Annotated in this window: 45 protein-coding genes and 3 pseudogenes; 24 read left to right on the top strand and 24 right to left on the bottom strand. The window is 70.0% G+C overall.

Annotated elements, in window-relative coordinates; translation table 11 throughout:
• Positions 1 to 1,216: 1,216 nt before the first annotated feature.
• Complete coding sequence (locus BIV23_RS38515) at positions 1,217 to 2,413, top strand: winged helix DNA-binding domain-containing protein (protein ID WP_071385646.1); 1,197 nt, start codon at positions 1,217 to 1,219, stop codon at positions 2,411 to 2,413.
• Positions 2,414 to 2,838: 425 nt separating this feature from the next.
• Here BIV23_RS38515 and BIV23_RS38510 read toward each other — a convergent pair whose 3' ends face one another.
• Entirely contained in the window at positions 2,839 to 3,090 is a 252-nt protein-coding gene (locus BIV23_RS38510) for a hypothetical protein (protein ID WP_071385645.1), read from the bottom strand.
• Between the two features lie 142 nt (positions 3,091 to 3,232).
• On the opposite strand from BIV23_RS38510, the gene BIV23_RS38505 reads away from it, so the two are divergent.
• From BIV23_RS38505 to BIV23_RS52705, 5 genes and pseudogenes are all read left to right on the top strand, one after another.
• Positions 3,233 to 3,916 carry a hypothetical protein gene (locus BIV23_RS38505; RefSeq protein WP_143079202.1) on the top strand — a complete coding sequence of 228 codons (684 nt, stop codon included), beginning with the start codon at positions 3,233 to 3,235 and terminating at the stop codon, positions 3,914 to 3,916.
• Between the two features lie 417 nt (positions 3,917 to 4,333).
• Positions 4,334 to 6,313: a spermine/spermidine synthase domain-containing protein gene (locus BIV23_RS38500; RefSeq protein WP_071385643.1), complete on the top strand. Its 1,980-nt coding sequence runs from the start codon at positions 4,334 to 4,336 to the stop codon at positions 6,311 to 6,313.
• A 405-nt stretch (positions 6,314 to 6,718) separates the two neighbouring features.
• On the top strand, positions 6,719 to 7,951 hold the full coding sequence (locus BIV23_RS38495) for an FAD-dependent oxidoreductase (protein WP_071385642.1): 1,233 nt from the start codon (positions 6,719 to 6,721) through the stop codon (positions 7,949 to 7,951).
• Between the two features lie 1,197 nt (positions 7,952 to 9,148).
• Positions 9,149 to 11,467 (top strand): discoidin domain-containing protein, encoded by a 2,319-nt coding sequence (locus BIV23_RS38485; RefSeq protein ID WP_245790844.1) that lies wholly within the window; start codon positions 9,149 to 9,151, stop codon positions 11,465 to 11,467.
• Positions 11,466 to 11,707 (top strand): annotated as a pseudogene (locus BIV23_RS52705) (IS5/IS1182 family transposase); the annotation flags it as partial. The gene BIV23_RS38485 and the pseudogene BIV23_RS52705, both read left to right, overlap by 2 nt.
• A 140-nt stretch (positions 11,708 to 11,847) precedes the next feature.
• On the opposite strand, the gene BIV23_RS38475 reads toward BIV23_RS52705, so the two are convergent.
• Positions 11,848 to 12,744 carry an NADP-dependent oxidoreductase gene (locus BIV23_RS38475; RefSeq protein ID WP_177240192.1) on the bottom strand — a complete coding sequence of 299 codons (897 nt, stop codon included), beginning with the start codon at positions 12,742 to 12,744 and terminating at the stop codon, positions 11,848 to 11,850.
• 1,360 nt (positions 12,745 to 14,104) lie between these two features.
• Between BIV23_RS38475 and BIV23_RS50850 the strand changes: the two genes are divergently transcribed.
• Together BIV23_RS50850 and BIV23_RS38470 are read left to right on the top strand one after the other, a co-directional pair.
• The gene (locus BIV23_RS50850; RefSeq protein ID WP_177240191.1) at positions 14,105 to 14,269 is read left to right on the top strand and encodes a hypothetical protein; all 165 of its coding nucleotides are present in this window, start codon (positions 14,105 to 14,107) and stop codon (positions 14,267 to 14,269) included.
• A gap of 75 nt (positions 14,270 to 14,344) precedes the next feature.
• Positions 14,345 to 16,159, top strand: coding sequence for an ABC transporter ATP-binding protein (locus BIV23_RS38470; protein ID WP_071385638.1), 1,815 nt, complete (start codon positions 14,345 to 14,347; stop codon positions 16,157 to 16,159).
• Between the two features lie 33 nt (positions 16,160 to 16,192).
• Here the strand turns inward: BIV23_RS38470 and BIV23_RS38465 are convergent, their stop codons facing one another.
• The 3 genes from BIV23_RS38465 to BIV23_RS38455 all read right to left on the bottom strand — a co-directional run bounded on the left by BIV23_RS38465 (position 16,193) and on the right by BIV23_RS38455 (position 18,774).
• Positions 16,193 to 16,960 carry a hypothetical protein gene (locus BIV23_RS38465; RefSeq protein WP_071385637.1) on the bottom strand — a complete coding sequence of 256 codons (768 nt, stop codon included), beginning with the start codon at positions 16,958 to 16,960 and terminating at the stop codon, positions 16,193 to 16,195.
• On the bottom strand, positions 16,950 to 17,537 hold the full coding sequence (locus tag BIV23_RS38460) for an RNA polymerase sigma factor (protein WP_071385636.1): 588 nt from the start codon (positions 17,535 to 17,537) through the stop codon (positions 16,950 to 16,952). The genes BIV23_RS38465 and BIV23_RS38460 overlap by 11 nt, the downstream gene beginning before the upstream one ends.
• Before the next feature lie 334 nt (positions 17,538 to 17,871).
• Entirely contained in the window at positions 17,872 to 18,774 is a 903-nt protein-coding gene (locus tag BIV23_RS38455) for a LysR family transcriptional regulator (RefSeq protein ID WP_071385635.1), read from the bottom strand.
• Positions 18,775 to 18,855: 81 nt separating this feature from the next.
• Between BIV23_RS38455 and BIV23_RS38450 the strand changes: the two genes are divergently transcribed.
• Positions 18,856 to 19,758 carry a DMT family transporter gene (locus tag BIV23_RS38450; protein ID WP_071385634.1) on the top strand — a complete coding sequence of 301 codons (903 nt, stop codon included), beginning with the start codon at positions 18,856 to 18,858 and terminating at the stop codon, positions 19,756 to 19,758.
• Positions 19,759 to 20,099: 341 nt separating this feature from the next.
• On the opposite strand, the pseudogene BIV23_RS47585 reads toward BIV23_RS38450, so the two are convergent.
• Positions 20,100 to 20,342: pseudogene (locus BIV23_RS47585) on the bottom strand (transposase); the annotation flags it as partial.
• 167 nt (positions 20,343 to 20,509) lie between these two features.
• Positions 20,510 to 20,974: a transposase gene (locus BIV23_RS54165; protein ID WP_425443571.1), complete on the bottom strand. Its 465-nt coding sequence runs from the start codon at positions 20,972 to 20,974 to the stop codon at positions 20,510 to 20,512.
• 69 nt (positions 20,975 to 21,043) lie between these two features.
• On the opposite strand from BIV23_RS54165, the gene BIV23_RS38445 reads away from it, so the two are divergent.
• Positions 21,044 to 22,021: an L-threonylcarbamoyladenylate synthase gene (locus BIV23_RS38445; protein WP_071385633.1), complete on the top strand. Its 978-nt coding sequence runs from the start codon at positions 21,044 to 21,046 to the stop codon at positions 22,019 to 22,021.
• A 46-nt stretch (positions 22,022 to 22,067) separates the two neighbouring features.
• Here BIV23_RS38445 and BIV23_RS38440 read toward each other — a convergent pair whose 3' ends face one another.
• Entirely contained in the window at positions 22,068 to 22,709 is a 642-nt protein-coding gene (locus BIV23_RS38440) for a carbonic anhydrase (protein ID WP_071385632.1), read from the bottom strand.
• 179 nt (positions 22,710 to 22,888) lie between these two features.
• Between BIV23_RS38440 and BIV23_RS38435 the strand changes: the two genes are divergently transcribed.
• Both BIV23_RS38435 and BIV23_RS38430 read left to right on the top strand, forming a co-directional pair.
• Positions 22,889 to 24,148, top strand: a complete 1,260-nt coding sequence (locus BIV23_RS38435) for a SpoIIE family protein phosphatase (protein ID WP_107471396.1) — start codon at positions 22,889 to 22,891, stop codon at positions 24,146 to 24,148.
• Between the two features lie 141 nt (positions 24,149 to 24,289).
• A complete protein-coding gene (locus BIV23_RS38430) occupies positions 24,290 to 24,772 on the top strand; it encodes an ATP-binding protein (RefSeq protein WP_071385630.1) in 483 nt (160 codons plus the stop codon).
• A gap of 235 nt (positions 24,773 to 25,007) precedes the next feature.
• Here the strand turns inward: BIV23_RS38430 and BIV23_RS38425 are convergent, their stop codons facing one another.
• The 4 genes from BIV23_RS38425 to BIV23_RS38410 all read right to left on the bottom strand — a co-directional run bounded on the left by BIV23_RS38425 (position 25,008) and on the right by BIV23_RS38410 (position 29,539).
• A complete protein-coding gene (locus tag BIV23_RS38425; protein ID WP_071385629.1) occupies positions 25,008 to 26,075 on the bottom strand; it encodes a sugar ABC transporter substrate-binding protein in 1,068 nt (355 codons plus the stop codon).
• A 285-nt stretch (positions 26,076 to 26,360) separates the two neighbouring features.
• Positions 26,361 to 27,620 carry a sugar ABC transporter permease gene (locus BIV23_RS38420; RefSeq protein WP_107471395.1) on the bottom strand — a complete coding sequence of 420 codons (1,260 nt, stop codon included), beginning with the start codon at positions 27,618 to 27,620 and terminating at the stop codon, positions 26,361 to 26,363.
• Positions 27,621 to 27,634: 14 nt separating this feature from the next.
• Positions 27,635 to 28,414 carry an ATP-binding cassette domain-containing protein gene (locus BIV23_RS38415; RefSeq protein ID WP_071385627.1) on the bottom strand — a complete coding sequence of 260 codons (780 nt, stop codon included), beginning with the start codon at positions 28,412 to 28,414 and terminating at the stop codon, positions 27,635 to 27,637.
• Positions 28,415 to 28,450: 36 nt separating this feature from the next.
• Positions 28,451 to 29,539 (bottom strand): substrate-binding domain-containing protein, encoded by a 1,089-nt coding sequence (locus BIV23_RS38410; RefSeq protein WP_071385626.1) that lies wholly within the window; start codon positions 29,537 to 29,539, stop codon positions 28,451 to 28,453.
• A 287-nt stretch (positions 29,540 to 29,826) separates the two neighbouring features.
• Between BIV23_RS38410 and BIV23_RS38405 the strand changes: the two genes are divergently transcribed.
• Both BIV23_RS38405 and BIV23_RS38400 read left to right on the top strand, forming a co-directional pair.
• Positions 29,827 to 32,352, top strand: coding sequence for a SpoIIE family protein phosphatase (locus tag BIV23_RS38405; RefSeq protein ID WP_071385625.1), 2,526 nt, complete (start codon positions 29,827 to 29,829; stop codon positions 32,350 to 32,352).
• A 7-nt stretch (positions 32,353 to 32,359) separates the two neighbouring features.
• Positions 32,360 to 33,442 carry a sugar ABC transporter substrate-binding protein gene (locus BIV23_RS38400; RefSeq protein WP_071385624.1) on the top strand — a complete coding sequence of 361 codons (1,083 nt, stop codon included), beginning with the start codon at positions 32,360 to 32,362 and terminating at the stop codon, positions 33,440 to 33,442.
• 605 nt (positions 33,443 to 34,047) lie between these two features.
• Here BIV23_RS38400 and BIV23_RS47580 read toward each other — a convergent pair.
• The 4 genes and pseudogenes from BIV23_RS47580 to BIV23_RS38385 all read right to left on the bottom strand — a co-directional run.
• A pseudogene (locus tag BIV23_RS47580) lies at positions 34,048 to 34,242 on the bottom strand (HPr family phosphocarrier protein); the annotation flags it as partial.
• A gap of 257 nt (positions 34,243 to 34,499) precedes the next feature.
• Complete coding sequence (locus tag BIV23_RS38395) at positions 34,500 to 35,333, bottom strand: IS5/IS1182 family transposase (protein WP_071385623.1); 834 nt, start codon at positions 35,331 to 35,333, stop codon at positions 34,500 to 34,502.
• A gap of 72 nt (positions 35,334 to 35,405) precedes the next feature.
• Positions 35,406 to 35,861, bottom strand: a complete 456-nt coding sequence (locus BIV23_RS38390; protein WP_177240190.1) for a hypothetical protein — start codon at positions 35,859 to 35,861, stop codon at positions 35,406 to 35,408.
• Between the two features lie 91 nt (positions 35,862 to 35,952).
• Positions 35,953 to 36,753: a hypothetical protein gene (locus BIV23_RS38385; protein WP_071385622.1), complete on the bottom strand. Its 801-nt coding sequence runs from the start codon at positions 36,751 to 36,753 to the stop codon at positions 35,953 to 35,955.
• A gap of 250 nt (positions 36,754 to 37,003) precedes the next feature.
• Here BIV23_RS38385 and BIV23_RS47575 point away from each other — a divergent pair, with 250 nt between their 5' ends.
• Entirely contained in the window at positions 37,004 to 37,459 is a 456-nt protein-coding gene (locus BIV23_RS47575) for a DUF4037 domain-containing protein (RefSeq protein ID WP_425443570.1), read from the top strand.
• Between the two features lie 201 nt (positions 37,460 to 37,660).
• Here BIV23_RS47575 and BIV23_RS38380 read toward each other — a convergent pair whose 3' ends face one another.
• Positions 37,661 to 38,965, bottom strand: a complete 1,305-nt coding sequence (locus BIV23_RS38380) for a PucR family transcriptional regulator (RefSeq protein ID WP_071385621.1) — start codon at positions 38,963 to 38,965, stop codon at positions 37,661 to 37,663.
• 320 nt (positions 38,966 to 39,285) lie between these two features.
• Here BIV23_RS38380 and lysA point away from each other — a divergent pair, with 320 nt between their 5' ends.
• Both lysA and BIV23_RS38370 read left to right on the top strand, forming a co-directional pair.
• On the top strand, positions 39,286 to 40,569 hold the full coding sequence (lysA, locus tag BIV23_RS38375; protein ID WP_071385620.1) for a diaminopimelate decarboxylase: 1,284 nt from the start codon (positions 39,286 to 39,288) through the stop codon (positions 40,567 to 40,569).
• Positions 40,570 to 40,703: 134 nt separating this feature from the next.
• Complete coding sequence (locus BIV23_RS38370; protein ID WP_071385650.1) at positions 40,704 to 42,149, top strand: APC family permease; 1,446 nt, start codon at positions 40,704 to 40,706, stop codon at positions 42,147 to 42,149.
• Positions 42,150 to 42,369: 220 nt separating this feature from the next.
• Here the strand turns inward: BIV23_RS38370 and BIV23_RS51265 are convergent, their stop codons facing one another.
• Entirely contained in the window at positions 42,370 to 42,792 is a 423-nt protein-coding gene (locus BIV23_RS51265) for an AMP-binding enzyme (protein WP_071385619.1), read from the bottom strand.
• The gene (locus tag BIV23_RS51260) at positions 42,723 to 43,079 is read right to left on the bottom strand and encodes an AMP-binding protein (protein WP_218161910.1); all 357 of its coding nucleotides are present in this window, start codon (positions 43,077 to 43,079) and stop codon (positions 42,723 to 42,725) included. The genes BIV23_RS51265 and BIV23_RS51260 overlap by 70 nt, the downstream gene beginning before the upstream one ends.
• Positions 43,080 to 44,027: 948 nt before the next feature.
• Between BIV23_RS51260 and BIV23_RS38360 the strand changes: the two genes are divergently transcribed.
• Positions 44,028 to 45,185, top strand: coding sequence for an oxygenase MpaB family protein (locus BIV23_RS38360; protein ID WP_245790843.1), 1,158 nt, complete (start codon positions 44,028 to 44,030; stop codon positions 45,183 to 45,185).
• A 664-nt stretch (positions 45,186 to 45,849) separates the two neighbouring features.
• Here the strand turns inward: BIV23_RS38360 and BIV23_RS49935 are convergent.
• Positions 45,850 to 45,981, bottom strand: coding sequence for a polyprenyl synthetase family protein (locus BIV23_RS49935; protein WP_143079201.1), 132 nt, complete (start codon positions 45,979 to 45,981; stop codon positions 45,850 to 45,852).
• A gap of 315 nt (positions 45,982 to 46,296) precedes the next feature.
• The gene (locus BIV23_RS38355) at positions 46,297 to 47,880 is read right to left on the bottom strand and encodes a glycoside hydrolase family 32 protein (protein ID WP_071385618.1); all 1,584 of its coding nucleotides are present in this window, start codon (positions 47,878 to 47,880) and stop codon (positions 46,297 to 46,299) included.
• Between the two features lie 214 nt (positions 47,881 to 48,094).
• Here BIV23_RS38355 and BIV23_RS38350 point away from each other — a divergent pair, with 214 nt between their 5' ends.
• Genes BIV23_RS38350 through BIV23_RS38335 form a run of 4 tightly spaced genes read left to right on the top strand, consistent with a single transcriptional unit; the run spans position 48,095 to position 52,707 of the window.
• Positions 48,095 to 49,504, top strand: a complete 1,410-nt coding sequence (locus BIV23_RS38350) for an extracellular solute-binding protein (RefSeq protein WP_071385617.1) — start codon at positions 48,095 to 48,097, stop codon at positions 49,502 to 49,504.
• Positions 49,501 to 50,451, top strand: a complete 951-nt coding sequence (locus tag BIV23_RS38345) for a carbohydrate ABC transporter permease (protein ID WP_071385616.1) — start codon at positions 49,501 to 49,503, stop codon at positions 50,449 to 50,451. The genes BIV23_RS38350 and BIV23_RS38345 overlap by 4 nt, the downstream gene beginning before the upstream one ends.
• A gap of 13 nt (positions 50,452 to 50,464) precedes the next feature.
• Complete coding sequence (locus BIV23_RS38340; RefSeq protein ID WP_071385615.1) at positions 50,465 to 51,319, top strand: carbohydrate ABC transporter permease; 855 nt, start codon at positions 50,465 to 50,467, stop codon at positions 51,317 to 51,319.
• Positions 51,316 to 52,707 carry a glycoside hydrolase family 32 protein gene (locus BIV23_RS38335; protein WP_071385614.1) on the top strand — a complete coding sequence of 464 codons (1,392 nt, stop codon included), beginning with the start codon at positions 51,316 to 51,318 and terminating at the stop codon, positions 52,705 to 52,707. Before BIV23_RS38340 ends, BIV23_RS38335 begins: the two co-directional genes overlap by 4 nt.
• On the opposite strand, the gene BIV23_RS38330 is transcribed toward BIV23_RS38335, so the two are convergent.
• Positions 52,670 to 53,752 (bottom strand): LacI family DNA-binding transcriptional regulator, encoded by a 1,083-nt coding sequence (locus BIV23_RS38330; RefSeq protein ID WP_425443569.1) that lies wholly within the window; start codon positions 53,750 to 53,752, stop codon positions 52,670 to 52,672. The genes BIV23_RS38335 and BIV23_RS38330 overlap by 38 nt on opposite strands.
• Before the next feature lie 154 nt (positions 53,753 to 53,906).
• Entirely contained in the window at positions 53,907 to 54,215 is a 309-nt protein-coding gene (locus BIV23_RS38325; protein ID WP_071385613.1) for a hypothetical protein, read from the bottom strand.
• Between the two features lie 564 nt (positions 54,216 to 54,779).
• Here BIV23_RS38325 and BIV23_RS38320 point away from each other — a divergent pair.
• Both BIV23_RS38320 and BIV23_RS38315 read left to right on the top strand, forming a co-directional pair.
• Positions 54,780 to 55,175, top strand: coding sequence for a nuclear transport factor 2 family protein (locus BIV23_RS38320; RefSeq protein ID WP_071385612.1), 396 nt, complete (start codon positions 54,780 to 54,782; stop codon positions 55,173 to 55,175).
• A 299-nt stretch (positions 55,176 to 55,474) separates the two neighbouring features.
• Positions 55,475 to 55,888: a hypothetical protein gene (locus tag BIV23_RS38315; protein ID WP_079173666.1), complete on the top strand. Its 414-nt coding sequence runs from the start codon at positions 55,475 to 55,477 to the stop codon at positions 55,886 to 55,888.
• A 650-nt stretch (positions 55,889 to 56,538) separates the two neighbouring features.
• On the opposite strand, the gene BIV23_RS38310 is transcribed toward BIV23_RS38315, so the two are convergent.
• Positions 56,539 to 57,591, bottom strand: coding sequence for an aldo/keto reductase (locus BIV23_RS38310; protein WP_071385611.1), 1,053 nt, complete (start codon positions 57,589 to 57,591; stop codon positions 56,539 to 56,541).
• Between the last annotated feature and the right edge of the window lie 31 nt (positions 57,592 to 57,622).

The raw sequence follows: 57,622 nt of genomic DNA, 5'->3' as shown, positions 1-57,622 counted from the left end.
ACTCCGACCTAAAACACGGCCTAGCCCAGGGACGGATTCCACAGCCGTCCCGGCCAAGCCCCATGTCTAGTCGCGACACCGGCATACAGGAACCTCAGATCTCGTAGGTAGCGCAGCCATCCCTTTCGCATGTAAACGCAGCCCTGCTGAAGGCGGAGTCACCACGTGCTGCCTCAGGTGAAACCTCACGAGGGCGGCGTGCTGCGGGCCGATGCAGTGCTCGTGCTGAGCGATGCTGGACAGCGGACGCTGACGCAACTGAGCGGGGTGCGCCCGGAGGTGCTGACCTGGGCGCTTCCGGCCTTGTTCGTCGAGGACGACAACGTCGGTGCGGACGGGGTGCGGCACGAGCAGTGTGGCGTGTGGGCGGGGCGTGCGGGTGGGGCGGTGGCGGGGCCGGGTGGCGCTCGGCTGCCGGTTGTGCGCGGCACGACGGTGCGGGGCCGGGGCGCGGGTCGTGCGCTACGCGCCGCGGTGGGACCGGATCTGCGAACGGCATGCGCGGTGTCAGCTGGACGCGGACCCCCAACAGGTCCTGGAGCGACTGGTGCTGCGCGGCCTGCCGGAGATCGTGACGGCGACGGTGGCGGACCGGGGCGCCTCGCTGTGCGGTGCGGGCAGGGGCGGCGCCTGGTCACGGGTTAGCTCTGGCGCACTCGGTCGTGGCCCGGTGGTGGGAACAGGCGCCGCACGGGCGGCGGGAGACGGCCTGGCCACGGCGCCTGCACGAGATCGCGCGTGGTCATGCGGGAGGGGATTTCCAGCGGTGGCGGACCGTGGGTCGGGACGCGGTCGTCTTCCCCGAGGTGGTGGCCGTAGCGGACGCGCAGTGGTGGCCGTAGATCCGGCCATCTGGCGTGCTCTGAACTTGGTCCAGCCCGCGTCGAGCCTGGCGAATCCCTACGGGACGCCCTCGCCGGCCAGGTGGAAGGGGAGACCGGCCCGCAGGGACAGGGGCTGCTCAGTGTTGAGCAGGGCACCGCCCGGGGTGGACGGGGGGAGCAACTCGGCGGGACGCACGCGAGCCCGGACCGGTGCCGGATGCCCGGATCCGCCCAACCGGGCTCCGTCCGAACGGCCTTGGCGTGCCGTGGGCGCCGGTGGGAGGCGGCGAACGCCGGTGCGGACGGTTAGGGTCGGTCCCGGACAGGACACGGGTCGGCCGAGGACGGGCCCGGCCGTCGCGAGCCGGCGGGGCGTGTGTGCGGGAGGCGAGATGCACGGTATCGGGGTCGAGCAGCGACGGGCACGGCTGGCGTGGCGCCATCGGCTCGCGGCCGAGGCACGGGCGGCGGACCCGGTGGAGGCGGCCGGGTCCATGCTGGCGCTTCACGGCACGGATCCCTCGTCGGTGTATCTGTCGGCCTGGGCGCGCATGACCGACGGGAGTGTCGCCGGGGTCGAGCGGGCCCTGTACGAGGACCGGACGCTGATCCGGTTGCTGGCCATGCGGCGCACCGTCTTCGTCACCCCGCTCGAACTGGCGCCGGTGCTCCAGGCGGCCTGCTCACGGTCGGTGGCGGTGCGCGAGCGCCGCAAGCTGCTGAAGATCCTGGCCGACTCCGGTATCGGCGATGGGGACGAGGCGGGTACCGAGCAGTGGCTGAAGGGCGCCGAGGAGGCGGCGCAACGGGCCCTGGAGGCGCGCGGCGAGGCGACGGCGAGTGAACTGGCCGGCGACGACCCGCGGCTGGCCGTCCAGGTGGTGCTGGCCCCGGGCAAGAAGTACGAGGGGCGGCAGAATGTCTCCAGCCGACTGCTGTTGCTCATGGCGGCGGAGGGGCGGGCGGTGCGGGGCCGACCCCGCGGCTCGTGGACCTCGCACCAGTACCGGTGGTCGTCGCTGAGCCGTTGGTGCCCCGAGGGCCTGGCCGAGCTGCCCATCGCCGAAGCGGAGACCGAACTGGCTCGGCGCTGGCTGCACACCTTCGGCCCCGCGCCCGCCGAGGACCTCCAGTGGTGGGCCGGCTGGACCAAGACGCAGACCGCGAAAGCCCTGGTCCCGGTGGCGACCACCGAGGTAGACCTGGGGAGCACGGTCGGCCTGGTGCTGAGCGACGACCTGGAGGACGTGCCCGCACCGGAGCCGTGGGCGTCGCTGCTGCCGGCGCTGGACCCCACGCCGATGGGCTGGAAGCAGCGCGAGTGGTTCCTCGGCCCGCACGGCCCGCGCCTGTTCGACCGGGCGGGCAATATCGGCCCATCGGTGTGGTGGAACGGGCGCATCGTCGGTGGCTGGGCCCAGGACGCGGACGGCGCGATCGTCTGCCGCTACCTGGAGGACGTCGGCCGGGACGCCCGGACTGCCGTGGACCGGGAGGCCGAGCGGCTGGCCGGCCGACTGGGCGGCACGCGGTTGGCCGCGCGGACCCGCGGCCGTACCTGGCTGGAGGAGGAGCTGGCCGGGAAGTGATCCGCGCCCCTGCGGAGCCGTGTGGTCGCGGGTCCCCCCGCCTTCTCCCTCTGCGACGCCTTACTCCGCCCTCCCCATGTGCAGCCCCTCAGCGGCTCCTACGCACCGTGCCCTCGGCGAGGACGACGGTGAAGCCACGCTCGACCGCCGCCACCTCCACCCGCACACCCTGGCACGGTGGCGGCGCGGCAGGACTGCGGGTGAGGTGAGAGCCGTCGGGCAGGGGACGGCGTCCTCACCAGTCACCTGCGCAACCCCGGGTCAGCGCACACACCACCGCGCGGATTCACTGGCCAACGGCAATCGCGTCACCGATGACAGCGCACGGTCTTCGGCCGGCCGCGTGTGTGGCGCCCCGCCACAGGCGGCGCGACGGGAACGCCACGAACCCGGCAGGCAGGGCACCCCGGCAGCCGGACCGGGAATCACCGGATCGTGCCGCACAGAGCCCGGCCGTCACCGGACTGGGCATAGCGGCAGGCCGCGAGACCGTGGTTGAGATCCTCACCGATCGCCTCGCACAGCGGCGCCAGGAACGGGCTCAGCCGGTGGCGATCACGTGCGTGATGGCCGCCGAGGCCGTCGATGACGCTGCGCGGTGCGGCGAGCGAGGGGCCCGCAGCGGACCGGCCGGCGAGCGGCGGCGCGTTTTCGGGCCGGGCACCCCGACGCGGCACAAGAGTTCAGGGCCGGATCGATCGGCACCGGGAAAGACGCGCTGATGTCGGGGGCTGTCAGACCGGGGGGCTACGCTCGGCTCCGCCGGCAGCAAGTCGAACTCACGACCGGAGCCGCGCGGCTGGAATGGAGACCCAGGACATGGATGAAATGTTCGAGCCGGATGACTACCTCGCCGAGTTCTTCGCGGCGCTGACCGCTCTGGAGGCCGGCGAGCAGCTGGCCAGCCCGTCCCGGTTTCGGCGTGTCGAGCTGGACTTCGGGGGCGAAACCGCCTGGTTTGAAGGCATGTTCGGCGGCGAGACGTTCGGTGTCGATGCGGGCAAGGGGCCGCGCGCGGTGTATCTCATGCTCGACGGCGACGGAGAGGCGGGTACCGATCGTGCGGGCGATGTGGTGCCCGAGGTGCGGGCCGTCCTGGTGCGGTTCGGCGACACCCTGCCGGTGGAGGCGGGTTGGGAAGGCGAACGCCTGCTGACTCCCTCCGGCTTCCTCGTGCTCCACGGCCACCTGCTGAACTCGGGCCTGGAGGGTCTGCTCCCGGTGGTAACCCGCGCCCTCGCGGCCCTGAAGCGTCGACCGCCGGTCCAGCACGGACACTGGGACCGGGCAGCAGACCTGGAACAGGGGCTCGCGCAGGCAGGCATCGACGCCGCCACGCTCACGGCCGCTGCCGAACCGGGCGACTTCACCGAGGGCTGGCTGATCGCCTCGGACGGACCGTCGAAGGACACGGTACTCGGATGCTTCGTCGACCCGGACGGCTGCCAGCTACTCCCCTGCCTCGACGCCGAAGGCAACGAGGTCGCCGCCCTGCTCCACTGAGAACCTGGAAAACAAGCCGCTCCCGTAGAACCCGGTGGCCCACCCACATCCGAGAAGCGCCTCCCATGGCTGTCTCATCCGCCACCGCCGCGGGCGTTGCCCGCCCGGTCGTGCTCCGTCACCGCCGCGACAGGAGCAAACGCCGACCAACCCCCACCTTGCTCGGCCCAACGCGGGAACCGGGCGCACGCCACCCTCGCCCCACCGGCGGTCAACGTCGTCACCATCTGACGCGACGAGCAACAAAGGCGGTCACGTCCGGACGGCCGAAGACCTTGAGGTCGATACCGTCATGAAATCGGCAAGTCATCTCGGTTCTTCACGCCGGAGATGGCACCGTAAATACGCGTGAAAACGATTGGAACCAGACAGACCGACCGCTCCATTCGTTGGAGGCTACTTCTGGCCAGCGCCACCATGCTCTTCGTCGAGCTGGCACTGATCAGATGGGCCGGCGCCAACGTCGTCCACCTCAGCTACTTTTCGAACTTCATCCTGCTGGGGTCATTCCTGGGTATCGGCATCGGGTTCCTGATCCCCGCCGCGCGCGGGCAGTGGCTCACACGCTGGGCAGCGGTTCCACTCGCGCTTCTCGTCATTCTGGTACTCGCGTTTCCGGTGCAGGTGCGTCAGAGCAGCGGCCAGGTCATCTACTTCACCGCAGTGAAGACCACCGGCTTCCCCGAGTGGGTGACGCTGCCGGCCATCTTCCTGCTCACTGCGGTGATCATGACTGCAATCGGCAAGGTCGCCGCAGATCTGTTCCGCCGGCTTCCCTCGCTCGATGCCTACCGCTACGACCTGCTCGGCAGCATCACCGGCTCGGTGTCCTTCGCCGTGGTGTCCTGGCTGCGCGCTCCGTCGGTCGTATGGGGCGTGCTCGCCGCCGCTGCCCTGCTGATCCTCGGCGGACGGCGCAACACCCTGCGGTACGGCATCCCCCTCGCGGCGATGGTCGCCGCGCTGTTCGTGGAGACGACGACGGCAGGCATCTCCTGGTCCCCCTACTACAAGATCCAGCTCACGCCCGTGACATCCACCACCGGGGGGTATCGCATCTCCGCCAACGGTGTCCCGCACCAGAGCATCGCACCGCTCCGCGTGCTGGCGCGGAAGAACTCGCCCTACCGGCAGCCGTACGACCGCACGCCCGCCAACCCGCACAAGCGCGTGCTGGTCATCGGGGCCGGCAACGGCAATGACGTCGCGGTCGCCCTGGCCCACGGAGCGCAGCGCGTGGACGCGGTCGAGATCGATCCCCGGCTGCAGCAGATCGGCGCCCAGCTGCACCCCGCGAAGCCGTACGACGACCCCCGGGTGCACGTCCACATCAATGATGGACGGGCCTTCCTGGAGCGGACGAACGCCAAGTACGACCTCGTCGTCCTGGCGTTGCCGGACTCGCTGACGCTGGTGGCCGGGGCGAGCAACCTGCGCCTGGAGAGTTACCTGTTCACTCAGCAGGCCTTCGAGGCAGCTCGCGATCATCTGGCGCCCCACGGCGCGTTCGCCATGTACAACTACTACCGGACGAGCTGGCTGGTCGACCGCTTCGCCGGCTCCCTCGATGACATCTACGGGCACGCCCCCTGTATGACGACGTTCGGCAAGAACGCGGCCGTGCTGGTGGCCGGGATGACCACCGCCGACCAGTCGTGCGAGCGGATCTGGCAGCCCAGCGGCGCAGTCCCGGCAGCCGCGAGCGATGACCACCCTTTCCCGTATCTGCTCCACCGGGACATTCCCACGCTCTACTTGAGCGTGCTCGGCGCGATCCTGCTGGTGACGCTCCTGGCGGTGCGCCTGACCGGGGTCCGGATCCGAAGCACGGTCCGCTACACCGACATGTTCCTGATGGGCGCGGCCTTCATGCTGCTCGAAACGAAGAACGTGATCGGCTTCGCGCTCTACTTCGGTACGACCTGGCTAGTCAACGCCCTGGTCTTCATCGGCGTCCTGCTCGCCGTCCTCGCGGCGGTCGAGGTCCGGCGCCGGCTGCGGCGGGTCAACCAGCTGCCGCTGCAGCTCCTGCTCTTCGCCACCCTCGCGGCAGCCTGGCTCGTCCCGGCGCACGCCGTACTCTCGCTGCCCTTCGCCGGACGGCTCGCCGCCGCCATCGCCCTGGCCTTCGCCCCCATCTTCTGCGCCAACCTCATCTTCTCGGACCGCCTCGCGCTCGCCGCGGACCCGACATCCGCGTTCGGCGCGAATCTGCTGGGAGCGCTGACCGGGGGCGCACTGGAATACCTGGCGCTGATGACGGGCTATCAGGCACTGCTGCTGGTCGTCGCCCTGCTGTACCTGGGGGCGTGCATCGCCATGCGGATCGCCGGGCGCGGGCCGGGTGCGCAGTCACCAGAGGTGCTGGACGCAACGGTGGCCCTCAACAGCCGGTAGAGCTGGGGCAGGTTGGTGTGGCTGTGTGGATACGCTCCTTCGCCCCACCCGCAGCCGTCATGTCGATGGCAACCGCGCTCCGCCATAGGGCAGGAGCGTTCCATCGACGTCTCGGCCCCTGACAGCCCTGACCCGGTCGGGCGAGGCAGCGGAAAAGCCAAGGAGTCGGACCCCGGCCACACGCCTGGTGAAGGACAGCTCCTGTGCTGTGCAGCGCTCGCCCTGACGGCCCCGGCGCAGGCAGTGCGGCATGAACCGGGTAGCGGCCTCCAACTCGACCCACCGAGGAATGACATGCGGACGGCAGCACCGAAAATGTGCCTCACCAGCGCCATCGGACTGATACCGCCCACGCGGGCAACCGCCCCGGCAGCGCTCCCCACGATCGTGAACGGGGGGGCAAGCATGAGTGCCGACGTCATCGTCTCGGGCGCGGGCCCCGTCGGGTTGCTGACCGCCGCGCTCCTCGACTCGGCCGGGGTGAAGGTGGAGGTCCTCGAGCGGCTCACCGAGCGCAGCACGAATTCCCGCGCCGCCGTCATGCATCCCCGCACGCTGGAGGTCCTGCCGACGGTGCGGACCGGGTACGGCCGCAGGCTCACCGACATCCTGCTGTCGTACGGCCGCGCGGTGCCCCGGACGCACTTCGGCATGCTGCCGCAGCTGCTGGACTACTCCGAGCTGGACACGCCCTACCCCCACATCCTGCAGATAACCCAGGCCACCACCGAGCGGGTGCTGGCCTCGCTCGTCGAGGCGCGCGGCATCCCCGTGCACTACGGCCAGGAGGTCACCGGGTTCGAGCGGGACGACACCGTCGTGCGCGTGCAAGGAGGCGACACCGTCCGCACGGCCCGATACCTGGTCGGAGCCGCCGGCGCGTGGAGCCCGGTCCGCCAGCAGGCCGGCATCGAGTTTCCCGGCACGCCCGGCAGCACGGTGTCCTTCCTCGCAGATGCCGAACTGGACGCGGCGCCGCAGAACGCGACCCACGTATGGGACCACGAAACGGGCTGGGTCGGTGTCGTGCCGCTCTTCGACGGCATCCACCGAGTGTTCGGCGTTCTGCCCGAGGACACCGGCCTGACGCCCGAGCAGGTCACCGCCAGGCGGAGCCGGCCGCTCACCCTCGAGGACCTGCGCGGCATCCTCAAGCGTGTCGCCGGCACTGACTACGGGCTGCGCAACGCGGTGTGGATCTCCACTGCCGGCAACACCATCCGCCACGCGACCCGGTACCGGGCCAACCGTGTCTTGGTCGCCGGTGACGCCGCGCACGTGCACTTCCCCGCGGGCGACCAGGGAGTCAACGTCGGCATGCAGGACGCCGTCAACCTCGCATGGAAGCTCGCCGCCGAGGTCAAGGGCCGGGCCACACCGCTGATCACCGGCGGCGCGGCCTCCTACGACCGTGAACGCCGCCCGGTGGCCGAGTCCCTGGCCCAGAACACGCAGGCCCAGACCGCGCTGACGACCACGTTCACCCCCCAAGGCTCGGCCCTACGCGAGCTGATGAGCACGCTGCTCACCCGGCCGGAGGCCAACGCGCGCCTGGCCGGACTGCTGTCGGGGCTGAGCGTGTCCTACACCCCCCCGATGCGGGCCACCCGCTGGACGGGCCCCGCGCACCAGACTTGAGTCTGCGCACGGGGACACCCCGCTGCACCGGCTACGCGTCGACCGCTTCCTGCTGCTGGACTTCACCCCTGGCGGGGAGCTGGCCCCGCTGGGCTCACCGACGGTGGAGGTGGTTGCGGCCGACCCCTGATCCAGGCCGGCGGCCGCGCTGGTACGGCCCGAAGGACACCATCGCCCGCCTCGCTGCCGAGCTTCGCGCCCCGCACTGCCCCGGACACCGCCGCAGAGCTGTCCCCTGACAACACACCCAACGAAGGAGCACCACCGACGAGCCACAAACGCCCGTTTTCCAACGAGACCCACGAACGCCTCTACCTCGTCATGAGCCGACTCGTCGGCGACGACCCGAGCACACTCATGCCGAAGCTCAAAGAACACCTCGCCTTGGGAGCCGACCTCGAAAGCAAGGGGATCACCTTCGAAGGCGGACCCCTCATGACGCCCGACGGCAGGAACTCCGAAACCGGCGCTCCCCATCCCCACCGTCAACCGCTGGTACCCCGCAAGAGGCGCCCGGCCGAATCGGCCTGAGACCGGCGCTGCCCGAAGCCAACTGATCAAGCCGCGTCTCGTCAACCACGAAGCAGGCTCGCTCGAAACGATCGCGGCCCTCCTGTGCGGCTACGCGCCCCGAGCCACTGACGGATATGCACGCGGCGCCGAGCGCCACTCCGACGCTGGCTGCCGGGAGGTCTGCACCACCGCCGACCACGGCCGGGTGCGCAACCGGTACGGGTGCGAGGCCGAGGACCGGCTGGTCGCCCGTAGAAGGGTCCGCGGATGACTCCCCCATTGGCTGCGCTCGGGGCGCATGCGGCGTCGAGGGCGTGCACGGTGATTGCATGAACACCGCGACAGCTGAACCCTGTGAACCGCTCCGAAGCCGTTTCCGGGATTCCGCGCGTATTCGCGGTGCGTGCCGCCCTGGAGCCTTGCCTGTGCGGCAGACGTGGTTGCGGCCCCTTGCTCACCGCTCGGAGAGACGCCATGACTGGTGCGCCAGACAGGTCAGGAGTTGCCAAGGTGCGAGCCGTCAGCCTTGTCCTCCTGACCTCCGTGGCAGTGACCGGAGCGCTGCTGCAGCCGAACCCCGCCGTCGCGGACCGTGCGAAGGCCGCACACGGCACAGACTCACCCTCCGGCGGGCACGTGCCGATGCCCCCAGGAGCACATGGCGAGGTCGTCCCCAGGGAGGCCTTGACACCCGCCGCTCCCACCCTGCCGCGTGACGGGTGGACCGCCACCGCCGACAGCGACGAGGACACCGGCGCGGACAACCACCACGCCCAGGAGCCACAGCCGCACAGCATCACCATCGACATGCACCGCACCGCCGTCGTCTCGGGCCTGATCTATCAGCCGCGCCAGGACGGCAGCCCCAACGGCCGGATCGGCGAATACGCCATCTACCTGAGTGCCGACGGCACTACCTGGGGGAAGCCGGTAGCCACGGGAACCCTGGCAGACGACGCGGCTGTCAAGAAGCTGCGGTTCGCCGCCGGACGCACCCGCTACGTGCGGCTGACCGCCACCTCCGAGGCCGGCGCGCGCGGGCCGTGGGCCTCGGCGGCGGAGATCAACCTGCTCGGGGATCCAAGCACGCCCGGACCCGGCGTCGACCTGCCGCGCGACGGGTGGACGGCCACCGCCGACAGCGAAGAGACCCAAGCGGGTGACGGTCGTGCCCAGAACGCACTGGACGGCGCCCCTGGCACCATCTGGCACACCCAGTGGTCCGGCGATGCCCCACCGCAGCCGCACAGCGTCACCATCGACATGCACCGCACCGCCGTCGTCTCAGGCCTCTCCTACGAGCCACGACTGGACGGCAGCGCCAACGGTCGCATAGGCCAGTACTCGATCACCACCAGCACGGACGGCACCACCTTCGGGAAACCGGTGGCAACCGGGACCTGGAAGGACGACGACACCGTCAAGGGTGCCACCTTCGACCAACCCGTCACCGCGCGCTATGTCCGCCTGACGGCCATCACCGAGGCCGGCGGCCGCGGGCCGTGGTCCTCAGCCGCCGAACTGCGCCTGAGTGGTCCGGCCAACCCCGCTGAACACGGTGAGTGGGGCCCGCTGATCGGCTTCCCACTGGTGCCGGTGGCGACCGCCGTACTGCCCAACGACAAACTCCTGGCCTGGTCCGCCTACGCCCCCGACCGCTTCGGCGGAAGCAACGGCTACACCCAGACCGCCATCATGGACCTGACCACCGGCAAGATCACCCAGCGCCGCGTCGACAACACGAAGCACGACATGTTCTGTCCCGGCACCGCGATCCTCTCCGACGGCCGGGTTCTGGTGACCGGTGGCAGCAACGCCGGGCGCGCCAGTATCTACGACCCCGCCACCGACGAGTGGACCTCCACCAGCGACATGAACATCGCGCGCGGCTACCAGGCCATGACCCTGCTGCCCAACGGTGACGCTTTCGTCATCGGCGGTTCCTGGGGCCGCGACAACGCTCCGGACAAGGGCGGCGAGATCTGGTCGGCCGCCACTGGCACCTGGCGCAAACTGTCCGGCGTACCGGTCACCCCCACCCTGACCGCCGACCCGGCGGGTCCCTTCCGGGCAGACAACCACGAATGGCTGTACGCCACGTCCAACGGACGAGTCCTGCAGTTCGGCCCCAGCAAACAGCTCAACTGGATTTCCACCGATGGCGAGGGCGGCATCACCCCGGCCGGCACCCGCGCCGACAGTCTCGACGCGATGAACGGCGATGCCGTCGCCTACGACGTGGGCAAGCTCCTCACCCTGGGTGGCGCCACGGCATACGAGAACGCGACGGCCACCAACCGTGCCTACACCGTCGGCGTCAAAGACCCCGACGGGGAGCCTGTCAGCGTCCGCACCGGCGACATGGCCTACGCCCGCTCCTTCGCCAACAGCGTCGTCATGCCAAACGGCAAGGTCGCGGTCTTCGGGGGACAGTCCTACGCCAAGCCCTTCAGCGACGGCCACTCCGTCCTGAGCCCCGAGATATGGGACCCCGCCACCGGCCGCTTCACACCCATGGCATCCATGGCGCTCCCCCGTAACTATCACAGCGTCGCCAATCTGCTGCCCGACGGTCGGATCTTCACGGGAGGCGGCGGCCTGTGCGGCGACTGCGAAACGAACCACGCCGACGGAGCGATCTTCACCCCGCCCTACCTCCTCAACCCCGACGGCAGCGAAAAGCCCCGCCCTCACATCATCAGCAGCGTTCCCACCGACGTCGCACACGGGCAGCGGCTTACGGTGACGACCGACATGCCCATCGACAAGTTCGCCCTGGTCCGAGCCGGAGCCGCGACCCATTCCGTCGACAACGACCAACGCCGAATTCCGCTGACGCCCCGCAAGACCGCAGCCAACACCTACGAACTCGACATCCCGGCCGACCCCGGCGTGGCACTTCCCGGCACGTACATGCTCTTCGCGCTCAACCAGCAGGACGTTCCCAGCAAAGCCGCAATCCTCACCGTCAACTCCGCAGGCACCCGAGGAGCGCAGCGCTAGGCCGGTCGTGATCCTTGCGGACAAGGCCTATTCGTCCCGCGCGTTCCGCGACCACCTGCGCGATCGATGATCCCGGTCCCGGCGGACCAACGAGCCCACCGGCTGCGACGGGGCAGCCGGGGAGGCCGGCCGCCGGCCTTCGACCGCGAGCGCGGCATCGCCACCCGCTACGAGAAGACCGCGACCATCTACCTGGCCGGACCCCACGTGACAGGCATCTTCCGCTGGTCTGCCCGCTGATCCAAACGACGCCCCCCAGCACAGCAGAGCCACAAGCCTCTCCGTCTCACAGCAGCGTGGGCCGGGCCAGACGTCTCCCGGCCCGGCCCGGCCCACGCCCACGCCCACGCCCACGGCCACGGCCACTGATATTCCACGCGTCATGGGGTGAGCACGATCTTCTTACCCCCGGCCCGTCCGGTAACCGCCCGGTCGAACGCAGCCGGTCCCTCGCTCAGCGGCTGGGGTTCCGGTGCGAGTTTCAGGGTTCCCGCGGCCGCCTGCTCCGCCAACTGGGCAAGCTGCGCGGCGTCGGGCTCGACGTAGAGGTCCCAACTCGTGATGCCTCGTTCCTCCGCAGGCGCGTCCGAGGTCAGGGAGCACAGCCGGCCGCCGTCCCGCACCACAGGCAGGGCAGCGTCCGCCGTACCGGTGGCGATGGTGAGGGCGGCATCGAACCCGCCGCGTACCTCGGCCGCCCAGTTCGGGTCGTGGTAGTCGACGACCTCCGTCGCTCCCAGACCGAGCAGGCGCTCCGCGGCGGCAGCGGACGCGGTCGCGGTCACCTCGATGCCCATGGCCGCCGCGAGCTGGACGGCCAGGGCTCCGGTGGCCCCGCCTCCGTTGGTGATCAGGAGCCGCTGTCCCCGGCCGAGGCCCAGCTTCTCCAGGGCCTGCACCGCGGTGAGTCCGTTGACCGGCAGCGCCGCCGCGTGCACGGCGTCCAGCCCGGACGGGCAGGCTGCCGCGTGATCCGCGTTGACCAGCACGCGTTCGGCCCAGAAGCCGCTTCCCCCGGGCAGCGGGGCCTCGTGTGCGAGCACCCGGTCGCCCACCGCGAACCCGGTGACACCCGCGCCGACGGCCAGCACCCTGCCCGCGCCCTCCACGCCCAGCGCCGCCGGGGGACGCAGCCCCACGTCCCAGCCGGCGCCGTTCAGCAGCTCGTCCCACGGGCCGACCCCGGCCGCCTCAACCGCCACCAGGACCTGACCGGGCCCGGGAGATGACGGTTCGGGCAACTCCAGCAGGGCGACTCCCTTCCCGGCCCCGGACACTCCGCACGCCTTCACAGCAGATCATCGTCCTCTCACTCAGTCCGGCCGACCGGGAGGTACGGGCCGGAACCCAAAGCAGGCACCAGTGTCGACCTCAAGATCCCGTACAAAGGGTCGCTCGTGCTCTCAGCCGCATTGGTGTCGAGCCTATGCAGCCAGTTGCCCGGACATGTGGTCCAGTCAAAGAGTGACCAACTGGGCCAATCGTGGAAGAGATCTGCGCCTGGACCTTGGGGCGGGCGCTCGAGCAGGCGCTGCGCCCCCGCTCGCCCTACCGACGGCCGCTTGCCCTGGTCGAGGAACCCAGGCGCGACTGTTTCCCTGTCGAGGAAGCGGTACGAGCGGGTGATGCACTCGCGGACGTCGAGCGCGAGTCCTCGTCGCTCACAAAAGCGCCCGGGGTGGTGTGCACTGGCGCCTCGCTCGTCGGACAGGCTTGACTCACGCGGGGCCCAGCATCGTCGGTGGTGCCGGGCGCGGCGGTGAAGCCGAAGCGGGCGCGAGTCTCGATCATGAGGGTGGACACCAAGCGCTCGACTTCGCCGTCGTGCTCGGGGTACATGCCCTTCCGTCTTGTCGAGCTGATCGAGCAGCAGATGGCCGGCGGTCGCCAGAATCCGGCACCTGACCGCATCACGCTGTGGTTCGGTGCCGTACTCCTTGAGGAACACGTGCGTGTCCTCCGTGATCGGTTGCCCACCGGCGTCAAACTCGTGCAGGCTCAAGCCCTCCGAAGCGAACGCTCCGCACCGGGCGTGGACGTAGGCAGCATGCTCATCGCTCCCGTTCGCCGAGTGCCGACCGTTTTCAGGCGCCCGGCGGTGTGCCGACTCCAACTCGATGTGGCGTTGAGCCGCCAGCACGATCCAGGGTTGTTCCGGAATGTGCACGCGGTGTGCTCCCTTGGCCGCGCATACGGCCGCCTCCCTTCCAGAGCGGGGGACTCTCGACCGGGAACGACTCCAGCAGCCCCACTTCGCTCTCCAGCCGCCGGTCGCCCCGCTGGTGTCCCAAGAGCCGTCCGGCACTGCAGCTGTTGGGCCGTGTCGGCTTCTCTCGTTCGGTTCCGTGGCCGATTCCGGCCCGAGGAGGGAGCCGACCCTCCCCCCGGCGGGCAGGGCCAGGCGCGGAACATCGCATGGTTCGCCCGGGGGCGCCACCCCCTCGCCGCTCTCAGGGCACGCACGGGCCACCGGTCATCTGCGGCTTGGGCTCGCCTCGTAGGTTTTGCGGCCCTGACGATCTGCTCGAGACGGTTGCGTTGTTTTCTCGGAGCCGGCAGGAGAAAGTCGCCCCGAGGAGGAATCCGTTTCCCGCTCCCGAACGTATCCCGGGTAGAGCGAGTTTCGGGAGGAACACGATGGCTGTCTTCACCAATGTCCTGCTCGCGTTCCGTGGTCACCATCGCGATGACGATCACGGGCACCGGCACGACCACCACCGTCACGACCACGACGACCGTCACGGCCACCGGCACGACCACGACGACCGCCACGACCACGACGACAACGACCACCGCTACTGAGACCACACACCAGGCCGAGCGGACCGGTAACCGGGTGAACCGGTCCGCTTCGCCGCTCTCCGGGGAACGCATCACATGGTGCACATCCCGTGGCGTCCGTCGGCAGTGGGCGAGGCCGCCGACGGCGTTGTCGCGCCCGCTCCCGCCGTCTCGCCGCGCGCGGTGTTCCTGCGGTTGTGGCCGTACACACGCGGCGGCCGCCGCTGGCTCGTCCCGGTTCTCTTCTTCAGCCTGGCCGGCCCCGCCGTCGACGCCACGGAGATCTGGCTCTTCAAGACCGTCGTGGACGGCGTGCTCGTCCCCCGTGACCTGCGGCCACTGCTGTGGATCGTGCCGCTCTACCTGGGGCTCGTCGTCGGCTCCGGGGTGCTGGCGTACGCCGACGAGGTCACGTCGACTTGGGTCGGCGAGCGTTTCCTGCTCACACTGCGCTCGGCGGTGTTCCGGCACGTCCAGGGCCTGTCGCTCGGCTTCTTCGAGCGCCGGCGACTCGGGGACCTGCTGTCCCGCCTCACCGGGGACATCGACGCGGTCGAGACTTTCCTGCTCTCGGGAGTGGCGGACGTACTGTACTACGTCGCACAACTGGCCTTCTTCCTGGGCCTGTTGTTCTACCTGCGCTGGGACCTGACCCTGCTCTCCCTTGTCATCGTGCCACTGTTCTGGGCCGCCGCACGGCACTTCGCCCGGCAGCTGAAGGGGGCTTCGCGGGAGCGCAGACGGCGCGGCGGCGCACTCGGCGCGGTCGCCGAGGAGGCGCGCGGCAACGTGGCCCTGGTGCAGGCGTACAACCGGCAGGAGTGGGAGCAGGCCCGGTTCGAGCGGGAGAACGCGGGCCGGTTCCGGGCAGCGATGGCCTCGGTGCGGATCCGGGCCGTCTACGGACCTGTGGTCGAGATCATCGAGGTGACGGGTGGGCTCGCGGTCCTGGGCCTGGGCACCTGGAAGCTGGCTCAGGGCCAGCTCACACTCGGCGGACTGCTCGTGTTCCTGGCGCTGATCGGAAAGCTCTACGGCCCGGTCCACGGTCTGTCTGCACTGGGCACCGCTTTCTCCGCGGCCGCCGCCTCGGCCGAACGGATCATCGAGCTGCTGGACCAGCGCCCGCAGGTCGTGGAGGTGCCGGGCGTCCGACGCACCGGCCGCGCGCGGGGTGAGGTCGAGTTCGACGGAGTCTGGTTCCGGTATCCGGGGGCCCGCGCGTGGGCGCTGTCGGACGTGTCGTGCCACGTGGCCCCGGGCGAGACGCTGGCGCTGGTCGGGGCCAGCGGGGCGGGCAAGTCGACGCTCGCCAGGCTCCAGTTGCGCTTCTACGACCCCGACCGGGGAGCGGTCCGGCTCGACGGCGTCGATCTGCGGGAGCTGAGCCTGACCTACGTCCGGGAGAGCGTCGCGGTGGTGCTCCAGGAGACGCTCGTCTTCCACGGCACTGTGCGGGAGAACATCGCCTACGGCCGGCCGGGGGCGAGCGAGGCGGACGTCGTCGCGGCGGCGCGGGCGGCCGACGCCCACGCGTTCGTCGAACGGCTCCCGCAGGGCTACGACACCCTGGTCGGCCAGCGCGGCCGGACGCTGTCCGGCGGACAGTGCCAGCGCCTCGCGATCGCCCGCGCGATGATCAGGGACTCGCCCGTGCTCCTGCTGGACGAGCCGACCACCGCGCTCGATGTGCGCTCGGCCCGGCGGATCATGGATCCGCTGTGCCGACTCATGGCCGGGCGGACGACGATCGTCATCTCGCACAATCTGCTCACCGTCCGCGACGCCACGCGGATCGTGGTGCTCGACCACGGCCGGATCGTGGAACAGGGCGCCCACGACGACCTGCTGCGAGGCGGGGGGACGTACGCCCTGCTGCACCGGCTGAGCGCGCAAGCGGCGGTGTCCTGAGCGGTGTCAAGCGGCCTTCACGTGTCGTTCGGCTCAGGTCTCCGGCTCCACGACGTGACCCGTGCGCAGGTGGGCCGTGGCGAGGACGGCGCCGTCGAGCGTGGTCAGCCGGGCGCCCGAGAGGGTCGACAGGTCGCCAGGGGCAGACACCCCCCACTCGCCGTGTCCACCGCTCAGGGGGAAGTCGCCGACGCGGACGGTCGTGCCGTCGGAGTGCTCGAGGACGCAGGTGACCCTGCCGGAGTACGAGGCATGCGGGCCGGTGAGAGCGACGGAGACGAAGACCCAGCCGGGGCTGCCCGGGTGGGCGTAGACCTCACCGACGGTGCCGCCGCCGCTCGCCGTGGAGACCATGTTCCCGACCAGCATGGGCTCGGCCTCGGTGGGGGGACCGGACGAGGCGACGACGTTCTCGACGGCGGTGCCGATTCCCCAGCCGGCGAACCCGACCGCGATGGTGAGCGCGGCGGCGACGGCCGCGAGCCGCATCCGGGCCCGCTTGGCGCGCCCGCGCAGATCCCGGGTCGCGCGGCCGAAGGCGCCCGCGGCGGGCTCGCTCGCCCCTGCCTGCTGGGCCAGCCTGCGCGCCGCCCTGGTCTCGAAGCCGAGCGGTGGCTCGCGACCGGGCAGCAGGCCGACGAGCCGATCGCCGACCAGGATGAGCTGGCGGACGTACTCCCGGCAGTCCGCGCACCGGTCCAGATGGGCGAGTGCCTCGGCTCGCTCCCGGCCGGGCAGCACGCCCAGCGCCAGCTCGGCGCCGATCTCCCGCAGCCGCTCGCAGTGCGCGTCACTGGACATGGTCGCCTCCCTTGGCGGGCGCGAGCGAGGTGCGCAGTTTGCCCATGGCGGCCCTGATCCGCGTCTTGGCGGTGCCCAGCGGGATCCGCTCCGTGTCGGCGATCTGCTGGGCGGTCATGCCGTAGATGCCCGCCATCACCAGAGCGCGGGCCTGTTCCCGGGGCAGCCGTGCCACGGCGGCCCGCAGCTGGGCGGAGGTCTCGTCGGCCAGGGCCCAGTGCTCGGGGGTCTCGGTGACGGCGCCGATGAGGGCGTCGAGGTCCTCGGGTGCCATCGGCTCGGCCCGCCGGGCGCGGACGGCGTCGACGGCGAGGTTGTGCGCGATGCTCGTCAGCCAGGTGGCGACCGAGCCACGGCGTGAGTCGTAGATCTGGGCGTGGCGCCACGCACGTTCGAACGTCGACTGGGCAATGTCCTCGGCCAGTTGCTCATCCCCGGTGACAGCCATGGCGACCCCGAAGACCCGGTGCTGGAACCTTCGTACGAAGACGACCGCGAGCTCCGGATCGCCCGTGGCCAGCCCGGACAGCAGAGCCTCGTCCGAAAGGCGGCCCCCGGGGAACCGGAAACCCGACACACCTTTGTATACGGTCGACGGCCGCCAGGGGATTGCCCGCCCACCTGCCCGCCCGTCGCGGAAGATCACATTCCCATTCTCCGCCGCCCGGTGGGGCGCCGCATGTGGGCTCAGTGCCCGTTCCGGGGGCCCGGCCGATGAGCGGCAACCTGGAGCCGGTGCGATGACGAGGAACAAGAACGCAGCGGCCGGCGACGCGACCGCAGTCGGCGGACAGCGTTGTCGCAAGCGCAGCTCCGGCAATGAGTGGGTCCCGGGCTGTTCGACTGAACCGGCCGACGCGAACAATGCCTTCGGTACGGCGGGCAGGGTCGAAAATGCGGCGCGTGCTGCCTCAAGGCCCATCAGCCAGCTCGGGATTTGCCGCGCGCACCAGGCCTTCCAGCAGCTCGACAGCGCGCTGGGCAGCGGGGTGCCGCGCAATCGACTTCTTCACCGCGAGACTGAGATACCGGACCGGGGTGGGGGACGCCAGGGCGACGGTCGTCAGGTACTCCGGCAGCTCGCCGATACCGAGTGCCGGCACCACGGTCAGCCCGATTCCCGTTGCCACGAAGGACATTGCGGTCCGGTAGTCGTGAGTTTCCACCACGAAACTCGGGGAGAACCCGGCTTGCGCGCAGGCATTGAGAAGCACCTGGCGGCACGCCCCTTGGCGGAGGTCGTTGTCCACCCAATGCCGCTCGGCGAGCTCTGCCAAGGGCACCACCGCCGCCTCGGCGAGTGGGTCGTCGACGCGGACGACGGCGAGGTAGGGATCCTCGGCGAGCCTGTGCACATCGACGGCCCCCGGGCGCTCGACACCCATCTCCTCCACGAAGATGTCGATATCCGGGTCGGCCGGCGTGAACTCGGTCAGCAGCAGCTCCAGCCGGAGGTCGGGGAACTCTGCACGCAGAGCGGCGACGGTCGGCGCCAGCCACGCCGCGCCGGCCGAGCCGAAGTAGCCGATCGAAAGGCTGCCGACCCGACCGGCGCGCAGATCGCCGACGACCCGCTCGACCCGGCTGAACGCCTCGAACAACGTGTCGGCCTCGGCAGCGAGGGTCCGGCCGGCCGGGGTGGGCTCGATGCCACGACCGGACCGTTCGAACAGCTGCAGTCCGGTCTCCCGTTGCAGTGTGGCGAGCTGCTGGCTCACCGCGGACGGTGTGTAGCCGAGCGCGGAGGCGCTCGCGCGGATCGAACCCGTCGCGACGACCGCCCTCAGGACGCGGAGTCGTGGGATGTCCAGCATGCTGCGAATGTACAGCCTTGCTTAACAGATGTATAGAACTCATCGCTTGTTCTGTACGGAAGTAGGGATGACGATGCCTGGGTGACCGATCTAGTTGAGACCGCCCGGCCCACTGGCGCCAGCAGGACAGACATCGGCAAGATCGCGGCAGCCGCCGGGCTCGCGGTGATGCTGTGGGCCTCGGCATTCGTCGCCATCCGCGGCGTTGGGAACGCGCTGTCCCCTGCGCCGCTGGCGCTGCTCCGGCTAGGCGTCGCGGCCGTCACGCTCACAGTGATCGCGGCGGCCAGGCGGGCGGTCCGCGTCCGCCTGTCCCGCAAGGCGTTCCTGCTGATCGCGGCGTACGCCGTGCTGTGGCTCGCCGGCTACACCGTCGCTCTCAACGCGGGGGAACGGCATGTCGATGCCGGGACCGCGGCATTGCTGGTGAACCTCGCGCCGCTGATTGTCGCTGTCGCTGCCGGGAAGTTCCTCGGTGAAGGCTTCTCACGATCTCTCATCGTCGGCTCGCTCGTCGCGCTGGGCGGAACCGCGATCATCGCGACCGGGGCCACCGCACAGCGTGACTGGGCAGGCGTTCTGCTGTGCCTGCTGGCCGCCGTGCTCTACGCCGCGGGCGTCATGATCCAGAAGGTCACGCTGCGCCACGTCGACGGGCTCGCCGCGATTTGGCTGGGCTGTGTCGTCGCCACCGTGGTCCTGCTGCCCTGGGTGCCGCGACTGGCCGGCGAGTTGCAGGTGGCGTCCGTCGGAGCGGTGCTCGGCGCCGTCTACCTGGGCGTGTTCCCCACAGCGATCGGTTTCACCGCGTGGGCGTACGCGCTGCGCCGCATGAACGCCGGCCGGCTTTCCGCGGTGACCTACGCCGTTCCGGCCGTGTCGGTGATGTTGTCGTGGCTGCTGCTCGCCGAGATCCCGACGGCATACGGGCTCGTCGGCGGCGTCCTCTGCCTGACCGGCGTCGCCATCTCCCGTCGGCGGTGAATCACCGACGGTCACCACCAGCCCGTGGGTTCGGGGCCAACTCACGAGGCCGGACTCGTCAGCCTGCTCCAGCAGAGCTCGTGCGGACTCCGCGTAGCGCACGGCCGTCGGTGGTGAAGGCTGACACCTGCTCGTCCATGCGCCTGTGCGGAAGAGTGAGCGCGGCGATCACGGTCGTGGTCCAGGCCCTGCCGTCAAACGTCACGCCCACATCAGCAGGGCTGCGATGGTGAGGGCTGATTGGTGGGACTCGGTTGTCTTGTCGTACCGGGCAGCGATGCCGCGCCACTGCCTCAGCTTGTTGAAAGCACCGTTCCACCACGTTGCGCCGCGTGGAGGTATCGCGGTCGAAAGCCGGGGGCATGCTGGTGGGCGCGGACGATGGTGGAGTCGACCGACACCAGCCAGTCGACGTCGCCGGCGGCGTCCGCCCGGGACTGGGCGGCACGGAGCATCCGCTCGAACGTGCCGTCCAACGCCCACCGGCGAAATCGGGTATGCGGCGTGGCCCATGGCCCGTACCGCTCAGGCACATCCCGCCAGGCCGTCCCGGTACGGAACGTCCACACGCGATCCCGTTGAGGCCCCTGCGGTCATACAGCCGCTTGCGCAACATCCGAGATCTTTTGAGGGCAGGCGGGCTGTGTACTTCCTGGTACGCGGTGAACGAAACCGCAGCGGTTTCCGTAAGGAGAAGTATTCGGCCACCTGCGTGGCGGCGGGGAAACATCGGGAAGTTCATAACTCGGCGTCATGGGACCCGAGTTGAACATTCCGACGGATATGCGGCCCCCTGGGCGCAGCCCTCGTCGTGGTCGCGACAGATGACCGCCCGGGCGCTCGGAGAACCAGGCGGGCGGAGCATGTTGCGCACCCTGGTTCTTTGCCCACCTGATGCGCACCCGCCACCCGGCCCGGTCAACGCCCGGCGCGAGCGCGAACCGGCAGGGCGCCCGTTCGACCTGCCACAGGTTGCCGGTCGTGGGCCACGCTCAAGCGGGCCATGGATGGCCGAGCCTCGTTCCAACTCCTCCGGATACGCACTGAGGCGGTGACGTTCGCGGTTGCCGGACGACACGGGCCGAGGCGCAGTCCCGTTGTGCCGTGCGCAGGCGCTCTTCGACGTCAAGCGCGTGATCCCGGCGGTCTCTCTGAGGATCTTTGCCGCCGTGAGACGGCCTCGGGGAACAACGGAACAGCCGTTGGCGCCGAGCAGCTGATCGCGAAACGGGAACCGTGGTTGGCACTGAGATTGATCACGACCTCGCCGTCCTAGGATGGCCGAGTGACCGCAAGCACCAATGACATCGAGAAGGCAGCAGGTGTGCTGCGTACCGGCGGCCTGGTGGCGCTCCCGACCGAAACCGTCTACGGACTGGGCGCCAACGCCGAGGACCCCGCCGCCGTCGCGCGCATCTTCCAGGTCAAGGGACGTCCACCCTCCCACCCGCTGATCGTCCACATCGGCAGCGCGGATCGCCTGGACGACTGGGTCCAGGACGTGCCCCCGGCGGCTCGCCTGCTGGCCGAACACTTCTGGCCGGGGCCACTGACGCTGGTCCTGCGGCGCGGTCGCCGGGTGCCTCTCGAAGCAACGGGTGGCCTTCAGACGGTGGCCGTGCGTGTGCCCGACCACCCTGTTGCACTCGCGCTGCTGTCAGCCTTCGGCGGAGGTATCACGGCCCCGTCCGCCAACCGCTTCGGCTCGGTCAGCCCCACGACGGCGGACCATGTCCGTGCCGAGCTGGGTGACGGTGTCGACATGGTCCTGGACGGCGGTCCCTGCGAGGTCGGCGTCGAGTCGACCATCGTCGACGCCACCGGCGACGCTCCGGTCATCCTTCGGCCCGGCGGGGTGTCGCGCGAGGATCTCGAAGCGGTGCTGGGGTGCTCACTTGCTGTCCCCTCGACCAGCCGCGTTCGGGTGCCGGGCCAGCATCCGTCCCACTACGCGCCGCGGGCGCGGGTCGTTCTTGTCGAGCCGGAGAAGGTGGTCGCCGAGGCGGAGCTCGCGCAGGAGTTGGGGCATCGGGTGGGCGTCTTTCTTCCCCCTGCCTTCGCCGATGCTGCGGTGAAGGCGCACGCTGTGGCGGCGGTCCCCGCTTCGATGGCTGCCTACGCGCGCGAGCTGTACGGGTTCCTGCGCGAGCTCGACCAGCAGGGGTGCGACCTCATCATCGCGTCCCTGCCGACGGAGGAAGGGCTGGGACTGGCGATCGCCAACCGGCTCCGCCGCGCCGCGGGGCCCCGGCCCACCGTGTGACCGGCATCGGTGTGGTGGCGTGCCTGAGCTGCCACGGCCGTAGGGGTCAGGACGCGGCCGGCACTGCCGCATCGAGGCCGCGGGCCGCGACGAGCCGGGCGCTGCCGTCGGCCAGCCGGTAGCACAGGCCCACCACGGCGGCCTGCCCGGCGGCGACCTTCCCGGCGAGCACCCGGGAGCGGTCCAGCAGCAGGTCGACGGTATGCCTTACGTGCTCGGCGAGGATCTCCTCCGGCTCCACGTGTCCGGCGGCCCGAGCCGCCAGCACGCTCGGGGTCACCCGCTCGACGACGTCCCGGACGTACCCGGACGGTGCCATGCCGTCCTCCAGCGCGGCGCACGCCGCGCCGACCGCGCCACACGAGTCGTGACCGAGCACCACGACCAAGGGCGCGCCGAGGATGTCCACGCCGTACTCGATGCTGCCCAGCACCTCCGGGCCCATGACGTGGCCTGCGGTGCGCACCACGAACAGGTCGCCCAGGCCGTGGTCGAAGATGATCTCGGCGGCCAGCCGGGAGTCGGAACAGCCGAACAGCACGGCGAAGGGCTGCTGGGACGGTGCGATCTCGGCGCGGCGGGTGGCGTCCTGGTTCGGGTGCTCGGGGGTGCCGGCGACGAAGCGCTGGTTGCCGGCCAGCAGCAGCTCGAAGGCGTCGCGGGGCGTCGTGGTCCTGATCTCGGTCATGTCCGAAGCCTAGGACCCGGCACCAGGCGTCGCATCGCCCGGCCCTGCGTCCGCCTCTGCACGCTGTCCCACACCATCTGACGACACCGCCGCGGGCCCGCTTCCCGCGAGCAGGCTCGGCGGGCGAGGGAGCCGGATGTTCCGTAGATTGAGGAGCGAGCCACTGGCAGGGAATGCGTGTGACACCGCAGATCGACTACCCGGGGGTGTTCGCCGCCCTTCCGAGCCCGTGCCTGGTGCTGGGCACGGACCTGGTGATCACGGCTGCCAACCAGGCCTTCTGCGAAGTGACCGGACGGAGCCGGGCCGAGCTGCTGGGGCAGTACCTCTTCGACGCCTTCCCGGACAACCCCGCCGACCCGGAGGCCGACGGGGTGGAGACACTCAAAGAGTCACTGCACCGGGTCCTGTCCACCGGCCAGACCGATCACATGGCGTTGCAGAAGTACGACATCCCGGTGCCCGACAACCCTGAGGTGTTCAAGGAGCGGTGGTGGACCGCGATCAACGTGCCCGTCCTCGGCCCGGACGGAAGGGTCGCCTGGATCATCCACCGCTCCGAGGACATGACCGACGTCGTCCGCGCCCACCGCACCGCGCACCAGTCCGCGTTCAGCCCCGGCCGGGAAGCGGCCATGGAGGCCGAGCTGTACGCCCGGGCCCGGCAGCTGCAGCAGCTGAACGAGGAACTGCGGCAGGCCCACGCCCGTGAACGACGCGTCGCCGTCGCCCTGCAAGAGGCCATGCTCCATTCCCCGGACCTGGCCCGGCACCCGAATATCGCGGTGCGCTACCTGCCCGCGACCGGGTCACTGAACGTGTGCGGTGACTGGTACGACGCGGTGGACCTGCCCGCGGACCGTTTCACCGTCGCGGTCGGCGACGTGGTCGGCCACGGGCTGTCGGCCGCCACCGTCATGGGCAGGCTGCGCAGCGCGCTGAGCGCCGCCACCCGCACCGTCCACGGCCCCGCCCAGGCCCTGGAGGTCCTGGGGCTGTACGCGCGCTCGGTCGAGGGGGCACTGGCCGCCACCGCCGTCCAGGTCCTCGTCGACGGCCACAGCTGTCTGCTCGTCTACAGCAGTGCCGGCCACCCCCCGCCCGTCCTGCTGCACCCGGACGGCTCCTGGGATTTGCTGGACCAGGCCACTGACCCACCGCTGGGCGCCCGTCCCGAACACATCCCCCGCCCCCAGGCCAACACGAGCTACACCCCCGGCGACACCCTCGTCCTCTACACCGACGGCCTGATCGAACGCCGCGGTGAGGACATCGACACCGGCCTGGCCCGCCTGACCTCCACACTCGCCACCTGCACCGAGTTCGGCGCGGAACACCTCGCCGACGCGCTCCTCGCCCGCCTCGGCCTCGCCAGCGGCGCAAACGACGACATCGCCATCGTCGTCGTCCGCCTGGACCGAACGACCCGACCGTACTGACCGTACTGACCGGCCCATGCCGTCGTCGGTGCACGTGCGGACATGAGGCAAGGCAGCTGGCTTGGTGCGGTCGCACGGTGGCCCGGGCAGTCGCCCCGTCAACACGGCCGAGAACGGCAGGGTTTTGTCACGATGCCCGTTATGCAGCAGTCGCCGATCCCCTGCCCCGCTCACCTCATCCCAGGCGCCACCGGCACCGACGCATTCCCCGCCGCCTACCGGCAGGCCATGGCGCAAAACGTCGTCTTCGTCGCCATCGAATCCGAAAGGCGTCACGTGTGGACCGTCGAAGCGGACACGCACACCGCCGGCTCCGGCCACACCATCGACGACGCCGTGAACGCTGCAGTCCGGGCCGCGATCACTCGCCTGCTCAAAACCGCGAGGTCGAATGGGACACGTACACAGGCCGGACCGCGCACGGTGACCGTCACGGTGGAGGACGCCGGCCCTGTGCCTGTGCCTCCCCGTCTGCGGTCGGATGATGCGGCCTGGCCGCGTGGCCTCGGCTGGCCGTTGATCCAGGAACTGGCGCTGGACGTGCAGGTCAGCATCCGTCCGCACGGGAAGGCGGTGACGGCCGTCCTGCCGCTGGCCCCTCCCCGGTACGGACTGACGACGTGAGAACGGCCGGGACTGCGGCGCCTGCTGATCCCGGTGCTGGGGGGAGCGAACGGGCCGCCCGTTGCGGCGGACGGGCCCCCGAAGCCGGGCGGGGCGTCGGGGGGCCGTCACACACATGTGCCGCCGACCACCAGCGCATAGGGACACGCTGCATCACCACACGTCGAGCCCGTGGACACCTGCGCAGCGCTCAACTTTGAAGGTCCGGCAGTTCGCTCAGCGGCCAGACGCGGTGTCAGCCGAGGCTGTTGCCCCACAGAGACATGTCGGTGCTCTTGAGGCTGGGGACGCCGCCGTACGTCCCTCCGTCGACGGTGACGAGCGGGGCGGAAAGCTGGTCTTCCAGAAGTCCCTCGCGGACCTGCACGATGGTGCTCTCGTGGTCGGTCTTGCCGGGCTTGAACGTCTTCCCGTCGATCGCTGCCTTGAGGTAATACAGGGCGTACTTGGCGTAAAGGTTGGCCGGCTGGGACACGGTGGCGTCGATGGTGCCGTTGGAGATGTCCTTGAGTTCCCTGGGGGTGCCGTCGTTGGAGACGACGAACACGTGCTTCGTGTCCTTCGGGCCGGCCAACAGCCCCTCCTGCTTGAGCACGTGGAGCGTGCCGGACAGGGCCAGGCTGGACTGCATGTAGACGCCCTTGATGTCCGGGTGGGCTGTCAGGTCGGTCTGGAGCTTCTCTGCGGCGACGGCACCGTCCCAGTCGGTGGCCTCACCGAACACCATGATGCCCGGGTAGTTCTTCTTCATGCAGTCGTTGAATCCCTCGGTGCGGTCACGGCCGTTGACCGATGCGAGGTCGCCCTCGAGCATCACAACCTTGCCCTTCCCGCCCAGCTTGGTGCCCAGGTACGTGCACGCCTTCTCGCCGTAGGCGCGGTTGTCGGCGCGGACCACCATGTAGACCTTGCCGACGTCGGGGCGCGTGTCGATGGTGACGACCGGGATCCTCACCACCTGCAACTGCGCCAAAATCGGCGCGATGGCAAATGTGCTCTGCGGGGCCATCGCGATGCCCCGGACGCCCTGGAGGATGAGCGTCTGCGTGTTGGCGGCGAGTTTGGCGACATCGTTCTGCGAGTTGGTGGTCTTGAGCGAGAGGCCGAGTTGCTTGGCGTACTCCGGCGTGTACTTGATGTATGCGTTCCAGAAGTCGGTGTCGGAGCGCGGGTAGTCGACGCCGACCAGTGGCTTGCCGCCGCCCGACGTCGCTGTGCTGCCGGAGCCGCCGCCGCAGGCGCTGAGCAGCGTCAGGACGGAGAGGGCGGAAGCAGCGGAGCAGAGGGCGGATCTGAGCCTCATCGGCACTTCCTCACGCGGTCCGACATGCCGCCCGACCGATACCAAAATGCCTCTTTACCCAGGATACCTGCGGAAATGATTCTTAAGGCTTTACTGGCCATTCGTCTTTCCGTGCCCGTTGCCATGGACGGGATAGCCGGGGCACTGGACGGTGCCGCGAGCAGCGGCCAGGAGTAGCACACGGGTGTGGGCACGTCCCCGTGCTTCCCGAGGGCTCGACGCTCGAATCAGCTCACGCGTGGCGCCAAGCCGCCGCGGGCATCACCGACGCCGCCCGTGGAAGTCTCAGGCACGCCCGTGTGCCTGCTGCGTGTGTCGGGACAGCGAGTCGATGACCACCGCCGCGAAGAGCACCCCGCCCGTGATCACCAGCTGGACGGCGGTGGGCGTGTCGGTGAGTGCCATGCCCGAGGCGATCGACTGGATCACCAGTATGCCGAGCACCGCGGACCAGGTCGTACCGCGTCCTCCGAACAGGCTGGTGCCGCCGATGACGGCGGCAGCGATGGCGTTGAGCAGCAGGACGCCGGAGCCGGAGTTCTGACTCACCGACGTGATGCGCGAGGCCAGGAACAGGCCGCCGGTCGCCGCCAGGGTGCCGGAGACCGCGAGCACCGCCGTCTGAACGCCGGTCACGCTGAGGCTGGCACGACGGGCCGCCTCGACACTGCTCCCCAGTGCGTAGACCCGCCGTCCGCAGGGCGTGCGCCGGAGCATGATGTCGAGGCCCGCCACCACGGCGAGGAAGATCAGCAGAGCCAGCGGCAGGCCCTGGAACTGGTTCAGCAGATAGGCGGAGGCGAACGCGATCATCCCCACTACTCCTGTGCGCACCCCGATGGTATGCAGCGGGCGGTGTGCCATGCCGACGGCCCTGCGGCGCCGCCTGTTCAGGAAGGAGGCGAGGAAGACCAGAGCTGTGGCGAGCGCCGCCACCACGTACGCGACGCCGGCATCAGTGAAGTAGTAGCTGGTCAGGTGCGCGACGAGCCCGTTCTCGTCGAGGTTGACGGTGCCGCTGGTGCCGAGGATGGCGAGCATGAGGCCGTTCCACGTCAGCAGCCCGGCGAGGGTGACCACGAAGGCCGGCACCCGGGTCCTGGCCACGGAGTACCCCTGGAGGGTTCCCGCCACGGTGCCAGTCAGCACGGCAGCGATCAGGGCGAGCCATTCCGGCACGTCGTTGTTGACGCTGAGCACGGCGAAGACCGCGGCGGCGAGCCCGCTGATCGAGCCGACCGACAGGTCGAGCTCACCGAGCAGCAGCACGAAGACAATGCCGACCGCGATGAGGCCCGTACCGACGATGTCCACGCTGAGGTTGGACAGGTTACGGGGCGAGAGGAAGGTGGAGTTGATGCACTGGAAGATGATCCAGACCGCGGCGAGGACGAGGGTGACGGGTAGGTGGCCCAGCTCACCGGCGCTCAGCCTGTGCCGCCGGACAGCGATCCAGCCCGCCACGGCACCGGTCACGGCCCGCCTGGCGCGGCGCTGACGGGATTCTGTGGTCGCTGCGGGATCGGCCCGCGTCTCGTCCGGCATGTCACCCATCCCCTTCACCACTCGGCCTCGGGGTGGGCCGGCCGGCGGGGCGCGTTGTCGGTGGCGCCCGTGATGCAGGAGATGATCTGCTCCTGGGAGGTGGTGCTCACGTCGAAGAAGCCGTTGTTGCGGCCGAGCCGCAGTACGGCGGCCCGGTCCGCGAGGGCCTTCACATCACCCATGTTGTGGCTGATGAGCAGGATCCCCAGGCCGTGGTCGCGGAGACGGTCGACGAGGTCGAGGACCTCGGTGGTCTGCTCGAACCCCAGCGCCGCGGTCGGCTCGTCCAGAAGGAGGACTCGCGGGTCGCCGAGAAGCGAGCGGGCGATGGCGACGGTCTGCCGCTGGCCGCTGGACAGTGACACCACGGGACCGCGCAAATCGGGGACGCTCCGGGTCAGGCGCTCCAGCAGCTGCATGGAGCGGCGCTCCATCTCCACCTCGTCGAGGAAGCCGAACCTGCGAATCTCTCGTCCGAGGAAGAGGTTCCCGACGACGTCGAGGCTTCCGCACAGCGCCAGGTCCTGGTAGACGGTGGCGATGCCGAGGTCCCGGGCTTCTTGGGGCCGCCGTATGTGAACGGTCCGGCCCTCCCATTCGATGCTCCCCTTGTCCGCGGGAGCGACCCCGGAGATCACCTTGACCAGGGTGGACTTACCCGCTCCGTTGTCGCCGAGCAGGGCGAGAACCTGGCCGGCGTGGATCTCCAGCTCGATGTTCCGGAGGACCTCGACGACGCCGAAGCGCTTGCACACGCCGTGCAGGGCCAGCAAGGGGGGCGGCAAGAGAGTCATCTCCTTCCCAGGCCTGGGGCCGGCCGGTCCCGGATATCAGGTCAGCCCGGCCTTGTGGCAGTCGCCCGCGAGGGGCGGGGTGCAGATCTGTGCGAGCGTGTACGCGCCGTCCTTCACCAAGGTGTTCTTGATGGTGGCAAGAGTCACGGGCACCGGGGTGAGCAGCACGGCCGGAACCTCGGCGCCGCCGCGGGTTTTCACCCGCCCGGTGGCCACCCCGGCGAGGCGCTGACCACGCGCGGCGGCCACGGCCATGGCGCCGCCGGCCGCAGCCTCGGGTCCGAACGGCTTGTAGACCGTCATGTACTGGTCGCCGCTGACAATGCGCCGTACGGCTGCGAGCTCGGCGTCCTGCCCGGTGACGGGTGGCATCGGGCTGACCTTGTTGGCCTTGAGGGCGGCGATACTGCCGGCGGCGAGGCTGTCGTTGGCGGCGTAGACGCCGTTGATGTTGCCGGCGCCCAGGGCAGAAATGGCCCCGGACATGTTCAGGTTCGCCGCCTCCGAGCTCCACTGGGATGTGTCGTACTCCTTGGCGATCGTCACCTTCCCCCGGAGTTCGGACAGTGCGCCCTGTTTGAACGACAGCGCGTTGGGGTCGCCGGGGTCACCGTTCATCATCACGATCCGGCCGGTGTGCGCCTTGGCGCCCATGGCCGTCAGCAGCGCCTTGCCCTGGAGCCTGCCGACCTCCTGGCCGTCGAAGGAGACGTATCCCGAGATCGGGCCCTCGGCAAGGCGGTCGTAGGCGATGACCGGGATGTGTGCGGCAGCCGCTCTGTCGACCGAGGGGCGCATGGCCCTGGCATCGACGGCCGTCAGCACGATGGCATTGACCCCGTTGGCGATCGCCGAGTCCATCTGCTCCTGCTGGATGGCCACGTCACCCTTGGCGTTGGCGTGCTCGATCGTGCAGTCGCCGCACAGCTGCCGGATCTTCTGCTCCAGCAGGGGCCTGTCCTGCGTCTCCCAGCGGGCGGTGATGGAGTCCGGCAGCAGCACGCCGATCTTCCGCGCGCTCCCGGCGCCGGAGGTGTTCCCGCCGTCCGATCCGCAGGCGGTGAGGGACACCGCCGTCGAGACCGCGGCAAGGGCGAGAGTAGTGCCCCAAACGCAGGCTTTCATGCGCGAGGCCTCCCTCCTCCCTGGGGCCACGCGGCTGCGACCGCGGTCCTGCAGCAGCGCGCCACACCGCGGCGAGGCGGGGGCTCGGCCCGCACCCGCCCGGACTGGGCGAAAGCGGCAAAACGATCTCATCGCCAGTGTGGCACCGGCCATGGTGAACCGCGAACTCGGTGCCGCCCAGCCGACGCGACGTCAATCTATGCGGTTCATCCCTCTATGCGATTCTGGTAGAGGGGCCAAGTGGCGGCCGGTCGGCACCCCGGCACGGACGGGAGGTGGATACGGACATGCCTCGCGACGCCAGTGCCCGGGCCGGCCTCTCGCAGCCGGGGACAGCCGAGGCCGGCGACACCGGCTCACCGCCGGGGCCTGAGACCCCGGTGAGCGTCCGCGCCCTGACGTTCGTCGGAGCGGCGCTCGCAGTGCTCTATGTGCCTGGCCCAGCGTCTGACGACCTTCGGTCGGCGGACACGGCCGGATGCGCCCCTGCCGAGTACGGGCTGCCGGAGCACGTGCCCCTGTCCGGCGGCTCACCCGCGGCCCAGGCCTTCCGCGCCTCCCACCCCGTGTGGCTGACCCCCGCGACACTCGCCTCCTACTCCGAGGGATGTCCACCGCCGCCGCGAGCCCCGACGTCCCTCGGTGCGTTGCCCCTCGGCGCCGAGGGCAGACAGCTCGGCTGCCTCGTCGTCGTGGGCGGCGGCGAGAACGGCTTCGAGGCCGAGCAGCAGCGCTTCCTGGAGCGCTACGCCGAGGCGGTCGCCGGCGTGCTGGAGGCCGGGACCGGGGGAGGGCCGCCGCCGGCGCCCTTGACCTCCGCTCTGCGCCGCATGCGCGTCGGCTCCTTCGTCCTGGTGCCGGAAACCGGCGTGATCGACGCGGACGAGACGCTGCGCGAACTGGTCGGCATCAGGCCGGACGAATTCGACGGCAAGGCGGACTCCCTGCTCGCGCACGCAATGCCGGAAGACGTGCACGCGCTGATGTCGGTGCTGGAGCCGCAGACGTTCGGCCGACGGGAACTGGACTTCCGCGTCCGCTGCCCCACCGGTGAGATGCGCTGGCTGAGCCTGAGATGCCGCGTGGCGGCGGGCGCCGACGACCGGCCGCAGGTGCTGGGCGTGGTGACGGCAGCCCCGGTCCTGCACCCGAGCTCCGACGGCGTCTCCCAGATCCGGCGGCTGACCGCCGCACTCGACAAGGCCACCACCGTGCGCGACGTCAGCCACGTGGTGGTCACCGCCCTGCGCGAGCACCTGAGCGCAGACCGGGTGGCGTTCGCCGAGCTGCAGCACGAACGGCTCCAGGTCACCCTGCTCGACCCGCCGCAGTCCGCTGCCTGGCCGCAGACATGGCGTCTTCAGTGGCGTTCGGAGTGGCCCGACGCACCCCTCAGTGGCCTGCCCACCCTGCAGATGGCTCTGCGAGACGGACGTACGGACCTGTGGCCGGCAGGCACCGCCTTTGAACCGGGACTCGACGGCATCGGCCCCGGAGGCCTTGCCGTCCTGCCGCTGCCCGCCAGGGGCCGCGTCGCGGGCGTGTGCCTGATCGGCTGGGACCGGCCGCACGAGTTCGTCCCCGAGGAACGTTCGCTGCTGACCGCCACCGCCTCACTGGCCGCCCAGGCCCTCACCCGCGCCCACGCCTACGACGCCGAACAGGAACTCGCGACGATGCTGCAGCGCAGCCTGCTGCCGCGACGTCTGCCCGAGCTTCCCGGCGGGATCGCCGTCGCCCGCTATCTGCCCGCCCGGCGAGGACTGCAGGTGGGCGGTGACTGGTACGACGTGATCGCCCTGTCCGAGGACCGGGTGGCGCTGGTGATCGGCGACGTACAGGGCCACAGCGCCGCAGCCGCGACGATCATGGGCCAGATGCGTACCGCGGTCAGGGCGTACGCGGTGGAAGGCCACCCGCCCGACGTGGTCGTCTCGCACGCCAACCGCCTCCTCGTCGGCATGGAGACGGATCTCTTCGCCACCTGCTGCTACGCCGAACTGAACATGGACGAGGGCGACGTCCTGTTCGTCCGGGCCGGGCACGTCGCACCGCTGCTGCGCCATCCCGGCGGCAGGACCGAGGAGGTCGAGGTCGAGGGCGGCCTTCCACTGGGCATCTCCATGGAGGCAGACTTCCCGATGACCGCGGTGGCACTGGCGCCCGGAACGATGCTCGCCCTGGTCACCGACGGGCTGATCGAGGCCGCCGACCTGTCCCTGGACGAGGGCATGCGCCGCATGCGCGCCACCCTCGCCGCCGCCGACCCGTCGGATCCGGCACAGGTGGCCGACGACCTGCTGGGTGACTCCGGTCGTCGCGAGGACGACGTGGCGCTGTTGCTGCTGCGCTACGACGGCATGAAGACCCGGCCGATCCGGTCGGGCTGGGTGGTGTGGCGGCTGCCCGACGCCGTCATGCACGCGCGCCGGTTCACCGCGCGCACGCTGCGCCGCTGGAAGGTCGAAGAAGCCACCGACGCGGTGCTGCTGGTGGTGTCCGAGCTGGTCACCAACGCGCTGGTGCACACCCAAGGGCCGGTCCGTCTCGACCTGATGCTCCGCGAGGACCGGGTGCGTGTCTGCGTGAGCGACTCCTCTCCGCGGGCGCCCGCCAAGCCCGTGATCGTGGACTGGGAGTCGACCGGCGGCCGGGGTCTGCTCCTGGTCGAAGCGATGTCGGAGTCCTTCGGCACGGTGCCGGTGGCCGGCGGCAAGCAGGTATGCAGCGAGATAGCGGTACCGCGTCGTGAACCGGCTTCGGTGGACGCGGAACCGGGCGCAAGGACGGATACCGATCATGACGTACCGTAGACGACACATGACGATCCATGCACGACATGTCGTCGGCGCGCTCGTCGCGGGCCTGCTGATCGTGCCCTCGGCCGCCTGCACAGGAAACGGAAAAACCGCCACGGACAGCTTCACCGTCGGCCTGCTGCTGCCGAGCCGGGTGGCGCCACGCTGGGAGAACTCCGACAAGCCGCTGATCGAGCAACGGGTGAAACAGCTCTGCCCACACTGCAACGTCACCTATGCCAACGCCGACAACGACTCGACGGCCCAGCGGCAACAGATGATCGCCATGATCACCAAGGGGGTCAGGGTCCTCATCCTCGGCGCCACCGACGACAGGGCGCAGCGCTCTTCCGTCCAGGAGGCGCACGACGCGGGCGTCCCCGTTGTCGCCTACGACAGGCTCGCCGACGGCCCGATCTCGGGCTACGTCAGCTTCGACAGCGTAAAGGTCGGTGCGCTGCAGGGCCAGGCTCTCCTCACGGCCATGCACGCTCCGGCCAGGGACGGAACCATCGTCATGATGAACGGCGACCCAACCAGCTCCAACGCCATGTGGTTCAAGACGGGTGCACTGTCCGTCCTGCGGGGCAAGGTGAGGATCGGCCGCTCCTACGACACCGCGGGCTGGAACACGAACAACGCGAACGCCAACATGTCCGCCGCCATCTCGGCCCTGGGCCCGCGCCGGATCGACGGCGTCCTCGCCGCCAACGACGCCATAGCCGCAGGCGTCATCTCCGCGCTCAAGAGCGCCCGTGTCGGACGCCTTCCGCCGGTCACCGGCCAGGACGCCGACCTCGACGCGGTGCAGCGCATCGTCGACGGCGAGCAGACGATGACGGTGTACAAGTCCTTCCGCGCGGAAGCCGAAGCAGCCGCTGCCATGGCCGTCGCTCTGGGCCGCGGCGACAAGCTGCGCGCCATCGCCACGACGACGACCGACAGCCCCACCACCCACGACATCCCGTCCGTGCTCCTCACCCCGGTCGCCGTGACCACCGCCAACATCAAGCAGACCCTCATCAGGGACGGTGTGTACTCCATCGCCCAGATCTGCACACCGCAGCTGCGGGCCGCTTGCGCGAAGGCAGGTCTGACTCCGTAGACGGGCGGGGACCGGTGTGACGGGGCCTTGACCAGCGGTCGAGGCACGCGGCGTCGAGGAGTGCATCGACCGTCGCTGTCGCGCGGTCCGTCGCCGCGGTTACCGCCGCCGCGGGGCCACGGAGAGGCATGGGCATCAACCAGTCCCCGATCGGTCTGGCTCTCATGGACCCCGACCTGTGCTACCTCCTGGTCAACCCCGTCGGCCCGCCCCAACGGTGGGAACGAGAGAGCAGGCGGTTGCCTTCCGCGGACGGTCAAGCCCCCATGTGGAGATCGGCCCATCCGGTGGTCCTCTCGGGTTGGCCGGATATGCCGTGTCGTGTGGAGAGGACCGCGACGATGTCGGTCCCGCGACCGTTCTCCCGGTGTTGGGCGTGGGTGGGCACGCGCCATTGGGTAAGGACGGCGCGTGCGCGTCGGCGTCTGGCGCAGTCGGCCTGGGGGATGTGCGGCAGCGGGCAGACGAGCTCGACCCGCGCGGGCGGGCCCACCGGGGCGTCGGACGTGCCCGTGGCAGGGGTGCCCATCCTCGGCCGCCTCCACTGGTCTTTGCTTCACATGGCGGAGGCGGCGGCTGGATCGGTGCCGCTGGTGGCGGCCGCGTTACTCGGCGTCGGAGAGGATCTGGACCAACGCCGTGACGGCCCGTTCGGCGTCGTCGCCCTCGGCGCGGACGGTCACGGTGCTGCCGGCGGTGGCACCGAGACCCATCACGGCGAGCACCCCGGTCGGGTTGACCGTCCGGTCGGCGTACTGCAGTTGTATGGCACTGGTGAATCCCGCTGCGGCGCGGGCGAGTTGGCCCGCGGGCGGGCGTGGAGGTTGGCGGGGAGGACGACGGCCTTCTCGTGCGTGGACACGGTCGTCGCGGTCGTGGTGGCGGACTCAAGGCCACCACCGCCGAGCCGGGCATCCGGATCAGGCAGGTGACCGACGGGCCGGTGCACCGCCGTGAGCCTCCGCCAACTTGAAATAGCAGGTCAAATGGCTGGTGTGACTGACTCTCGGGGTACTCGTGCCGCTCGTGGCCAGGAGTCTGCGGAGAAGATCATCCGTCAGCGGTTGACATCGAGGTTCGTCAGGACGAGCAGAGCGCGCAGGAGGCGGGTGGCGCGGACGGGGTCGGTGCGGAGTTTGGTGAGGGTCCGCCAGTTCTTGAGGTGGGCGAAGCCGTGCTCGACTGGTGCCCGTCCGGTGGCGAGGACGCGGTTGGCTTCCTTCTGGCCTGGGGTGAGCTTGTGGGTGCGGGTGGCGGTGTAGCCGGTGACGATTACGGGGTCGAGGATGTCGTTGTCCAGGCCGCGGAAGCCGAGGTCTGCCAACGCTCCGAGGCCAGCGGCGCGCAGGTGGGTCAGGATGTGGTCGTGGCGGGCGGCGGTGTTGTCGTGGGTGCGGCCGGGCCGGGCGGCGGATATCCAGATCAGGCGGCCGTTCTCGTGGGTCAGGGCGAGGAAGTGCAGGCCGTGACTGCGGTGCTTGCCGGAGTAGTTCCGCCGGTCGGCCTTGCCGGTGCGGCGTCTGGTGCGGATGAGGGTGCCGTCGATCAGGACCACTTCCCCGCCCTGCTTGGCGACCTTCTTTAGGGCGCGGTCCAGGCGCGGCGCCTGGGCGGCGAGCAGTCCGGTCAGCTCGTCGCGCCAGCGGCGGACGGTGGACTCGGACACGTTGTAGCCGCCGGCCATGTCGGCCAGGCGCTGGTCGTGGCGCAGTACGGCCAGGACGATCACTGCGATCTTCCCCGGCGGAAGGATCCGCCATCTGGACCGGATCGCCTTCAGATGGCGCCGCAGTAGGTCGGCGAGGTGGTTTACGGTGCGCGTGGACAGCGGCAGACGGCATTGGTAGACAAGCGGGTGGGTGTCCTCGACGCGCTCTTTGGTATTCGTCACACAAATTCAACGGCCGCCGGAGACAAGCCGGTTACGCCTGTTCCAAGCCGCTTCAGGTGGCGGTTTTGCTGGTCACAGGCGGGCGGTGAACCGGCCGTCGGGCAGTTTCCGCAGCCAGCCGCGATCGACAAGTTTGATCAGCCTGCTGCGTAGCGGATCGAGCTTGGCCTTCACGCTGACGTCCACCCCCACCACCTCGCCGACCTCACGGGCCATGACCGGTCCGGCGGCCTGCCGCACGGCGGCGATGATGCGCTGGTAATCCCACGGCAGGGCATCCTCCTCCACGCCCGGCTCACGGTGCGGGATCAGCATCACTGCCCGTCCGGCCACCTGCCCCGGCATCGGCCGGGCCGAGGAACGCTCCTCGGCGAGCTGCCCGGTCATCCGTTCAAGGACGCGTTCGGCGACGGCGAGTTCGTCCCGCTCGGCCCGCACTTCCGCCAGCTGCTTGGCCAGCTGTTCTTCGAGTTCATCCAGTTCCGCGCGTCGCGCGGTGATCCGTTCCAGCAGCTCGGGATCCAGCATGCACAGGATCGTAGGGGCCGTCCGGCCTCAGCGGTCAGGAACAGGAATGCGCCCGTGCTCCGCGCTGGAGAAGATTTCAAGCAGCTCGTCGTCAGTGCGCCCAAGGCAGACGAACCGCCTCGATTTCACTGTCGTTCAGCAATGCGTTGATGAGGGCTGGGGACCCGGCGACCTTGGTGGCCCACAGATCGTAGTCAGTGCACAGGACCCACGAGCGGTCATCGGCCCAGAGGTTGGATGGGCTGAAGTCGGCCTCAGACTGGTCATACAGGATCTCGGCGTCGCCGATCCGGCCCGTACGCACGTGGAGGTTGTCGAAGTCGATGGCCCCGAGCATCAGCGGGTTGTAGTAGGCCAGGCAACGGGTGTCCGGGCCTGCGGGACTGAACTGGGTGAGGATGGCGATCAGCCGGTTCCAGGTCTCACGGTCCAGGCTCCCCTCGGTCGGCGGGACCATGCCCAGCGGCCAGCTGCCCTCCTTCTTGGCCGAGGGAAAGCAACGGTAGGAGGGCATCAGCCCGTCGGGCACGACCGGGTCGCCGTTCCGCCGGGCCAGCTCGGCCCAACGCAGCCGCCGCCAGCCGGGGCCCGGGTGCTGGGCACGGCCCAGCCCTCCTCCCGTGGCGATGCCCACGGCGTCGAAGTCGATGCCGCCAATGACGTGCGGCTGGACACTCCCGTCCGCCAGCTGCGCCTGGTGGTACTCGTGATACGACACATCGGCCGGCCCCTGGTTGTGCTCGTACATGGCGTTGAGCACCCACACGGCGTCAGGCATCCCCGGAGGCATGAACCCGGTGATGCCATCACCGCACAGATCCAGCAGCCAATCGGTGGCCCCGGAGGGCACGAGCGGCCACAGGCTTGACATCAGGTTCGACTCTTCGGACATGCGCCCATGATCCCAGGCGCGAACCGCCCTCCCGCAAAGGGCTGGCATTGCGCCGCCCGAATTCGCGACCTGGGCACGATTCCGCGTGCTAGGCCCGGATGCCGAGGCGCGCCTCGAACGCCATCGAGCCGACCGCTGACGAACGATCTTCTCCGCAGACTCTCGCCCACGACCGGCACGAGTACCCCGAGAGCCGGTCACGCCAGCCCTTTGACCTGCTACTTCAAGTTGGCGGAGGCTCCGTGTCGATATCACCGACCCGCCACCTGGTTCACTGCACAGTTGGGCTTCGACCCCTGCCAGGACACCACCACACTGGACTGGCTGGCTGCCCCACTCCACGGCTCGCCGCGGTAACCGCCGGCGCCGTGACGAACTCCGTTCCCCCGCCGTCGCCGCGCGCCCGGTCCGCGATCTGATGCGGCTCTGCCTGCTCATGGACCGCCGCTGCCTGCCGTACAGCAAATGGCTCGGCAGCGCCTTCGCCCGTACTCCCCGGGCCGCCGTCCTCACACCAGTCCTCACCACGGCCCTCACCGCCAGCGACTGGCACATCCGCGAACACCACCTGGCTTGCGCCTACGAGATTGTCGCCGCCGCCCACAACCGGCTCAGCCTCACCGACCCGGTCGACCCCACACCACGCGCCTCTACCACAGCAGACCGTTCCAGGTCCTGCACGTCGAACGCTTCACCGAGGCGCTGACCGCCCGCATCACCGTCCCGGCCGTCCATGCACTGCCGCTGACGGGCACCGTCGACCAGTTCCCCGACAACACCGACGCCCTCAGCCCCCGCCCCAGGACAAGATTGCCGGATTCCTGCAATGCGAGAGCGCCTCCCGCGCTGGGAGGATCACCCGCCCGGAAACCAGGGGCAGAACGTCGCCCCTCAGGTCGCGCGGTGGTCACAGTGGTGTGCCGATGCGCAGTTGCAGCCAGCAGGAGAGCCGGTCGTCCGGGCGCTCCAGGTCGAGCCCGAACAGCTCGCGGGTGCGTCGCAGGCGGTACTTGAGCGTGTTCTGATGCACCGTCAGGCGGTGTGCCGCCTCGCCCACGTTGCCCACCGCGTCCAGCCAGGCCAGCACGGAGGCGGCGTAGTGGGTGTTCCGGGTGCGGTCGTGCTCGAGCATCGCCTCGACTCCCGGGTGCCGCAGGCGGGGCCGCCGGACCAGTTCGTCCGCGACGTGCGTGAGGAGCACGCGCGCGTGCACGTCGGTGAGGGCGGCGACCCGGGGCGCCTCCGGGTCGCCGGTGGTCACCCGCAACACGTCGTCTACCTCCGAGCGCAGCGCGGGCAGCTCGGTCACGTCGGCGGCGGGCCGGCTGACGGCGGCCCGCGCCGGTTCTGTACGGGGGCGGGCCACGGCGGCGAGGGCCTGCGCGGCCAGCCGCCGGGCAGCGTCCGGGTCCTCTCCGGGCAGCAGGGCGTAGACGGCGCGCGGACCGGTGGCGACGGCGGCCGAGGGGCGTACGGCGGCCCAGTGGCGGGCAAGCTCGGCGGCCAGGCGGGTCAGCGATGCCCCCACCTCGGTCACGCCGCCGGAGGGGGCGAACCCGAGCAGGGTGAGAGGGGTGTCCGCGGTGAGGCCGAGCCGGTAGGCCGTGTCGTGGGCCGGGACGATTCCGTCCAGACCTGCGCGCAGGGCCTGTTCGCGGGCGTGCCGTTCGAGGGCGGCGGCGCCGCGGCGGCGCAGCATGTGCAGGGCCGCGGTCCGGGCGCCGTCCAGGAGTGCCTGCTCACAGGCCTTGTCGAGCCGCTCGGTCTGCGACGCGCGGTCCTCGATCGCCCAGATCGTGCCGAGCGGCAGGTCTCCGGCGCGGATGGCGACAGCTGCCCGCGGCAGCTCGCCCTCGGCGAGTCCCGGTAGCCGTACGACACCGGTGGCGGCCAGCACCTGCCGGTACTGGCGCAGCTGATGCTCGGCCTGGGGGCCGGGCTGGTCGGGTACGCGTCGGCCGAGGATGCCCTGCCGGCGGAGCTCGTCGATGCGCTGGCCGGGCAGCGTGGAGTGCGCGAGCACCCGCGTGTCCAGGTCCTCGATGGCCACGGATCCGCCGGTGACGGCAGCGATGGCGTCGGCGAGCGCGAACAGTTCCTCGCCGTTCGGGTCGCCGGCCGGGGCCGGACGGCTGGGCGGTCCCCCAGAGTCGGCCGGCCCCGGGGCGCCGGCCCCGGCTCCGCCACCGGTCCGACCCCGGTCAGCGGCCACGCTCCGCTCGCCGACGGGCCATGTCTCACCAGCCGGGCTCCCGTCACCGGCCGGAGCCGGACGTCCGGGCCGGCCTCCGCCCGCCGTCCCGACGCTGTTTCCGGCGCTGAGAGCGGTCCGGGCACCGGTCCCGAGGGCCGTGCCTGACTCGCCGCCGACGAGCGTGTCATCACGGCTGCCCACGGGCTTTGGCGAATCCGACCGAGTCATGGAGCCATCGTAGGCGATTTCGACAAGTCGTCCTCGGGGGCGTACCCACGAGCATGGTGCGGCCGGACCCGCCCCGGAGCCGGCAGCGCAATCACCCACGGAGGAAGACCATGCACATCCCGGTCGCGCCGACCGCTGCGCCGTCCCAGGAGGCTCTGCTCGGGTTGTTCCCGCCGGGCACGGCGCTCGCCGAGGACGGCGGCCTGGTGATCGGCGGCTGTCCGGTGACCGACCTGGCGGAGCGCTTCGGCACCCCGGCCCTGATCGTCGACGAGGCGGCGCTGCGGGCCCGCGCCCGCCAGTACGCCGACGGCCTGGCCGCCCGCTGGACGAACTCCCGGGTGGCGTTCGCCTCCAAGGCGTTTCCCTGCACGGCCGTGTACCGGCTGCTGGCCGAGGAGGGGCTGAGCATCGACGTCGCGGGCGGCGGCGAGCTGGCCCTGGCCCTGGCCGCGGGTGTCGCCCCGGCCCGTCTGGTGGTGCACGGAAACGCCAAGACGGAGGCCGAGCTGCGGATGGCCGTCGAGGCCGGGGCCGGGCTGATCGTCATCGACAATTTCGACGACATCGACCGGCTGGAGCGGATCGTCACCACGGAGCAGCCGGTCCTCGTCCGGGTTACGCCCGGGATCCGCCCGGACACGCACGCGGCGGTCTCGACCGGTCAGGACGGCTCCAAGTTCGGCCTGAGCCTCCTGCAGGCCCACGAGGCGATAGCGCGGCTGCGCGGCAGCAGTCGGCTGCGGCTGGACGGCGTACACGTCCACATCGGGTCCCAGATCCTGGACACCGAGCCGTTCGCGCGGGCCGTGGAGGCGGTCGCCGGCCTCGGCTCCTTCGCGGTGTACGACCTCGGCGGCGGCCTGGGCGCCCGCTACACCTACGGCGACCGGCCGCCCGGCGTCGAGGAGTACCTGGACACGCTGGTCGCCACGGCCCGCAGGGCGCTGCCCGCCGACGCGGAGATCGTCATCGAGCCGGGTAGGTCCATGGTGGCCGAGTCCGGAGTGACGCTGTACCGGGCGGTCACGGTCAAGGACGGCGACCCGGCGTTCGTCGGCGTGGACGGCGGCATGGGCGACAACCTCGAAGTCGCGCTGTACGGGCAGCGCTTCGAGGCCACCGTCGCCACCCGGGTGGGCGGCGGCGACCCGTACCGCCTGGTCGGCCGGCACTGCGAGTCCGGCGACGTCCTCAGCGCGGACGTACAGCTGCGCGAGCCCCGTCCCGGAGACCTGCTCGCGGTGCCGGTCACCGGGGCGTACTGCTTCTCCCTCGCCAACAACTACAACGGCGCGCTACGGCCGCCTGTCGTCTTCTGCCGCGACGGCGAGGCGCGGCCGGTGGTGCGCCGCGAGACGTACGACGACCTGCTGCGACGCGACCTGCCCTGAGCAGCCCATGGCCGGGGGGTCCTCAGTCGCGGGACCTCCCGGTGGGCCGCCAGGACCCGCCCCTCCCGCCCCGGCACGCACCCTGGTCCGGATCCCCCAGGCCGGACGTCACCCTCACCACGAAAGAGGTCCCGGTGTCCCAACCCTCGACGCTGCGCCGGCAGCTGCTCCGGCGCAAGCCCCTGCACGCCTTCACCGCGGAATCGGACGGAGACGGCGGGCTGCGCCGTACCGTCGGTCCCTTCCAGCTCACGATGATCGGCATCGGTGCGACCATCGGCACTGGGATCTTCTTCGTGCTGGACTCGGCGGTGCCGGAGGCCGGCCCCGCAGTGATCGTCTCGTTCGTGCTCGCGGCGGTGGTCGCCGCCCTCACCGCACTCTGCTACGCCGAACTGGCCTCGGCGGTGCCCGTCTCCGGCTCCTCGTACTCCTACGCCTACGCCACGCTGGGCGAGTTCGCCGCCTGGGCCGTGGGCTGGTGCCTGCTGCTGGAGTACGCGGTCTCGGGCGCAGCGATCGCGGTGAGCTGGGGGCAGTACCTGAACGACCTGACCGAGCGGCTCTTCGGTTTCCAGATGCCGACGGCGATCGCGGCGCCGCCGGGCGCGGGCGGTTACGTCAACCTGCCCGGCGTCGTGCTGGTCGCCCTGTGCTCTCTGCTGCTGGTACGCGGCACCAAGGAGTCGGCCGCGGTCAACACGGTGATGGTGCTGGTCAAACTGGGGGTGCTGGTGCTGTTCGTGGTCATCGGCGCCACCGCCTTCCACGCCGGGAACCTGCACCCGTTCGCACCCATGGGCATCGCCGGGATCAGCAGCGCCGCCTCCACCGTCTTCTTCTCCTTCATCGGCCTGGACGCCGTGTCCACCGCGGGCGAAGAGGTCCGCAACCCGCAACGCACCTTGCCGCTGGCCATCGTCGGGGCACTGGTCGTGGTCGCCACCATCTATCTGCTGGTCGGCCTGGTGGGTGTGGGCGCCCAGCCGTGGACGGCATTCAAGGGGCAGGAGGCGGGCCTCTCGACGATCCTCGGCGACATCACCGGGGCCGGCTGGCCCGCGGTCCTGCTCTCCGCGGGCGCAGTGCTGTCCATCATCAGCGTCACCTTGGTCGTCCTGTACGGGCAGAGCCGCATCCTCTACACGATGGGCCGGGACGGAATGCTGCCCAGCGCCTTCCGGCGAGTGAGCCCGCGCTCCGGAACCCCGGTGTTCACCACCCTGCTGACCGGCGGCTTCGTAGCCCTGCTGGCAGCAGTCTTCCCCCTGGACATGCTCGCCGACCTCACCAGCATGGGGACCCTGGTGGCCTTCGCGGTGGTCTCGCTCGGTGTGCTGATCCTGCGGCATACGGCTCCGGAACTCGAGCGGGGATTCCGAGTGCCGGGCTACCCGGTAGTGCCGAGTCTGTCCGTCATCGCCTGCGGCTACCTCCTCTACGAACTGCCGCTGGAGACATACCTCCTGTTCGGCGGGTGGCTGGCGCTGGCGCTGGTCGTCTATCTGCTCTACAGCCGCCGCAACTCGCGGCTGGAGACAGCCGACGGCTCGGAGGCTCCGGTGAAGACCTCTACCTGACAGGAGGTCACCAGAGCGCACCTCATCGGTCCGAAACGGTTGGGCTCTGATGCGTAGATCGCCGCGTCAGCGAACCGGCGGGGGACGCACGGCACCTGTCGCCGTCGGCGCAGGAAGCAATATGGACGCGGGCGGTGACCGCGCTGGTCGACGAACGTGAGGGAACATCGCGGCGATGTTCCAGATCTCACTCAAGTCGGTGGACGTCACACTCATCTCCTCAGGCGTGCACGACGGGATCCGCCCGTTGAACCCGGTCGGCCGTCGGGGCTGCTGCGCCAGTGTCCCCGGGCACCCTGCACGACGCCGCCCGCTGCCTGGACCTGCCAACGGCAGACGGGAACGACAAGCCGTGGTGACAGACCCCGCGCGTGTGCCGCACACGCGCGGGGTCTGTCAACTCCCCGGCATACTCCTGCACATGAGTCATGGCCAGGTGAGGCCCGAATGCCTCCGCGGTGGCGGCAACGGTCTCGCCGGGTTTGGGCACGACGACGGCCGTGACGGCCTCACCCCAGTGCTCGTCCGGAGTTCCGATGACGGCCGCATTCGCCACCCCGGGCAGCTCTGAGATCACCCGTTCGACCTCGGCGGGGTAGACGTTGAAGCCGCCGGTGATGATGAGGTACTTCTTGCGGTCCACGAGATGCAGGTAGCCCTCGATGTCGAAGCAGCCGACTTCTCCGGTGCGTGCCAGCCGTTGCGTGCGGCGTCGGCGGTGACCTGGGGGTCTTTGTCGTAGGCAACCATGGTGAAGTCGCCGCGTACGCAGATCTCGCCGATCTCGCCCTGAGGCAGCGGGAGTTCGTCGTCGCCGAGGGTGGCGACGGTGGAGACCTTCGTCGGCCGGCCGACGCTGGCCAGGCGTTCGTCGGGGGCGGGCCGGCCGTCGACCATGTGCCAGGCCGCGGTGAGCGCGGTGATGAGCATGGGGGCTTCGCTGCACGGCGAGTTCAGAGCGGCGCAGGCGGATGGGGCGGGTCATCGTGTCTCCCTGGGGTGGTGGGTCTCCCGCTTGAGCAGCACCGTGCGTTCACCTTCGAAGACGATGGTGCCCCGCCGAGGAGTTGTTCGGACACCCCTGCCCCCGGGGCAATCAATCGCCTGACGTGCGTCTATGGCATCGTTCACCCGCCTGTCACCGCGCCGGCCTCGACGGGGGATTCGTTCGGCGCCGCCCGGTCACACTGAGAGGGTCGCGCTGAGCGAAGGAGGTTGTCATGGCTGCCGCTGAGGCGGAGCCGATCGCCACGCCCGTGCCAGCAAGCGGGTGACGCGGCCTGATCTCTGTGAGCTCTCGCGCATGACACGGTCGCAGCAGTCGCGGCCAGCCCCTGCCCAACGAGGTCGTCATCCTCGACACCCCCAGCACCTCCGCACTGACCACGTGGACCCTCGACCAGCCCTGACACCCCCCGCCGCCACGCGACAGGCGCTCGTGCCGGGCCGCACAGCCTTTGTGTGGCCCGGCACTCTCACGCCTGCCGGGCCGGACGGCCTTCTCGCCCGGCACCAGCAGGCACAGTGACGAATACGCCGACAGGAAAGCGCCGATGTGCCCTCGGCCGCGGGGGACATCCGCCGGATCAGCGCTGCCTGACATCGCGTGCCCCCCGCGGATCGTCGCGGCGCCACCCCGTCCGCGCCAGCGCGCCCCGGACCAAACAGGTGATCTTGGAGCAGGGTGACGCATGCCGAGTGCTTCCGCGCGCCGTCCGTGCGTACGCACCTGAGCGTCGCCGTGGGGGAGGACAGGAGTTGGGGATCTTGGTGCACCCCGTTGGTCTGCCGACGTGCCTGCCCTGGCCACGTCATTGGGGGCAGGCACCGGTTGCCCTTGCCCCGCCCGCCCGTCGTCGAAAGAACGGAGACACGCCCATGGCCATGACAGTCGAAAACGTCGAAGCCGAGATGGAAGCCGCCAACCACGCCGGCGACCCGCCCGCCGACACGCTCGTGTCCGATCTGATCGATCACCAGGAGGTCGACGGAGTCAACGGCCTGTTCCGCAAAATCGCAACCCTGCAACCGGGACAGGACCTCTCCGACCTGCCCCCGAGGCTGGCGAACTTCCTCAAGGAGGCGGCCGCCGACCCGCCCGGCTGGAGCGAGGCTGACGTCAGGGCCGCCGAGGGCTTCTTCGACCACCACGGCGAGGCGTCCATGCTCCAGGGCACGGTCGGCCTGATCGGTACGTACCTGTCCCCCACCGGCGCCTTCACCCTGCGCTCCACCGGGCGCCTGGGCGGGGTGGACGGACCGGGACGACGCCTGTCACAGTCCTCCCGCCTGTTCATCGGCATGGGCGACAGGGGCGCGCTGCGCAACGGCACCCTGAAGGCGACCGTGACCAAGGTGCGCCTGGTCCACGCCTCCGTGAGGCAGCTGCACAAGAAGAGCGGCGAGTGGGACTATGCCAAGTGGGGCGAGCCGGTTTCGCAGAAGTACACCGCCGGCGCCATCTGCGTCTTCAGTGTCCAGGTCCTCGAGGCGCTGCAGAACCTCGGCGTGCACGTCTCCGACGCCGACCGCCACGGTTTCATGTGTGCCTGGCACTACATCAACCACTACCTCGGCACGCCGGAGCAGTGGGTGATGCCCAAGGACGTCGACCTGGTCGACCGGATCTGGCGGATCGAGCGCGAGAAGGAGTGGCGGGAGTCCGACGACGGCACGTTCATGACCGCGCAGGCCCTGAAGTTCTACAAGCGGGAGATGGTGCCCCCGCCGGCCTACGACCCGTTCATCGCGATGGTCCGCACCGCGCTGGGCGACCGTTACGCCGACATGGCCGGCATCCCACGGAACGCCGCCCTTGACACCGGCGCCAAGGTCGCCGCCGCCGGCCACAGCGTCGTCAGCAACACCTTCGGCGGTCTCTTCGGCGGCACCGCCGAGAAGGCCACCGGAACCAACCCCTACGACGCGATCCTGGGCCAGGCTTCGAAGGCGTTCAACAAGGTCGAGGAATACGCCCTCAAACACGACAAGGACGACCAGCCCCAGATGCACCAGGAACTCCACGACAACCGCTGACCACCGGCGGTCGGCGCCGTGCCCCCCCCTGCGCCGCAAGCGCGGCGGGCACGGTGCCGGACAGCGGCCGCAGAGCCCGCAGAGCCCGACACCTGAACCGGCCTCCTCGCACCCTGTGCCGCAGCAGCCCTCACCCAGCCTGAGCAGCACGCTCCCAGCAATGCCCGCCCATCCCAGCGGTCCGCTGCGAACAACGTGGCCGCGCCCGCCGCCGCGCCCGTTCAGCGGTCACCGCTCCGCCGTCTTTCGCCGTACCGGCCGACCGTGGCGCGCCGGCACCGCCTCACGGTTTTCCTGGGCAGCTCACGGATGTTCACCGGGAGAGGCCGGACACCACCGCGGTGATCACCGTGATCGCGGAGATGCCGACTATGACCATGCGTGCGGTGAAAGACGCAGGCTGCCTGGGCCGGTCTTCGCACCCTGCGGCACAGTTGAGACCGCAGGAGCCGGGCCGGTACCAGTACACCCCGAGCAAGGCTGCACGGGGCTCCGCATCACCATCGCGAGCAACCACGACCGGCTCAACGAACGATCAAGGAATGAGAAACCGCTACCCCATCCGATCTCCGCCGCGGTCCAAGGCCTGGCCGGTGTGAGCGGCGCGCAGTGCCTGCAGGGAGACCTCGTACACCTTCCCCCGCAGCAGTGGCTCGTCCAGGACTCAGCGGCGCAGGGCACGGTCGAGGGTGAAGGAGGCGTTGGTGACGGCGTTCAGGGCGGCGGGCAGGCCGTGAACCGTGTGGGCGGTGGGCCGGCCCCGTCGCCGGGGTGCAGCGTCCTCGAGGTCGTCCACGATCGGGAACCGATCAGCCGGGGGGTGAGGACGCGCACGACCACCGGCGTCACGACCGCCGGCCGTAAGGATCATTGAAACGGCCATGCCCGACCAGAAGACCGCTGGCCTGGAAGCCGCCCGCGCCGCCCACCGGCGCCGTACCGGCAGCGCCAACACTCCGTGTGCCAGGGCCCGATGGTGAGCAGCGCGAACTCCTGGAAGCCGTCCCTCGCCCGGTACAAGGCGCCGAAGGGTGCGCATTGGGTCCCTCGGCCGGCCCCCGTGTTCATACTCCGGGAGGCGCCTCAACTGCGGACGCGCCCCTGCACGACGTCACACCGAGAACTCGCGTATCACCGTGTTGCGGAACACCGCACTGCCACCGATCGTGAACAGCGCGAGCCGTGTGTCCAGCAGGTACGGGAATACCTGGCTGGTGTGCACGTGGCGGCCGTCGTCGACGAACATCTCCACCGACGTACGGTCCACCAGGATGCGCAGTTTCACCGTGCCGGTGGAGGGGTCGAACGGGGTGTGACTCTCCTGCCACTTGCCGGAAGTGTCGGCGTTCACCGTGTTCCGGCGGTTGAGGAAGGCGTAGTTGTCGTAGACTCCGGCGTCGATGTGGCGACCGCCGTCCGGCGAGCGTCGCAACTGGAGTCCAGCGCCGGTGAGTTGGGTCCAGGTGATCTCGGTCGTCACCTCGTAGGAGATGCCGGTGTAGTCGAGCAGCTTCGTGCCGTCCACGGCCACGTCGCCCAGGTTCACGGTGCGGGAGACGTACGAGTCGAGGCCCGCGACGGGCTGGGAGGCAAGGTAGTAGGTGCCGTCGGATGCCTTCTTCAAGGTGACCTCGCGGACGACGGAGTCGGTGCCGTTGAAGCCGTCGCAGTCGATGGTGGGGGTGGTGTTGGCGTAGTCCCAGTCGTTCACCCAGCCGATCGCATAACGGGCGCCCTGGTCCACCGCGCCACTCGCGTCCCGCTTCTCGAAGGTGACGGCGGCGTACCAGTCCCAGCCGTGGTCGAGCCACTGCGGGGCACTCGTGTCGGCGGTGAACGCGCTGCCGTCGAAGGAACCCGTCCAGTAGGCGTACGTGTTGGGCAGCCCCGAGCTCTTGCCGTTGGCGCTCGCGCCGAGCACCCACTTGACGGTGCCGTCGTCGGCGGTGATGCGGAACAGGTCGGGGCACTCCAGGACGCCGATGCCGTCGTGGACGAAACCATTCGCGTACGTCCAGGACTTGAGGTCGTCGGAGTGGTAGAAGCCGATCTTGTCGTTCTCGGCGAGGGCCATCACCCAGCGGCCCCGGTCCTCGTCGCGGATCACCTTGGGGTCGCGGAAGTCGGCGACGCCCGGGTTGGGCAGGACGGGGTCGGTCCCGTAGTTGGTGAAGGTGCGGCCGCCGTCGGTCGAGTAGTACAGGAACTGCTCCTGGTGGTCGGTGCCGCCGCCGGGGGACATGGTGACGATGACGACGACCGCACCCGCGCCGAAGCCGGCCGTGTTGCCGGCGTCGACGACCGCCGAACCCGACCAGAGGTTGCCGTTGGGTGTGGTGTTCTTGGGCACGGCGACCCCGCGGTCGGTGAAGGCGACCAGGTCCTTGGTGGTGGCCAGGCGCCAGGCGGTGCCGACGACGCCGGTGAAGTAGTCGGCGTTGTAGAGGTAGTAGTAGTGGTATTCGCCGTCGATCCAGATGGGGCGCTGCGGGTCGTTCTTCCACTGGTCGGGGACGGTGAAGTGGTAGGCGGAGCGGTAACTCGCGCCGCTCGCCGCGGTCTTCGCCGTGGCCTTGGTCGGAACCCTGGGCTTCGGGGCGGCCGTGGCCGGTCCGGTGGACAGCAGCGCGGCGGCGGTGCCCGCGGCTGAACTGGCGAACAACGCTCTCCGGGAAATCCCCGAGGTTCCGGGCATGACGCATCGTTCCTCTCATGACGGCCCATGAGGGCCCGTGACGCACGCGAGTGCGGCTCCCACCGCAAGTGGCGTGAAAAAAGCGGCTCTTGTGAACGTGGACTGTAGACCTAACTCGTTAAAGGTCAAGCGTTCCCGACCTCTTGACAGGCCTGTGGCCCGGTTCACATCATCTGGGCATCAACCCTGATCTAATACGAGTTAGGCCCGTTCGATGACCGACTCGCACCTCCCCCGCCGCACGCTGCTGCGGTACGGCGCGTACGGGGCGGGGGCATCCGCCCTGGCCGCTACCGCCGCGAGCTGGGACCGGCTCACCGGAGCCGACATCCCCGGCCGTGACGACGGCTCCCTCGTCGTCGCCACTCTCGGCTCCGCCTTCGACCCGGCCGCCATCAGCGCCCTCACCGAGGGCTTCCACCGTCTCCACCCCGACATCCCGCTGCGGGTGAACGCGGTGCAGGCCGTCGACTGGTCGGACTTCTTCGCGAAGATCCTCACCCAGATCGCCGCGGGCACCGCGCCCGACCTGGTCTACGTCGCGACCGAGGGCGTGCAGCTGTTCGCCCATCGGCTCGGCGTTCCGCTGGACCGCTGGGTGCGGCGGGACGCGGCTCAGCTGCGCGAGTACTTCGCCGACGTCCACCCCTCGCTGGTGGAGTCGATGATGTACGAGGGAAGCCTCTACCAGCTGCCGGTGGAGTTCAACGCCGCCGACATCTATCTCAACAAGCAGGTGCTGAAGCGGGCGGGCTCGGGTTTCCCGCCGGCCGACTGGAGCCGCGACGACTTCACCGCGCTGCTGCGGGAGATGAAGCGTGCCAGCGACGCGCACTTCACGCCGTACTTCTGGACCAACCGGCTCTGGGGCGGCGTCGTGCCCTGGCTCTTCGCAGGCGGCACGAACCTGCTGAAGGAGTCCAAGGCGCCCGGCGGCGCATGGCTGTGGGACACCTTCTACCCGGCCGCCGCCCGGCAGGGACGCGGCGGAGGCTTTCGCTGGACGACCCCGCAAGCCACCGCCGACCGGGTCGAAGAGGCGTACGACTATCTCGCCTCCCTCATCCAGGAGAACCTGTGCACGCGGCCCGAGGGCGGCAACGGCACCAACCTGGTCGGCGTGTTCTCCACCGGCCGCGTCGGCGTCACGCCGGCGGGCGGCTTCTGGGCCGGCGGCCTGCAACAGGCCGGCATGAAAGCGGCCGACTACGACGTGCAGTACTTCCCGCGCTGGCGCACCCAGCGCCACCAGTTCGGCGCGGCGGGCTACGCGCTGCTGCGCACCTCGAAGAAACAGGAAGCGGGCTGGGAGTTCATCAAGTACGCCGCCCGCAAGGACACGATGACCCGGCTGTTCCGCAGCAACCAGACCACCCCGGCCCGCCGCTCGATGCTGAACGCCGCCCGTTATGCCGCAAGCGGCCCGGCGCACTGGCAGGTCTTCTACGACACCCTCGACCGGTTTCCCGACACCGGCCCGATCCCCGCGCCGCCGCAGGTCGCCGAGGTGACCGACGTCCTGCTCAAGTACACCGGCACCGCGCTGGCCTCGCCACGCGCGGTGCGTCCCGCGCTGCGCCGCATGCAGGCCGACCTGGAGAAGGCCATGGAGCGTGAGGTATGACGAACACCCAGGTCCCGGCCGTACGTCCACGGCCCGCCATGCCACCCGCCGTGGCCGTGCGGCCCTCCGTCCGCGACCGTGGCGCCCGGCTGCTGGCCGCTCTGTTCCTGGCGCCCACGGTCGTCGGCATCGTCGTCTTCACGGTCGTACCGATCATCGGGTCCATCGTGCTGAGCCTGTTCCACTGGAACGTGATCGACCCGCCCCGTTTCGCCGGCGGCGCCAACTACCGCACGACATTCACGGATTCCACCGTCCTGGTCTCCTTCCGCAACACGCTCGTCTTCATGGTCCTCGCGGTCGCGCTGCAGCTGCTGATCGCGCTGGCGCTGGCGCTCGCGCTGAACGGGCGGATGCCGGTGTGGCTGCGGTCGGTGTTCCGTTCGGCGTTCTTCTTTCCGCTGGTGCTGTCCGCCGCGTCGATCTCGGTGGTGATGAAGTACCTGTTCAACCAGGACTTCGGGGTGGTGAACTGGCTGATCGGCCTGGTCGGCGTCGCGCCCGTGCCCTGGCTGACCTCGGAGCACGCGGCCATGGCCACGGTGATCCTGGTCTACGTCTGGCAGCAGTTCGGGTTCTCCTTCCTGCTGTTCGTCGGCGGTCTGAACAACATCCCCAAGGAGATCCACGAGGCCGCCGCCCTCGACGGCGCGTCCGGCCTGCGCAAGCACCTCGGCATCACCCTGCCGCTGTTGTCGCCGACCCTGCTCGTCGCGTCGGTGGTCGGCATCATCAATGCCCTGCAGGTCTTCGAGCAGCCGTACGTCCTCACCGACGGCGGGCCCGGCGACGCCACCCGCACCGTGGTGATGGTGATCTACGAGCGGGCCTTCGAGCAGCTCGACTTCGGTGAGGCGTCCGCGGTGGGCGTGCTGCTCTTCGTGCTGATCATGGCGGTCACCGCCCTCCAGTTCCGGCTCAGCCGGCGTTTCGTCCACTACCAGTGAGCCGGTGAGCCGCATGAGCCAAGCAACCCTGACCCTGAACCGCGTACGGTACTCGCTCGCCCCCTGGGCCCGGGTCGCCGGACTGACCGTGTGCGCCCTGCTCACACTCGGCCCGGTCATCTGGACCGTCTCCACCTCCCTGCGCACTCCGGCCCAGTCCTTCGACCTGCCCCCGCAGATCATCCCGACGCACCCGACGACCACCGCCTACCACGGGGTCTTCCAGCAGATCGACGTGTGGCTGCTCGCCCTGAACTCCACGCTGGTGACGGCGCTGATCGCAGCCGGCCAGATGATCACGGCGGGCCTGGCCGGATACGCCTTCGCGCGCCTGGAGTTCCGTCTCAAGAAGCCGCTGTTCGGCCTGGTCCTGGCGACCATGATGGTGCCGTTGCAGGTCACCATCGTGCCGGTCTTCCTGGTGCTGAAGTCGATGGGCCTCACCGACACGCTCCTCGGCCTGATCATCCCGGCCTTCCCGACCGCCTTCGGCACCTTCCTGATGCGCCAGTACTTCCTCGGCATGCCCAAGGACCTGGGCGAGGCGGCCATGCTGGACGGTGCGGGACCCTGGCGCATCTTCCGCTCCGTGTACGCACCGCTGGCCGCACCCGGCCTGGCGATCGTCGGCGTGCTGGCCTTCAACTACCACTGGAACGAGTTCTTCCGCCCGCTGATCCTGGAGACCTCCAGCCAGAACTACACCCTTCCGCTGGGCCTGGTCTCCCTGCAGGGCAACCTCGGCACCGGGTCGATCTCGGTGGTCCTGGCCGGGGTCGTGCTGTCGATGCTCCCCGCCGTCGCCGTGTTCGTCGTCGGCCAGCGCCCTCTGCGCGAGGGCATCACCTCGGCAGGAGTCAACCGGTGAGCCACGACCCCCACACACCCCTCTTCCGGGTCCGTCCGCCAACGGGCTGGATCAACGACCCCAACGGCCCGTTCCGTTGGCGCAGCCGCCACCACCTCTTCTACCAGTGCAACCCGCATGCCCCGGTCCACGCCGACATCCACTGGGGCCACGCCTCCAGCCGCGACCTCGTCCACTGGGAACACCATCCCATCGCCCTCGCGCCGACGCCCGGTGGCTCGGACGAGGCCGGCTGCTGGTCGGGATGCGTGGTCGACGACGCCGGCACACCGACCACCGTCTACACGGGAGTCGACCGTGACCACGCCGGTATCGGCACCATCTGCCTGGCCCGAGCGGCGGACCCGGACGACGAGCGGCTGACCGAGTGGAAGCCGCTGCCGGCGCCCGTACTGACGGGGCCGCCGCCGGGACTGGACGTGGTGATGTTCCGCGACCCGTTCGTCTTCCGCAGCGCGGACAGGCGCTGGGCCCTCGTCGGGGCCGGGCACGCCGACGGCACGCCCTCGATCCTGCTCTACGACTGCGACGACCTGACCGACTGGCGCTTCGCTGGTGTGCTCCTGGACGGCAGGGATCCGGTGGCCGCCTGCGCGTTCGGCGACAAGGCGGTGGGCTGGGAATGCCCGCAGTTGTACAGGACGGCCGGCGGCGACCACGTGCTTCTGGTGTCCTTGTGGGACGGAGATCCCTGCTCGACCGGATATCTGACGGGCCATCTGCAAACGGATGGCCAGGGGAGGTTGGTCTTCGTGACGCGCGCCGGCGGCCGGCTCGACCAGGGGCGTGACTTCTACGCCCCCGCCGTGCTCCAGGAACCGGAGCGCGCACTGCTGTGGGGCTGGTCGTGGGAGGCCCGTCCGCGCGAGGAGGTGGACCGGGCCGGATGGGCGGGAGTGCTCACCGCGCCACGCGTCGTCGACCTGCACCCTGACGGTTCACTGCGCGTCCGTCCGGCCCCGGAACTCGACCTTCTGCGCGCCGCCGAGCCGTTCGTCACCGCGCCGGGCCGGGTTCCGCTTCCACAGACGTACGACCTGACGCTCACCGCATGCGAACCGACCACGGTGAGCCTGCTCCGGGACGTGTCAGGCCGGGAACTGACCGTCCGGGCGGACCCCGCCGCGGGAACCGTCATCCTCGACCGCAGCGCCTGGCCCCGCACCGGCCGGGAGGGCTCCGCACCCATCACCATGCAGGTACCGAAGGGGCCGTACCTCGCACTCCGGCTGCTCGTCGACGGCTCGCTCCTCGAACTCTTCGTCGCAGAACGCACGATGGTCACCGAGCGCGTCTACCGGCACCCCGACGACATCGCCGAACTGGTGGTCACCGGGCCGGATGCGAGGGTCACCGGGTGGGCGCTGGACCCACAGAGGCGCGGCTGACCAGAGGGCAGGCCAGGCGCCGGACGGCCGCGGGCGGCGTACGGCCGGTGTCGATGGCATCCAGGAGCAGCCGAGCCGCCGCCTCGCCCATCGCCCGGTGCGGCAACGCAACCGACGTGAGAGGCGGGGTGAGGAACGCGGCCATGTGCTCCTGGTCGTCGTACCCGACCACCGACAGATCAGCGGGCACATCGATCCCGAGCCGGGTGGCGGCGTGCAGGACACCCGCCGCCACCCGGTCGTTGTAGCACAGGACACCGGTGGGGCGGCGGCCCGGCTCAACCCCTTCGAGCAGGCGCAGCGCCCCCGCATATCCCGCGGAGATCTCCCCGCCGCCGCGCACGATCCACTTCTCGGGCACGGCGACGCCCTCGGCGCGCAGCGCGTCCCGGAAACCGCGGGTACGTTCGACCGAGGCGATGTCGTCCTGGCCGCCGATCATGGCGAGCCGACGGTGGCCCGCGCCGAGCAGCAGCCGGGCCGCGCTACGGCCACCGGCGCGTTCGGCGGGGACGACCGCGGGCAGCGAGCCGCCCTCGGGCAGGCAGTTGGCGAGCACGGAGTGCGTGCGGTGCAGTCCCTCGGGGACCCGGACCCGGCGCAGCGACATGGCCGCGTAGATGATGCCGTCCACCCGTCGGTCGAGGAGTTCCGCGACGGCCGCGTCCTCCTTGGCCCGGTCGCCGCCGGAGTCGACGGTGAGGACAAGATGGTCACTGGCCCAGGCGGTCTCCATGGCGCCGCGCAGCAGCCGGCCGGCGAACGGTGAGGACGCGATCTCGTCGGTGACCAGCCCGATCACGGCCGTACGGCGACGGCGTAGCCCGCGGGCGACGGGATCGGGACGGTAGCCCAGCTGAACGGCGGCCTGCCGGATGCGTTCCTGGGTGGCGGGCGAGAGATTGCCCTCGGCCCGGCCGTTGAACACGAAGGACACCGCGGTGTGCGACACGCCGGCGAGCCGGGCGACGTCCCGTGACGTGGGGCGCCCGGTGCCCGTGCTCCTGCTGTCTTCGGCACCGCCCACGCCGTCCGCCGCCCTCACTCAGCCGTCCCTGTCGATCACCGTCCACCCTATCCGCGCCACGCGCTTTCGCTGTCTGAGCCGTCGCGACGAGACGGCTCGTGGAGCGCCCCATAGACGCTCTCGTTCTCACATGCCTGGGCTGGTGGCCCCTGAGCCAGTTGAAATGACCGGCTCAGCCAAAGCGAACGCTTTGCACAACGAAGGAGGCGCCGTTCACAGCCGAACCGCTCGGCACCGTGACCGCAGTTCCGACGCAGCCGTGCTCCGGGAAGACGGTGGCTCTCCTGTCCGTATGGTTGACCACTGTGTGCGTACCACTGTCCAGCGGATAACACACGCCGTCTTCCGGGCCGCGGAGCGTGGATTGTTCCCCGTTCAGGTTCGCGTAGATGAAGTCGCCCGTGGCGGCGGCCTGGGCGACGACGGGCAGTCCCAAAGACAGGGTGAGAGCGGCGCCGGCCGCCAAGGCCACACGCAGCATACGACCGAGCGTTCTCATGGCTTCTCCCACGTCGTTTCAGGGATGTTCTGTGCCCATACCGTATGGGCCAGTTCCCCCGGGGTCCCGGACTGACCGCATCCACCTCACCCCAACGGATGCGCCTTCACGGGATTGCTGGAACAGCACGAGCGCGCCGCTCGCCGCGGGCAGCCTCCGGCATGATCGACGAGCGTGCAGTCGGAATCTCGAACGATGCACTCGAGGAGCTGTTCCTGCGTACCGGCCACCGCTTCAAGCGTCCCGAGCCGCGCTCGCCCTCGGCCTGCCGCCCCAGTTCGTCGGCGACACAGCGAGCCGGGAAAGCGCAGGCGGGGCCCGCCAAGGCTCTGGTCGCAGTTACGTGAGAAGGCAGGTTCGGCAGGGAACGCCGGACGGGATCGCCTTCGGCGTCGGCGGTGACGTACGGGGTTGGAGGTCCGCTGCCCTGAGCCCACCCCAGCACTGCCAGGTGCTGAGAGCACCAGGTTGCCGGATCATGTGCCCGGGGCGAACCGCCTAGTCTCGGTGGAGATCGACGACAGTCAGTGAGGAGACAGGAGACTCATGTCCACAAACAGCGCTGCCCGCACGATCGCCGAACGCTTCCTCACGGCATTCCAAGCGCGGGAGTGGGAGACACTGCGTGCTCTGCTGGCCGATGACATCACGTGGACCATGCCGGGAGAGGGCACCATCTCCGGCACCATCCACGGCGCCGGCGCGGCGGTAGCCCGGGCACGACAGATCGCGGACCAGGGGCTGCGTACCGAGTTGCTGCGCGTACTCGTCGGGGCCCACGGCGTCGCTCTCTCCCTCCACAACACGGCAACCTCCCCCGACGGCCGCAGGCTCGACGAGTACCTCGCAACCGTGCTGACCATGCGCCACGAGCGCATCACCGCCATCGACAGCTACCTGTCGGACGTCGACGGCATGAGCTCCTTCTTCACCGCGCCCTGAGCTCGTCGCGCCGGCATGTGAGCCCGCCAGGGGTGAGCGTCCTCGATGTTCTGGCAGAACCGGCGGTCCCGGCTCGGCCATCTGCGTCCGCGGACCAGCTGAGCGCAGGACGGCGTCCAGGACGCGGTCGGGATCTGCGGCGTGACAATTGCCGAACCACGCCATGCTCGCTTCGATCGCCGCCACTGGTCGGCGGCGCCGTGTTCAGGTGTGGCTTTGGGCACGGGAGGAAGCCTGCGGGCCGGACAACGGCGCCCAGGCTCTTGGCCGTTGGGCATGGTTCGTGAGATCGTCCGCAGGTGACCGACGCTGCTGGGGAAACGATTTCGGCACGACCCGACGACCGCACCGCGTCCGTTGTGCGCTTCGCGGTGGAAGTCGTCGCCTGGGTGGCGACTCCCTGGGCGCTGGCCGACCAGTCGTGGCTGCTCGCCGCCCTCTCCGTGGTGCTCCTGATCGGCCTTCCCACGTGCTTCTCCACGCCGGGAGACAAAGCGAACGTGATCATCGCAGTACCGGGCTGGGTCACGATCCTTCTGGTGCTGCTCCAACTCGCCGCAGCCGTGGCTTCCTCGTGGCTCGCCTGGCCTGCGTGGGCGGCGGGCCTCGTGACCCTGACGGCCGTCATCACCCTCGTCACGGAGCGTCGACGCTGGCGGTGGCTGGCCTCCGGCGAACCAACCCGTCACCTGAGGCGCTCAGCCACCATCTGAAACGCTCAGCCACAGGAGATGTGGCTGAGAAGACGTTGTACGCGCCCAGCGCCGCCGCAGTCATTCCGGGTGATCGCGATTCACCGGCCGAACTGCGCGGCCGAGGCCATGCCGGCCAGGCGCTCGCGCAGCTCCGCGAGCGAGCGCGGCATTACGCCCCCCCACCGTGCCGGGGATGTCCAGGCCGTCCAGGGCCCATTGCACCTGACACATCAGGCGGCCCGGCCGCGCGGTGTAGTTGGTGTATTCGGGAGTGTCGATGCGGCGAGCTTGTGACCCGACACTTGATCGCCGCCCAGGAACGACGCCATCCAGCCCACACTGCTCTCACCGAAATCCCGCACCGCAGGTGCCGCCGCGTCGTCGGAACAGGGCACCACAGAGTCGGTGCGGCAACGATCGCCTGAATGTCAGTCATGTACGTTCCCCTGCGGGTTGCAGCCACCCACGGCGGTCCTTGCCACGTTCCACCTCACCGTCCAGGCAGACGGTCAACGCCTGCTCCCCGCCCGGTCGGTCTCCGACGACGCGGCATGCACCCGGCACAGTTGAGGCACGGGCCGCGCGCGGTGCGCCGCCCACACGGCGCACGCGAGAACATGAACATGCGCTCGGGCCGGCAGGGTGATTCCTGCTACTTGACGCCAATGTCATGCAGCGGGCGGACTCGCGACAACTGGCGGGTTGAGGCGGGCGAAGCCTTCCTGGCGCTGGTAAGGGAAGTACGGGTAGGGCGCTGTCCTGTCGCTGGCCGCATCGAGTTTCGCCATCTGGTCGGGCGTGAGAGTCCAGCCGACGGCACCGAGGTTCTGGCGAAGCTGGTTCTCGTCGCGGGCGCCGATGATGACGGAGGAGACGGTCGGTCGCTGCAGCAGCCAGTTGATGGCGATCTGCGGAATGCTTTTGCCGGTCTCCAGCGCGATCTCGTCGAGGGCGTCGAGCACGCGGTAGAGGTGTTCGTCCTCGACCGGTGGGCCGTAGTCCGCAGTGTGGTGCAGTCGACTGTTGGCCGGTAGCGGCTGGCCTCGGCGTATTTTTCCGGTGAGGCGTCCCCAGCCCAGCGGGCTCCAGACGAGGGCTCCGAGGCCCTGATCGAGCCCGAGGGGCATCAGCTCCCATTCGTAGTCGCGGCCGATGAGGGAGTAGTAGACCTGATGTGCGACATAGCGCGGGTGGCCGTATCTCTCCGAGCTCGCGAGGGACTTCATCGCCTGCCAGCCGGAGAAGTTGGAGATGCCGACGTAGCGGACCTTCCCTGCTCGTACGAGGCCGTCGAGTGTGGACAGGACTTCCTCGATCGGCGTGCCGGCGTCAAAGGCGTGCAGTTGGAACAGGTCGATGTAGTCGGTGCCGAGCCGGCGCAGGGCGTCCTCGCACGCGGTGATCAGGCGCGAACGAGAGGAGCCCGCATCGCCTGGACCGTCACCCATCGGCAGGCTCGTCTTCGTGGACACGATCACCTCGTCCCTGCGGCCTTTGATCGCTGCGCCCAGCACCTCCTCGGAGGCTCCGTTGGAATAGACGTCGGCGGTGTCGAACATCGTGATCCCGGCGTCGAGGCAGATGTCCACGAGACGGCGGGCCTCCTGCGCATCGGTGTTGCCCCAGGCACCGAACAGCGGTCCTTGGCCGCCGAAGGTGCCGGCGCCGAAGCTCAGTGCGGGGACTTTGAGGCCGGATGCGCCCAGTCGCCTGTATTCCATGACTGTTCCTAATCCTTGAGTAAGCGGTTCC

This window comes from Streptomyces monashensis (assembly GCF_001866665.1).
GTDB classification, from domain to species: domain Bacteria; phylum Actinomycetota; class Actinomycetes; order Streptomycetales; family Streptomycetaceae; genus Streptomyces; species Streptomyces monashensis.
Note: the sequence above shows the minus strand (reverse complement) of the source record. Positions and strands in the feature narration are given on the sequence as shown.

Coding starts and splice junctions, on each gene's coding strand:
- BIV23_RS38515 (WP_071385646.1), top strand. CDS start 1,217: ATGCACGGTATCGGGGTCGAGCAGCGACGGGCACGGCTGGCGTGGCGC.
- BIV23_RS38505 (WP_143079202.1), top strand. CDS start 3,233: ATGGATGAAATGTTCGAGCCGGATGACTACCTCGCCGAGTTCTTCGCG.
- BIV23_RS38500 (WP_071385643.1), top strand. CDS start 4,334: ATGCTCTTCGTCGAGCTGGCACTGATCAGATGGGCCGGCGCCAACGTC.
- BIV23_RS38495 (WP_071385642.1), top strand. CDS start 6,719: ATGAGTGCCGACGTCATCGTCTCGGGCGCGGGCCCCGTCGGGTTGCTG.
- BIV23_RS50850 (WP_177240191.1), top strand. CDS start 14,105: ATGGCTGTCTTCACCAATGTCCTGCTCGCGTTCCGTGGTCACCATCGC.
- BIV23_RS38470 (WP_071385638.1), top strand. CDS start 14,345: ATGGTGCACATCCCGTGGCGTCCGTCGGCAGTGGGCGAGGCCGCCGAC.
- BIV23_RS38465 (WP_071385637.1), bottom strand. CDS start 16,960: ATGTCCAGTGACGCGCACTGCGAGCGGCTGCGGGAGATCGGCGCCGAG.
- BIV23_RS38455 (WP_071385635.1), bottom strand. CDS start 18,774: ATGCTGGACATCCCACGACTCCGCGTCCTGAGGGCGGTCGTCGCGACG.
- BIV23_RS38440 (WP_071385632.1), bottom strand. CDS start 22,709: ATGACCGAGATCAGGACCACGACGCCCCGCGACGCCTTCGAGCTGCTG.
- BIV23_RS38430 (WP_071385630.1), top strand. CDS start 24,290: ATGCAGCAGTCGCCGATCCCCTGCCCCGCTCACCTCATCCCAGGCGCC.
- BIV23_RS38425 (WP_071385629.1), bottom strand. CDS start 26,075: ATGAGGCTCAGATCCGCCCTCTGCTCCGCTGCTTCCGCCCTCTCCGTC.
- BIV23_RS38420 (WP_107471395.1), bottom strand. CDS start 27,620: ATGCCGGACGAGACGCGGGCCGATCCCGCAGCGACCACAGAATCCCGT.
- BIV23_RS38415 (WP_071385627.1), bottom strand. CDS start 28,414: ATGACTCTCTTGCCGCCCCCCTTGCTGGCCCTGCACGGCGTGTGCAAG.
- BIV23_RS38410 (WP_071385626.1), bottom strand. CDS start 29,539: ATGAAAGCCTGCGTTTGGGGCACTACTCTCGCCCTTGCCGCGGTCTCG.
- BIV23_RS38405 (WP_071385625.1), top strand. CDS start 29,827: ATGCCTCGCGACGCCAGTGCCCGGGCCGGCCTCTCGCAGCCGGGGACA.
- BIV23_RS38400 (WP_071385624.1), top strand. CDS start 32,360: ATGACGATCCATGCACGACATGTCGTCGGCGCGCTCGTCGCGGGCCTG.
- BIV23_RS38390 (WP_177240190.1), bottom strand. CDS start 35,861: ATGCTGGATCCCGAGCTGCTGGAACGGATCACCGCGCGACGCGCGGAA.
- BIV23_RS38385 (WP_071385622.1), bottom strand. CDS start 36,753: ATGTCCGAAGAGTCGAACCTGATGTCAAGCCTGTGGCCGCTCGTGCCC.
- lysA (WP_071385620.1), top strand. CDS start 39,286: ATGCACATCCCGGTCGCGCCGACCGCTGCGCCGTCCCAGGAGGCTCTG.
- BIV23_RS51260 (WP_218161910.1), bottom strand. CDS start 43,079: ATGCTCATCACCGCGCTCACCGCGGCCTGGCACATGGTCGACGGCCGG.
- BIV23_RS38360 (WP_245790843.1), top strand. CDS start 44,028: ATGGCCATGACAGTCGAAAACGTCGAAGCCGAGATGGAAGCCGCCAAC.
- BIV23_RS38355 (WP_071385618.1), bottom strand. CDS start 47,880: ATGCCCGGAACCTCGGGGATTTCCCGGAGAGCGTTGTTCGCCAGTTCA.
- BIV23_RS38350 (WP_071385617.1), top strand. CDS start 48,095: ATGACCGACTCGCACCTCCCCCGCCGCACGCTGCTGCGGTACGGCGCG.
- BIV23_RS38345 (WP_071385616.1), top strand. CDS start 49,501: ATGACGAACACCCAGGTCCCGGCCGTACGTCCACGGCCCGCCATGCCA.
- BIV23_RS38340 (WP_071385615.1), top strand. CDS start 50,465: ATGAGCCAAGCAACCCTGACCCTGAACCGCGTACGGTACTCGCTCGCC.
- BIV23_RS38325 (WP_071385613.1), bottom strand. CDS start 54,215: ATGCTGCGTGTGGCCTTGGCGGCCGGCGCCGCTCTCACCCTGTCTTTG.
- BIV23_RS38320 (WP_071385612.1), top strand. CDS start 54,780: ATGTCCACAAACAGCGCTGCCCGCACGATCGCCGAACGCTTCCTCACG.
- BIV23_RS38310 (WP_071385611.1), bottom strand. CDS start 57,591: ATGGAATACAGGCGACTGGGCGCATCCGGCCTCAAAGTCCCCGCACTG.